Origin of the sequence: Vibrio sp. Isolate22, assembly GCF_022398115.1 — a bacterium.
Lineage (GTDB): Bacteria > Pseudomonadota > Gammaproteobacteria > Enterobacterales > Vibrionaceae > Vibrio.
This window is the reverse complement of sequence record NZ_JAKEUW010000026.1, coordinates 1-57671: the sequence shown is the minus strand read 5'-3', so window position 1 is coordinate 57671 and position 57671 is coordinate 1. Positions and strand designations below refer to the sequence as shown.

General features: G+C 44.5%; 49 protein-coding genes (1 of these 49 running past the window's edge). 28 read left to right on the top strand and 21 right to left on the bottom strand.

The genetic code is table 11. The features are described 5' to 3' along the window. A protein-coding gene (locus L1D55_RS15585; RefSeq protein WP_239918066.1) for a GGDEF domain-containing protein crosses the window boundary here: on the top strand, positions 1-104 show its final stretch. 1363 nt of this gene lie to the left of the window's left edge; the window shows 104 of its 1467 coding nt (coding positions 1364-1467); its start codon lies off the left edge, out of view; the stop codon is at positions 102-104. Between the two features lie 38 nt (positions 105-142). Here L1D55_RS15585 and dusC read toward each other — a convergent pair whose 3' ends face one another. Further along, complete coding sequence (dusC, locus tag L1D55_RS15580; RefSeq protein ID WP_239918065.1) at positions 143-1099, bottom strand: tRNA dihydrouridine(16) synthase DusC; 957 nt, start codon at positions 1097-1099, stop codon at positions 143-145. Positions 1100-1171: 72 nt separating this feature from the next. Next, positions 1172-1714 (bottom strand): type II secretion system protein, encoded by a 543-nt coding sequence (locus tag L1D55_RS15575; protein WP_239918064.1) that lies wholly within the window; start codon positions 1712-1714, stop codon positions 1172-1174. A gap of 211 nt (positions 1715-1925) precedes the next feature. Between L1D55_RS15575 and L1D55_RS15570 the strand changes: the two genes are divergently transcribed. Then, positions 1926-2546 carry a YecA family protein gene (locus L1D55_RS15570; RefSeq protein ID WP_239918063.1) on the top strand — a complete coding sequence of 207 codons (621 nt, stop codon included), beginning with the start codon at positions 1926-1928 and terminating at the stop codon, positions 2544-2546. A gap of 104 nt (positions 2547-2650) precedes the next feature. Here L1D55_RS15570 and dsbB read toward each other — a convergent pair whose 3' ends face one another. After that, the gene (gene dsbB, locus L1D55_RS15565; RefSeq protein ID WP_239918071.1) at positions 2651-3160 is read right to left on the bottom strand and encodes a disulfide bond formation protein DsbB; all 510 of its coding nucleotides are present in this window, start codon (positions 3158-3160) and stop codon (positions 2651-2653) included. Positions 3161-3307: 147 nt separating this feature from the next. Next, a complete protein-coding gene (nhaB, locus tag L1D55_RS15560; RefSeq protein WP_105025320.1) occupies positions 3308-4900 on the bottom strand; it encodes a Na(+)/H(+) antiporter NhaB in 1593 nt (530 codons plus the stop codon). Between the two features lie 640 nt (positions 4901-5540). Between nhaB and fadR the strand changes: the two genes are divergently transcribed. Beyond that, positions 5541-6380 (top strand): fatty acid metabolism transcriptional regulator FadR, encoded by an 840-nt coding sequence (gene fadR, locus L1D55_RS15555; protein ID WP_004737363.1) that lies wholly within the window; start codon positions 5541-5543, stop codon positions 6378-6380. A gap of 386 nt (positions 6381-6766) precedes the next feature. Here fadR and L1D55_RS15550 read toward each other — a convergent pair whose 3' ends face one another. Both L1D55_RS15550 and metG read right to left on the bottom strand, forming a co-directional pair. Further along, positions 6767-7246, bottom strand: coding sequence for a DUF1456 family protein (locus tag L1D55_RS15550; RefSeq protein WP_105025319.1), 480 nt, complete (start codon positions 7244-7246; stop codon positions 6767-6769). Positions 7247-7462: 216 nt separating this feature from the next. Beyond that, the gene (gene metG, locus L1D55_RS15545; protein ID WP_004737365.1) at positions 7463-9523 is read right to left on the bottom strand and encodes a methionine--tRNA ligase; all 2061 of its coding nucleotides are present in this window, start codon (positions 9521-9523) and stop codon (positions 7463-7465) included. Between the two features lie 157 nt (positions 9524-9680). On the opposite strand from metG, the gene apbC reads away from it, so the two are divergent. The 3 genes from apbC to L1D55_RS15530 all read left to right on the top strand — a co-directional run bounded on the left by apbC (position 9681) and on the right by L1D55_RS15530 (position 13889). Then, positions 9681-10757: an iron-sulfur cluster carrier protein ApbC gene (gene apbC, locus L1D55_RS15540; protein ID WP_128159928.1), complete on the top strand. Its 1077-nt coding sequence runs from the start codon at positions 9681-9683 to the stop codon at positions 10755-10757. A 256-nt stretch (positions 10758-11013) separates the two neighbouring features. Further along, a complete protein-coding gene (gene udk / locus L1D55_RS15535) occupies positions 11014-11655 on the top strand; it encodes a uridine kinase (protein WP_004737367.1) in 642 nt (213 codons plus the stop codon). Positions 11656-11762: 107 nt separating this feature from the next. Next, positions 11763-13889 (top strand): AsmA family protein, encoded by a 2127-nt coding sequence (locus L1D55_RS15530; protein WP_239918062.1) that lies wholly within the window; start codon positions 11763-11765, stop codon positions 13887-13889. Positions 13890-14107: 218 nt separating this feature from the next. Here L1D55_RS15530 and cobO read toward each other — a convergent pair whose 3' ends face one another. Beyond that, the gene (gene cobO, locus L1D55_RS15525; protein WP_239918061.1) at positions 14108-14713 is read right to left on the bottom strand and encodes a cob(I)yrinic acid a,c-diamide adenosyltransferase; all 606 of its coding nucleotides are present in this window, start codon (positions 14711-14713) and stop codon (positions 14108-14110) included. A gap of 84 nt (positions 14714-14797) precedes the next feature. On the opposite strand from cobO, the gene L1D55_RS15520 reads away from it, so the two are divergent. Beyond that, the gene (locus tag L1D55_RS15520) at positions 14798-15247 is read left to right on the top strand and encodes a low molecular weight protein-tyrosine-phosphatase (RefSeq protein WP_008220275.1); all 450 of its coding nucleotides are present in this window, start codon (positions 14798-14800) and stop codon (positions 15245-15247) included. Between the two features lie 101 nt (positions 15248-15348). On the opposite strand, the gene L1D55_RS15515 is transcribed toward L1D55_RS15520, so the two are convergent. After that, entirely contained in the window at positions 15349-16896 is a 1548-nt protein-coding gene (locus L1D55_RS15515; protein ID WP_239918060.1) for a SulP family inorganic anion transporter, read from the bottom strand. Between the two features lie 258 nt (positions 16897-17154). After that, positions 17155-20316, bottom strand: a complete 3162-nt coding sequence (rne, locus tag L1D55_RS15510) for a ribonuclease E (protein WP_239918059.1) — start codon at positions 20314-20316, stop codon at positions 17155-17157. A gap of 619 nt (positions 20317-20935) precedes the next feature. On the opposite strand from rne, the gene rluC reads away from it, so the two are divergent. Then, the gene (rluC, locus tag L1D55_RS15505) at positions 20936-21880 is read left to right on the top strand and encodes a 23S rRNA pseudouridine(955/2504/2580) synthase RluC (RefSeq protein ID WP_061033780.1); all 945 of its coding nucleotides are present in this window, start codon (positions 20936-20938) and stop codon (positions 21878-21880) included. Between the two features lie 260 nt (positions 21881-22140). On the opposite strand, the gene L1D55_RS15500 is transcribed toward rluC, so the two are convergent. Beyond that, positions 22141-22722: a nucleoside triphosphate pyrophosphatase gene (locus L1D55_RS15500; RefSeq protein ID WP_239918058.1), complete on the bottom strand. Its 582-nt coding sequence runs from the start codon at positions 22720-22722 to the stop codon at positions 22141-22143. Positions 22723-22871: 149 nt separating this feature from the next. On the opposite strand from L1D55_RS15500, the gene yceD reads away from it, so the two are divergent. From yceD to L1D55_RS15425, 15 genes are all read left to right on the top strand, one after another. Continuing rightward, positions 22872-23399 (top strand): 23S rRNA accumulation protein YceD, encoded by a 528-nt coding sequence (gene yceD, locus L1D55_RS15495; RefSeq protein WP_004737375.1) that lies wholly within the window; start codon positions 22872-22874, stop codon positions 23397-23399. Positions 23400-23434: 35 nt separating this feature from the next. Further along, positions 23435-23605 (top strand): 50S ribosomal protein L32, encoded by a 171-nt coding sequence (gene rpmF / locus L1D55_RS15490; protein ID WP_004737376.1) that lies wholly within the window; start codon positions 23435-23437, stop codon positions 23603-23605. A 9-nt stretch (positions 23606-23614) separates the two neighbouring features. Beyond that, the gene (gene plsX / locus L1D55_RS15485; RefSeq protein WP_004737377.1) at positions 23615-24640 is read left to right on the top strand and encodes a phosphate acyltransferase PlsX; all 1026 of its coding nucleotides are present in this window, start codon (positions 23615-23617) and stop codon (positions 24638-24640) included. Between the two features lie 5 nt (positions 24641-24645). Continuing rightward, positions 24646-25596, top strand: coding sequence for a beta-ketoacyl-ACP synthase III (locus L1D55_RS15480; RefSeq protein WP_063524221.1), 951 nt, complete (start codon positions 24646-24648; stop codon positions 25594-25596). 80 nt (positions 25597-25676) lie between these two features. After that, positions 25677-26600, top strand: a complete 924-nt coding sequence (fabD, locus tag L1D55_RS15475; RefSeq protein WP_239918057.1) for an ACP S-malonyltransferase — start codon at positions 25677-25679, stop codon at positions 26598-26600. Positions 26601-26624: 24 nt separating this feature from the next. Then, complete coding sequence (gene fabG / locus L1D55_RS15470; RefSeq protein WP_004737380.1) at positions 26625-27359, top strand: 3-oxoacyl-ACP reductase FabG; 735 nt, start codon at positions 26625-26627, stop codon at positions 27357-27359. 166 nt (positions 27360-27525) lie between these two features. Further along, entirely contained in the window at positions 27526-27759 is a 234-nt protein-coding gene (gene acpP, locus L1D55_RS15465) for an acyl carrier protein (RefSeq protein ID WP_004737381.1), read from the top strand. A gap of 93 nt (positions 27760-27852) precedes the next feature. Continuing rightward, a complete protein-coding gene (fabF, locus tag L1D55_RS15460) occupies positions 27853-29097 on the top strand; it encodes a beta-ketoacyl-ACP synthase II (RefSeq protein WP_004737382.1) in 1245 nt (414 codons plus the stop codon). Positions 29098-29199: 102 nt separating this feature from the next. Then, complete coding sequence (gene pabC, locus L1D55_RS15455) at positions 29200-30042, top strand: aminodeoxychorismate lyase (protein ID WP_239918056.1); 843 nt, start codon at positions 29200-29202, stop codon at positions 30040-30042. Then, a complete protein-coding gene (mltG, locus tag L1D55_RS15450) occupies positions 30039-31055 on the top strand; it encodes an endolytic transglycosylase MltG (RefSeq protein WP_239918055.1) in 1017 nt (338 codons plus the stop codon). Before pabC ends, mltG begins: the two co-directional genes overlap by 4 nt. Before the next feature lie 10 nt (positions 31056-31065). Then, positions 31066-31698: a dTMP kinase gene (tmk, locus tag L1D55_RS15445; protein ID WP_137409087.1), complete on the top strand. Its 633-nt coding sequence runs from the start codon at positions 31066-31068 to the stop codon at positions 31696-31698. Positions 31699-31704: 6 nt separating this feature from the next. Next, a complete protein-coding gene (locus tag L1D55_RS15440) occupies positions 31705-32670 on the top strand; it encodes a DNA polymerase III subunit delta' (RefSeq protein ID WP_239918054.1) in 966 nt (321 codons plus the stop codon). Continuing rightward, positions 32661-33428: a YchF/TatD family DNA exonuclease gene (locus L1D55_RS15435; RefSeq protein WP_239918053.1), complete on the top strand. Its 768-nt coding sequence runs from the start codon at positions 32661-32663 to the stop codon at positions 33426-33428. Before L1D55_RS15440 ends, L1D55_RS15435 begins: the two co-directional genes overlap by 10 nt. A gap of 444 nt (positions 33429-33872) precedes the next feature. Further along, entirely contained in the window at positions 33873-35303 is a 1431-nt protein-coding gene (ptsG, locus tag L1D55_RS15430; RefSeq protein ID WP_102426254.1) for a PTS glucose transporter subunit IIBC, read from the top strand. 219 nt (positions 35304-35522) lie between these two features. Continuing rightward, positions 35523-35927 (top strand): hypothetical protein, encoded by a 405-nt coding sequence (locus L1D55_RS15425; RefSeq protein ID WP_239918052.1) that lies wholly within the window; start codon positions 35523-35525, stop codon positions 35925-35927. 72 nt (positions 35928-35999) lie between these two features. Here L1D55_RS15425 and L1D55_RS15420 read toward each other — a convergent pair whose 3' ends face one another. Next, positions 36000-36593 carry a porin family protein gene (locus L1D55_RS15420; RefSeq protein ID WP_239918051.1) on the bottom strand — a complete coding sequence of 198 codons (594 nt, stop codon included), beginning with the start codon at positions 36591-36593 and terminating at the stop codon, positions 36000-36002. Between the two features lie 276 nt (positions 36594-36869). Here L1D55_RS15420 and L1D55_RS15415 point away from each other — a divergent pair, with 276 nt between their 5' ends. Beyond that, complete coding sequence (locus L1D55_RS15415; protein ID WP_102423858.1) at positions 36870-38084, top strand: DUF6363 domain-containing protein; 1215 nt, start codon at positions 36870-36872, stop codon at positions 38082-38084. A 138-nt stretch (positions 38085-38222) separates the two neighbouring features. Here L1D55_RS15415 and pyk read toward each other — a convergent pair whose 3' ends face one another. Further along, on the bottom strand, positions 38223-39668 hold the full coding sequence (gene pyk / locus L1D55_RS15410; RefSeq protein WP_239918050.1) for a pyruvate kinase: 1446 nt from the start codon (positions 39666-39668) through the stop codon (positions 38223-38225). A gap of 319 nt (positions 39669-39987) precedes the next feature. Here pyk and L1D55_RS15405 point away from each other — a divergent pair, with 319 nt between their 5' ends. Continuing rightward, entirely contained in the window at positions 39988-41205 is a 1218-nt protein-coding gene (locus L1D55_RS15405; RefSeq protein WP_239918049.1) for an ROK family protein, read from the top strand. Between the two features lie 167 nt (positions 41206-41372). Continuing rightward, positions 41373-42314: a chemotaxis protein CheV gene (locus tag L1D55_RS15400; protein WP_004737394.1), complete on the top strand. Its 942-nt coding sequence runs from the start codon at positions 41373-41375 to the stop codon at positions 42312-42314. Between the two features lie 315 nt (positions 42315-42629). On the opposite strand, the gene L1D55_RS15395 is transcribed toward L1D55_RS15400, so the two are convergent. The 4 genes from L1D55_RS15395 to L1D55_RS15380 all read right to left on the bottom strand — a co-directional run bounded on the left by L1D55_RS15395 (position 42630) and on the right by L1D55_RS15380 (position 48917). After that, positions 42630-45722, bottom strand: coding sequence for an error-prone DNA polymerase (locus L1D55_RS15395; RefSeq protein WP_239918048.1), 3093 nt, complete (start codon positions 45720-45722; stop codon positions 42630-42632). Between the two features lie 116 nt (positions 45723-45838). Continuing rightward, positions 45839-47311 (bottom strand): DNA polymerase Y family protein, encoded by a 1473-nt coding sequence (locus L1D55_RS15390; protein ID WP_239918047.1) that lies wholly within the window; start codon positions 47309-47311, stop codon positions 45839-45841. Positions 47312-47314: 3 nt separating this feature from the next. Further along, positions 47315-48022 (bottom strand): translesion DNA synthesis-associated protein ImuA, encoded by a 708-nt coding sequence (gene imuA / locus L1D55_RS15385; RefSeq protein ID WP_128159959.1) that lies wholly within the window; start codon positions 48020-48022, stop codon positions 47315-47317. Between the two features lie 154 nt (positions 48023-48176). Continuing rightward, on the bottom strand, positions 48177-48917 hold the full coding sequence (locus tag L1D55_RS15380; protein ID WP_017629695.1) for a YciK family oxidoreductase: 741 nt from the start codon (positions 48915-48917) through the stop codon (positions 48177-48179). A gap of 137 nt (positions 48918-49054) precedes the next feature. Between L1D55_RS15380 and sohB the strand changes: the two genes are divergently transcribed. Next, on the top strand, positions 49055-50122 hold the full coding sequence (gene sohB / locus L1D55_RS15375) for a protease SohB (RefSeq protein WP_239918046.1): 1068 nt from the start codon (positions 49055-49057) through the stop codon (positions 50120-50122). A 175-nt stretch (positions 50123-50297) separates the two neighbouring features. Here the strand turns inward: sohB and L1D55_RS15370 are convergent, their stop codons facing one another. From L1D55_RS15370 to L1D55_RS15360, 3 genes are all read right to left on the bottom strand, one after another. After that, positions 50298-51860 (bottom strand): SpoVR family protein, encoded by a 1563-nt coding sequence (locus L1D55_RS15370; RefSeq protein ID WP_171366621.1) that lies wholly within the window; start codon positions 51858-51860, stop codon positions 50298-50300. Positions 51861-51871: 11 nt separating this feature from the next. Further along, a complete protein-coding gene (locus L1D55_RS15365) occupies positions 51872-53143 on the bottom strand; it encodes a YeaH/YhbH family protein (RefSeq protein ID WP_004737401.1) in 1272 nt (423 codons plus the stop codon). A gap of 101 nt (positions 53144-53244) precedes the next feature. Beyond that, positions 53245-55179 carry a PrkA family serine protein kinase gene (locus L1D55_RS15360; RefSeq protein ID WP_004737402.1) on the bottom strand — a complete coding sequence of 645 codons (1935 nt, stop codon included), beginning with the start codon at positions 55177-55179 and terminating at the stop codon, positions 53245-53247. 396 nt (positions 55180-55575) lie between these two features. Between L1D55_RS15360 and L1D55_RS15355 the strand changes: the two genes are divergently transcribed. Continuing rightward, entirely contained in the window at positions 55576-56289 is a 714-nt protein-coding gene (locus L1D55_RS15355) for a MipA/OmpV family protein (RefSeq protein ID WP_128162605.1), read from the top strand. Positions 56290-56433: 144 nt separating this feature from the next. Here L1D55_RS15355 and L1D55_RS15350 read toward each other — a convergent pair whose 3' ends face one another. Together L1D55_RS15350 and L1D55_RS15345 are read right to left on the bottom strand one after the other, a co-directional pair. Next, a complete protein-coding gene (locus L1D55_RS15350; protein ID WP_239918045.1) occupies positions 56434-57003 on the bottom strand; it encodes an outer membrane beta-barrel protein in 570 nt (189 codons plus the stop codon). A gap of 391 nt (positions 57004-57394) precedes the next feature. Next, a partial coding sequence (locus L1D55_RS15345) for a transposase (protein ID WP_239918044.1) occupies positions 57395-57671 on the bottom strand: 277 nt, incomplete at its 5' end.

Here is a 57671-nt window from a genome sequence, read left to right as displayed (position 1 = left end):
TAGAGACGGAGCAGAGCAAGCTTAACTTTGAAGAGATATTTAAGTTTGCTGATGAGAAGCTTTACGTGGCTAAAACGACCGGTAAAGACCGTATCGAATTCTAGCCACGTTGTTTAGTCTGTATGCTTGAACAGCCAGATATCTAAGCTGGCTGATTGTACAGTTCTTGGTAGCACTTGATCTGCTCGACGATAGGTGCCGCTTTTTTGTAGGTTCTGATTTCTCGAAACAGTTCTTCCGCTTCTGGATACTCCTTGCGCAGATACACAAACCACTGTTTTACCCGGTTTGGATAGTACAAACCTTTATCGCCCTCAATTTCGAACTCTGAATAGCGTAATAGCAGAGCAATAACCTCTATCCATGGCATCGGCTGGTGGTTGTGCTTAACCACGTTACCAAGGTTTGGAACGTTGAAAGCACCGCGGCACACCATGACCGAGTCGACCCCCGTCGTTTTAATGCAATCTTGCCCGTCTTGGTAATTCCATATTTCGCCATTCGCGATCAAAGGTAGCGATGTCTTCTGGCGGATCTGATTAATGTAATCCCACTTGACTTCACTTGCCTTGTAGCCACCGGTTTTGGTTCTTGCATGGACTGTTAGCTCGTCCGCTTTGGCTTGTTCAATCGCATCGACAATCTCAAAGCACTCATCTGGGTGTTCCCAACCTAAACGAATCTTAGCTGAAACCGGAATGTGCTCAGGGACAGCTTCTCGGGTCGCTTTAACAACTTGGTAGATAAGCTCGGGCTCTTTCAGTAATGATGCGCCACCGTTACTCTTATTTACTGCTTTTGCTGGGCAACCGAAGTTTAGATCGATACCTTTGGCACCAAGGCTCGCAGCTTGAATTGCATTTTCTGCCATCCATTTCGGGTGTTGACCAAGTAACTGCACATGGACAGGAACGCCCGCCATAGTTTGAGAGCCTTGGTGGAGCTCAGGACACAAGCGATGGAATACATGCGGTGGTAATAGTTGATCAGTAACACGCACGAATTCGGTTACGCAGAGATCGTAATCATTGAGCTCTGTGAGAATTTCACGCATTAGGTGGTCTAGAACGCCCTCCATAGGGCCAAGTATTACTCGCATGCTGATCTACCGAAACATCTCTGTCCTGAAAATAAAGAGGCGTGATTGTACGGTGTGCTTACAGGATTGTCACTATGAGCTCGGACTATCTGCAGTAATGGTTACTTCTCCGGTTAGTGGGAAGTAGTTGAGTCTAGGGATATCTTCGCCAAATGAAAAACCACTCGTGTAATAGTAATAGCAGCTTGGATCTGCAGTATACCAGCTGACGATATTCTCCTCAGATGGAAAAACGGAACTTCCATGGGCTCTTATTGTTAGGTCAGTAGTCATTAGTGCATTCCAAAGCTCAACACAGTCGTCACCAGATAATCCTACACCAGCGCTGACTGGAGCATCACCAACGGCGAATGGAAATCCTGAAGAAGAAGGATAAATGTCACCTTGACCGTAATTCACCACTTGATCAAAATTTGGCTCTCCATCAACAAGCCATTGAGAATGGTACATATCAATGCTGTTTCTGAACGCAGCAAATGCGCCTTGTGCTAATGCTTCATGAGCGTCTCTCTGAACACCAAGAAACCTAGGTGCAGCGGTCACTGCCAATATACCGAGAATAACAATCACAACGACAAGTTCGAGTAATGTAAAACCTTGGGATTTTGATTTCATGTTGACCAAGCCTAAATGTAACTAAATGTTTATAGTGGCTTTTTACACCCAAGACTCTGATTATCAAAGCGAAATAAGTGAAATATCGCCAATATTTTAATAGCAATGGTTTGCGTATGGTTGTCGGTTAGAAAGCTGAGGGAAGTGGTTGGCGACATCTTAACGGGGATGACGTTATAATAGTGAAAATGCCCCAATATCCAGAGCTTTCATGACATATCAATTATTAAGCCTACCAGAATCAATTACAGACATTACCCCTCAGTTTCTTGAAGGGGCAATTCTTGCTTCTAACCTAGCCACTAAGCCGCTAGAGCCTGAAGCGTGGCTTGCGATCATTGCTCCAGAAGCAGGTGAAGCGCTTGTGGCAATCGTGACAGAACAGATCAATCGCCAACACAATCTTATTCAGCGTAGTGAATACTTACTGACAGATGTACTTTCTGAAGGTGACTTTACCGAGCAGTTCGCTGATTTCGCAGAAGGCTTCATGATGGTATGGCCAACCGTTGAAGAGCAATGGCAAACCGTGAGTGTCGCAGATGGCACACTACGCATGCTACAAGCTTTGCTGACGACATTGATGCTTGCGATTGATGAAGAGCAGACTCAGCAGCAAATGATTGCGGCTGGACTAGAGAACCCGCCGGCACTTGCTGATCTTGTTGGTCAAGTGGACTTAATGATTTCTGAAGTCGCATTAGCTGCTGATGAAGCGATGCTGGGTAATAAGCCTCAGAGCGTGAATCCATTTAAAGATATCGGTCGTAACGATGCTTGTCCGTGTGAAAGCGGTAAAAAGTTCAAGCAATGTTGTGGTAAGAACAGTTAATCGCTTTCTGCGTTTTGAAGAGTAAGAAAGACCTGATAACAAAAAGTCGACCCTAAGGTCGACTTTTTAGTTTTTGTAAAGCGTGAGTGATTAGTCGTGAGTGACTAGTTGTTCTTGGATTTAACGAATTGAGAAATTACCACGAAACCGAACGCTACTAAGTTGCCTGCAAAAATAATGACAAGCCATTGCGGCATAGAAAGCGACAAGAACTGCCACACGACCTTACTGCAGTCGCCGTAGGCTTCAAACATCCACGGAGCCCATTGGTTTAACGGTGCCCAGCTAGGGAAGGTTACGAATAAGTCACAGGTCGCAAATGGAGACGGATTGAACTGGTAATCAACGTGCTCCAAAGCCAGCGTTAAACCTTTGTATGCACCAAACCCCCAACCAGCGAGGCCAAGCCAGCGAGATACAGGGTTGTTAGGGGTAATGGCACCTATGATTGCTGCGACACCAATAGCAAGCATTGCTACACGCTCATAGATACACATGACACAAGGGCCAAGCATCATGACATGCTGGAAGAAAAGGGCACACGCCTCAAAAAATACAACAAAAGCCAGCAGTAAAAGCCAAGATAAACGTCCCTTAGAGAAGTCTTTGAGCATTACAAAAAAGTTCACGAATTAAATCCCGTCTAAAAAATAAAAAAGCCCTGAATACTCAGAGCTTTTTATCTTGGATAAGTTTCCTAATCAACTAATATTTTTGATTAGTGAGTTACACATTTTGTGCTTTGCGACACAGTGTGTAGCTTAGTGACCACCAGATATCACTGGAGCAACCGCTTCACCTGTACGCTGAATGATCCAGCCAGCGTCATAGAACCATGCTGTCATCGGTTCAACAAAGTAAACGATGCCTGCAAGACCAACCAATGCCAGTACGATAGTGTATGGCAGTGCCATGATTACCATACGGCCGTAAGACAGTCGAATTAACGGAGCAAGTGCTGACGTCAATAGGAATAGGAATGCAGCTTGGCCGTTTGGTGTTGCAACTGAAGGTAGGTTAGTACCAGTGTTGATAGCAACAGCAAGCAGGTCGAACTGGTCACGAGTGATAATGCCTTCAACCAATGCAGTTTTCACTTCGTTGATGTAAACCGTACCTACGAATACGTTATCTGAAACCATCGATAGAATACCGTTAGCCACATAGAAGAGGGCAAGTTGTGCGCCTTTATCTTCAACGTGAAGTACCGCATCGATTACTGGCTTAAATAGTGCTTGGTCGATGATTACTGCAACGACAGCGAAGAAAACAGCAAGAAGCGCGGTAAACGGCAGCGCTTCTTCGAACGCTTTACCCATAGAGTGTTCTTCGATTACACCAGTAAACGCAGTCGCTAAAATGATAACTGATAGACCAATCAAACCAACTTCAGCAACGTGAAGTGCTAAGCCTACAATTAGCCATACTGCGATAGCACTTTGAACCCAAAGTTTTGCCACGTCTTGCTTAGTACGGCTCGCTTTTTGTGTGTTATCGAACTCGACAAGGATCTGACGAACGTTGTTTGGCAGTTTTGCGCCGTAACCAAATACTTTGAATTTTTCTACAAGAGCACAGGTTAGAATGCCGCAGAAGAAAACAGGCAGTGTTACTGGAAGCATACGAATAATGAACTCACCGAACTCCCAGCCTGCTTGTTTCGCGATAACTAAGTTCTGTGGTTCACCTACCATAGTCATTACACCACCTAGCGCGGTACCCACACCAGCGTGCATCAGTAGTGAACGTAAGAAAGCACGGTAGTCTTCTAAGTCTTCACGAGTTAGCTCAGAGATTTCTTCATCGTGAGTGTGGTCGTGTGCAGAGTTAGAGCCTTTGCCTGATGCTACTTTGTGGTAAATCGAGTAGAAACCCACTGCCACGCTGATTACAACTGCGATTACAGTCAGTGCATCTAGGAAAGCAGATAGGAATGCAGCTGCCACACAAAACGCAACAGAAAGCATGATTTTAGAACGAATGCCGAGCAGTATCTTCGTGAAAATGAACAAGAGAAGTTCTTTCATGAAGTAAATGCCAGCAACCATGAATACTAATAAGAGTAATACTGGAAGGTTTGCTTGAAGCTCATGATAAACCATTTCAGGTTTGGTCATGCCAATTGCAACGGCTTGAATTGCCAGTAAACCACCCGGTTGAAGAGGGTAGCATTTGAGAGCCATAGCTAGGGTGAAAATAAACTCAACCACTAATAGCCAGCCCGCTACAAATGGGTCAACTAGGAAGAAAACAAACGGGTTGATGATTAAAAAGGAAATGATGGCAAGTTTATACCAATCAGGAGCTTTACCAAGGAAATTCTTGATAAAAGCGTTTCCGAGAGACATCGGCATGTTAATACTCTTTTATGTTGATTATGAATAGACAAGCAATACAACATTTTGAGAATCGAGCTATAGAAAGTGTTAAAAACTATAACTAACAGTGACTTAGAAAAACTACATTCCATGTAACGTTCTGTGGTCTTGCCAAGTCACTCCCTTAGAAACTCAAGCACTGCTTATTTTTGAGCGCAACTCTACTCTTAGATAACATTTAGTCAACAGGAAAAGCCCTGTAGCACCTAAAATACCTCTTTTTTGTGTGAGAAACGCGATCAAAGTAGCGGAAGCATACCACTTAAAATGTGATAAAAACCGACTAGAATCAATATTTCAGCGAAATGATTGAAATTTACAGAATAAAGACGGTTTATATATGATTATTACAACTTAATATTGCAATTTGATGGCTTCTAAAATATGACCAATGTCGTTGATTTTAAAGCGAATTTATTGTGTTAAAACTTTGTTTAAATAGTGGTTTATAGAGGCTTGCTTTGCAAATCTTAGGTGGAAACATGAGGTGAACTTTAGAGCTTTAACTCTATTGGTGTTTGAGGTGAGTAAAATTTTTGAGGGTGTTTCCGCTCGCCTTTACTAGTGGTATGATGAGTAAATTAGAAGAAAATAATTTAATTGGATTGAAGTGTAGATGGTCATTAAGGCGAAGAGCCCGGCAGGATTTGCAGAGAAGTATATCATTGAAAGTATTTGGAATGGCCGTTTCCCTCCAGGTTCTATCCTGCCAGCAGAGCGTGAGCTTTCTGAACTGATTGGTGTTACACGTACTACGCTTCGTGAAGTACTGCAGCGTCTTGCTCGTGATGGTTGGTTAACTATCCAACACGGTAAACCAACTAAAGTTAACCAGTTTATGGAAACCTCTGGTCTTCATATTCTTGATACGTTAATGACGTTGGACGTGGATAACGCAAGCAAAATGGTAGAAGACCTACTAGCAGCTCGTACTAACATCAGCCCTATTTTTATGCGTTACGCATTTAAAGCAAATAAAGAAGCTTCAGAGCGCACAATCAGCAATGTGATTGAATCGTGTGAAGCGCTACTTGCGGCACCTACATGGGATGATTTCCTAGAATCGTCTCCGTATGCAGACAAGATCAAGCAAGCCGTTAAAGAAGATACAGAGAAAGACGAAGCAAAACGTCAGACGATCTTAATTGCTAAGACGTTTAACTTTTACGACTACATGCTGTTCCAACGCTTAGCGTTCCATTCAGGTAACCAAATTTACGGTCTGATCTTTAATGGCGTACGTAAGCTTTACGATCGTATTGGTAGCTACTACTTCTCTAACCCAGAAGCGCGTCGCCTAGCGATGGAGTTCTATAAAGAACTGTTTGTTATCTGTGAGAGCGGTCAACGTGAAAACTTGCCTTTGGTTATTCGTAATTATGGTATCGCAAGTGCACAGATCTGGAACGAAATGAAAACGACGTTACCAACGAACTTTACGGAAGACGATAGCTAATCTTTTTGATTAACCCAGGCAGTCTCTAAAGTAACAACAAAGAAAAGCGGCGAGATAATTCAATTATCTCGCCGCTTTTTATTTATAAAGAGTTTGGCTAATTTGCTAGTAGATTAGGGCGTGTTGATCTTTCGTGGTTAAATTTTGTTCGAGATAAAAGCGTTTTAATCGCGGCGAGGGGGAAGTAGCCTAGTCATTCTAAGCAAATCCCCCTCAACAAAGAGTAAAACTCTTTTAGCCGAACCCTTCGGGCAGCGTTTGCTGGTCATTTCTACTGCGTTATCGGCTTCTCATGTAGGCTAGCTACACGTCAAAGCCTCTGCCTTGTATAAATACCCAGCAACTCGCTGCAAAAACCAGCTCGAAAGGTCAACACGCCCTAGTAGTTAACCTGCGAACTCTTCTGAGTCTGGGCGGTTAGTAAACTGAACACCATTTAGGAAATCACAAAGCAATTGGTCTTCACATACTTTGTAGTTTTTGTTTTCAGGCTTGCGGAAGTAGGCACCAATTTCGTATTTACTTAGGCTGATACCTACCACTTCTAATACATCGAGCACGTCTTCTGCTTTCATGTTCAACGCAATACGTAGCTTCATGAAAATCATGTTGTTGGTAAGTGCAACTTCAGGCTTTGGCTGAGCCCCTTCTTTTTTACCGCGCTTAAGGTTGATGAAACCATTTAGGAATACCGCTAACTCTTTGTCTTTCATCTTAGAGCATGACTTATCGTTATCCGCTTTTAGCCAGTTAATCACTTGGTCGTGGGCAACAGTCACATCCGCTTGTTCAATGGCTTTGATGATTTGTGCGTTCTTAAGGTTTAGTGCGTGTTGAATACGACGCAAGATTTCGTTGTTAGTCACAGAGGTGTCCTAAAAAGGTTTAGAGAGTAAAGTGGCTTCAAACTGCGCATTGCTGTCGTTAACCTTGTGATACTTTACTTAGCATAGTTGACGGCGACTCTAACAGAGAACGCCGGTTTTCGGTAGATATAAAAAATCCCCGATGTTTATTAACTCTTTCAAGTTAAGCTACATCAGGGATTTGGCAGTGAATGCTCTATCTGACAGAGGTCAGAATTACATTACACGCATACCAGGTTGAGCACCTTCGTGTGGCTCAAGAATCCATAGGTCGCTGCCGCCAGGGCCCGCTGCTAGGATCATGCCTTCAGACATACCAAACTTCATCTTACGAGGCTTTAGGTTTGCAACCATAACAGTTAGCTTGCCTTCTAGCTCTTCAGGTTTGTATGCTGACTTGATGCCAGAGAATACTTGGCGAGTCTCACCACCGATGTCCAGTTGGAACTTCAGTAGCTTGTTCGCTTTTGGCACTTCTTCACAAGAGATGATACGAGCAATACGCATATCAACGGCTGCGAATGCGTCAAATTCAATCTCTTCAGCGATTGGTTCTTTATCTAGCTCAGTTTGGCTTGCTTTTTCTTTCTCAGCTTCCGCTTTCTCTTTAGCTGCCATTTCTGCTGCTGCGTCTTCTTTAGAAGACTCAATCATCGCTTCCACTTTCTTAGGATCAATACGGCTAAATAGCGCTTTGAACTTAGTGATCTCGTGATCAGTTAGTGGAGTAGCAACGCCTTCCCACGTTAGCTCTTCGTTTAGGAAAGCTTCCGTACGAGCTGCAAGTTCTGGCATTACTGGTTTCAGGTAAGCCATTAGTACGCGGAATAGGTTGATACCTACCGAAGAAACTTCTTGAAGCTCTTTCTCTTTACCTTCTTCTTTTGCAAGAACCCAAGGTGCTTTTTCGTCGATGTACTGGTTCGCTTTATCTGCTAGTGCAGTGATCTCACGGATAGCACGGCTGAATTCACGAGTTTCGTATAGCTCACCGATACGCTCAGCAGCTGCAACGAATTCGTTGTATAGCTCTGGCTCTGCAAATTCAGCAGATAGCTTGCCTTCGAAGCGCTTAGTGATGAAACCTGCGTTGCGAGAAGCTAGGTTAACAATCTTGTTTACTACGTCAGCGTTTACACGTTGAGTGAAGTCTTCAAGGTTAAGGTCAAGGTCGTCGATACGGCTGTTTAGTTTCGCAGCGTAGTAGTAACGTAGACACTCAGGGTCTAGGTGGTCTAGGTATGTGCTTGCTTTGATGAATGTGCCTTTAGACTTAGACATCTTAGCGCCGTTTACTGTTACGTAGCCGTGTACGAATACGTTGTTTGGCTTACGGAAACCAGAACCTTCTAGCATTGCAGGCCAGAATAGGCTGTGGAAGTAAACGATGTCTTTACCGATGAAGTGGTAAAGTTCAGCGGTGCTGTCTTTCTTCCAGTATTCGTTAAAGTCTAGATCGTCTCGCTTGTCACATAGGTTCTTGAAAGAGCCCATGTAGCCGATTGGTGCATCTAGCCATACGTAGAAGAACTTGTCTTTTTCGCCTGGGATTTCGAAGCCAAAGTATGGTGCATCACGAGAGATGTCCCACTGTTGTAGACCAGACTCGAACCACTCTTGCATTTTGTTTGCTGTTTCAGCTTGCAGTGAGCCAGAACGTGTCCACTCTTTTAGCATGCTTTCGAACTGAGGTAGGTCGAAGAAGAAGTGCTCAGAGTCTTTCATTACTGGAGTTGCGCCAGAAACCGCAGATTTAGGTTCGATTAGCTCAGTTGGGCTATATGTCTCACCACAGTTATCACAGTTATCACCGTACTGGTCTTCTGACTTACACTTAGGACAAGTACCTTTTACGAAACGGTCCGGTAGGAACATCTCTTTCTCAGGGTCGAAAAGCTGAGAAATAGTGCGGCTTGAAATGAAGCCGTTCTTTTTAAGTTCTAGGTAGATGTGAGAAGCCAGTTCACGGTTCTCTTCGCTGTGCGTGCTGTGGTAGTTATCAAAGCTGATATCAAAGCCAGCGAAGTCTTTTTGGTGCTCTTCACTAACAGCAGCGATCATCTCTTCTGGCGTGATACCCATCTGTTGAGCTTTAAGCATAATTGGCGTGCCGTGAGCATCGTCAGCACAGATGAAGTTTACAGTGTTGCCACGCAGACGCTGGTATCGAACCCAGATATCAGCTTGGATATGCTCAAGCATATGGCCAAGGTGAATAGAGCCGTTAGCGTACGGAAGCGCACAAGTTACCAAAAGTTGTCTTGGATCAGTTGCCATACTTAATAATTCGCTTTTTTGATAGGTATAAATTTGATTGGTAATACTACTTTATAACGTGTGATACGCCAAGGTATCAGACAAAGGATTCCCCTAGTTTTTTAGGGGTTCAGTCTTCATCTCGTGGGTGATAGCATAAATAAAAAAAGGAGCCCCAATGCGTAACTTTACTTCGAAGCAAGATTTCTGTTCATGGTTGAATGAGTTTGAATCACCAATCCTCATCCCAGAGTGGGCGCTACACCAAAACATTGTCTCTGTTGATCCTCGTGGATCGTTTGTTATTACTTTGCCTTTCGCAGCGAATCAGCTTGCTGTTGACCTGGAAAATTGGATTAACGCTCAGATTGAACAAAAGCTTGTGAGTGCTTTTCAATTTGAAGTGAAGGTCAAGCCGTCGGCACTTGAAACGACGGTCTCAACACCGCTGAAAGGCGTGAAGAATATTATTGCCGTCACTTCTGCCAAGGGCGGGGTGGGTAAATCAACGACTTCAGTTAACCTTGCGCTGGCTTTATCTAAGTCAGGCTCAAAAGTCGGTTTATTGGATGCGGACATCTATGGCCCATCGGTTCCTATGATGTTAGGGCAGTTAGATGCGAAGCCAGAAGTGCAAAATAATAAGTGGATGATGCCAATCGAAGCACACGGTATTTTCACTCATTCAATTGGTTACCTTGTATCGAAAGATGACGCCGCTATTTGGCGTGGCCCGATGGCGGCAAAAGCACTCGGTCAGCTTGTGAATGAAACGGTATGGCCAGAGCTGGATTACCTTGTAATTGATATGCCACCGGGCACGGGTGATATCCAGTTAACTCTATCTCAACAAATCCCAGTAACTGGTGCGGTTGTTGTGACTACTCCTCAAGATCTAGCATTGGCAGACGCACGCAAAGGTGTCGCGATGTTCGATAAAGTGAGTGTGCCTGTAGCAGGCTTAGTTGAAAACATGAGCTACCATATATGTAGTCACTGTGGTGAGAAAGAACATATCTTTGGCGCTGGTGGTGCAGAGGCTATGTCTGAAGAGTTCTACCTCGATATCTTAGCGCAAATCCCACTGCATATTGATGTTCGCGAAGACATCGATGCGGGTTGCCCTACGGTAGTGCGTCGCCCAGACAGCGAGCACACACACCATTACCTAGAGCTTGCTGAAAATGTCGCGGCTAAAATGTTTTGGACGGGTAAAGCGCGACCAGAAGCGATCAACTTTTCTATGGTCGAATAGTTAGGTTTGCTCTCACACTGTATAAATAATGATGGATTAGATAAATAGTTATTGGTTTTCGGCGAGCCGATCATTCAGTCTGTGCAAACAGTTGTAGGCAAGTTTTTTAAAAGCAAACGATTATCTTAAGTAAATGTATTGAGATCATCAATTTGACTGCAATTTGCTAAAATGGCGACTAGAATCTCAGTGCTTTAGCCCCTATAATCAGGCGGTTTATCTATTCCCACCACCAAACCATATCGGGTGCAAAATAATGTCTGATAATAATCAATGTGTCATCGTAGGTATCGCTGGCGCTTCAGCTTCAGGAAAAAGTCTGATTGCTAGTACGATTTATAATGAGCTGCGCGAAAAAGTAGGCGACCATCAAATTGGTGTTATCACGGAAGATTGCTATTACAGCGACCAAAGCCACTTGAGTATGGAAGAGCGTGTTAAAACTAACTACGATCACCCAAATGCACTGGACCATGATCTGTTATGTGAGCATTTACAGCAGCTGATGAGCGGCAACGCTGTAGAAGTACCTGAGTACAGCTACACAGAACATACACGTACTTCTGAAACGACTACACTTACTCCTAAGAAAGTGATCATTTTAGAAGGTATTCTGCTATTAACAGACCCACGTCTTCGTAACCTAATGCACGCAAGTGTGTTCATGGATACACCTCTAGACATCTGTCTACTACGCCGTGTTAAACGCGACGTTGAAGAGCGTGGTCGTACAATGGATACAGTACTAAAGCAATACCAAGAAACAGTACGTCCAATGTTCATGCAGTTTATCGAGCCTTCAAAACAACATGCAGACATCATCGTTCCTCGTGGTGGTAAAAACCGTATCGCGATTGATGTACTGAAAGCGCACATTGCGAAGTTGTTGAAGTCTTAATCGAATAAAAGTTTTGCCTAAGTGACTCACTTAGCTTTATTTTTTACCGAATCAGTGGCACTTTTATAGTGCCACTTTCTTTTGGAATCTAAGCAAGGAATATGCGGATGAAGAAACTACTCATTTTCATAGCTGTGCCAGTGTTTATTGTTGTTGCAGCAATTTTGGCACTAGTACTGTTAGTGAATCCCAACCAATTTAAGCCATTAATTGTCGAACAAGCCCAGAAGCACACCGGCCTTGAGCTAGTGATCGAGGGTGATATCAGCTGGCAATTCTTCCCATCTATTGGCTTCGAACTTGGTCAAACTGAATTACGCAACCCAGAAGGTTTTACGCAACCGAATCTATTTAAGGTTGATACGGTTGGCGTTGACGTTTCGGTTACTCCGCTATTTAGCAACCAACTAGAGATCGGTAATATCACTCTAGATGGTGCAGAATTCTACTTAGAAACGCTTAAAGATGGCCGTAAAAATATTGATGCGCTGACGCAAGCTTCTGCTTCTGAAGCGTCGGCACCAGCTGCTGAGACAACGTCTGAGCCTGGGCAAGCGCCACAAGAGCAAAGTGCAGCAGAGGCATCTGGCTGGACGATAAACCTAGCGGGTGTGACGATTTCAAATGCTCTATTTGAAATGGATGACAAGCAAGCCGGTTCTTTCACTAAGCTTTACGATGTGTCTTTGAACCTATCTGAGTTCGCAGTAGATACATGGACTACGGCAACTTTCGCTGCGTCTGGTGAGAACAACCAACAAAAATTCTCAGCTAACGGTAGCGCAGAGTTCAAATTGGCTGAAGGCTTTGCAAGCTACGCGCTACGTAATATCGACCTAAACGCTAAGTTTAATGACCCAGCGACGTCAATTGACTCGGCAAAGATTGGTTTAGATACGTTTGAGTTCGATAAGGTTAACCAACTGACTTACGCTGTGGTTGGTAAAGCTGCTGGTCTAGATTTAGATCTGAAAGGTGGTGGTGAGCTAACGGTTGATAAAGCCATTTCAAAAGTGACACTGAACAAGTTAACGTTAGACTCTACGTTCAAGGGTGACACGCTTCCTCAATCACCAATGAAAGTTGATATGTTGTCTGATCTTAGCTTTGATTTAACGAAGAGCCATTTGAGCTTTGTGCTAGAGAAGCTACAAGCTAACTCTATCGCATTAGACGGTAAGGCCGACGTTACTCTGTCAGACATACCAAAGGTTCGCTTCTCGCTACATAGCCCGAACATTGATTTAGACGAGTTCCTAGGATTAGGTAATTCAACAGAAACCGCGAGCACGGCGCCTTCTGGTTCTGCTGGTGGCTCAACGTCAAAGTCAGGCAGCTCTGCACCAGCGAAAGAAGTTGAACCTGATCTATCTGCTCTTAAAACGCTCGATGTGAAAGGTGATATCACTATCGATAAGTTCAAAGCAAACAATGCGAAAATGCAGAATGTTAAAACGGCATTCTCTGTTAACCGCGGTGTTGCTGAATTGACTTCATTCACATCAAACCTTTACCAAGGTTCTATCTCTGCGACAGCGAAACTAGACGCTCGTAAAACACCGGCGACTTACACTGCTAAGAAGAGAATTAAAGGTGTGAAAGTTCAGCCATTATTGGTTGATGTTGCTGGTAACGATATGCTTGAAGGTACAGGTAATATCGATGTGAATGTGAAAGGTAAGAGCCTTACACCAACAGGAATCAAAAAGAACCTAGTTGGTACTATCGCAATCAACTTTGAAGATGGTGCGGTTAACGGCATCAACGTTGCCCAACTGATTCGTGAGAATTACGCGAAAATCAAAGGCGAAAAAGTTGAAAGCACAAATGAAGCTAAAAAGACTGACTTTAGTGCGATGAAAGCGACGCTTAAGGTTGATAAAGGTTGGGTTTCAACCAATGACTTGTCGGCACAATCACCACTACTGCGCGTTACAGGCCAAGGCAAAGCTAACTTCATTAATGAAACGGTAGACTTCTTAGTAAGAACATCGATTGTTGGCACATTAGAAGGTCAGGGCGGTAAGGGGATTGATGATCTGAAAGATGTCACGATCCCAATCAAGGTGACTGGCCAATGGGCTGACCCGAAATTCGCTCTCGTTTTTGATGATGTGTTAAAGCAAAAAGCACAGAAAGAGATCGACCGTGGTGTTAACAAGCTAACGGATAAGATTAAAGATGAGAAGACCAAAGAGGCCGTAGACGGTTTATTGAAAGGTTTCTTTAATTAACGATTACTCGTCTATAAACAAAGCGCCATTCCTATTGTAGGAATGGCGCTTTTTGTTTTTGCATCGGTAATATTCAAGAGAGATTCCCTATGACACTCGTCCCCCCCTCTAGGGAACGACTATAGGCAGTTATCCTTTGTTCAAGGGCATAACGGCCTAGTGGTCGTTATCCTCGAGAGGGAAGAATGAGCGAGTCGGGGAGCTCTGGTTGAAGGTGATTACCAGTCAACGCCTTGTAGCGCTTTAACACCAGATTCAAATGCGTGTTTCACATTACGTACCTCTGATACGGTGTCTGCCATTTCAGTTAGTGTGCGGTGTGCACCACGGCCTGTAATGATCACTGATTGCATCTTCGGACGGTTGTTAAGCGATTCAACGACTTCATCTAGCTCAATGTAGCCGTAGCTCACCATGTAAGTTAGCTCATCAAACAGAATCACATCAATCGACTCGTCAGCCAGCATGCGTTTACACTCTTTCCATACGCGTTGTGCCGCTTCTATATCTTGCGCTTTATTTTGTGTTTCCCACGTGAAACCAGTACCCATTACTTGGAACTCGACATCTAGCTTTTGCAGGATATTCTTTTCGCCGTTATCCCAAGTGCCTTTAACAAACTGAGCAACTGCACATTTCTTACCGTGGCCTACTGCACGAGTTATGGTGCCAAATCCAGAGGTCGATTTGCCTTTGCCATTACCAGTGATGACCAGTAACAGGCCTTTTACTTCTTGTGCTGCAGCGACACGAGCATCGACTTGTTCTTTTACTTTCTGTTGTCTTGCTTTATGACGTTGTTCTTTGTTGTCTTCAGTCGACATAACAAATCCTTTTAAGTTGTGATTGCGCCTATCATAGCCTAACTTAACGATAGCAAAAACCATCGGAAGAACAGGTGATTACGGATGAAAAAGATACTCGTGGTTTGCATGGGGAATATTTGTCGCTCGCCAACAGGTGAGGCGGTATTACGAAAGAAGGCACAGCAGCTCAATATTGATGTTCTAGTCGACTCTGCGGGGACGATTGGTTTCCATCAAGGCAATCCGCCAGACTCGCGCTCTAAAGCGGCAGGAGAGAAGCGAGGCTATAGCTTTAAAGGCATCACTTCAAGAAAAGTCGTCGCAAATGATTTTGAAGAGTTTGACTTAATACTCGCAGCAGATAGAGCTAACTTGACTGATTTAATGAGCCAATGTCCGGCACACTTGCAATACAAATTGGCGTTGTTTTTGAGTTTCGGTGACTCGCAGTATCAAGAAGTTCCTGATCCGTATTATGGAGAGGGTGATGGGTTCGAACTGGTTTTGGATTTAATAGAAGAATCTAGCGAAGCGATATTGAGGTCGATTTGATATCGAGGATGTAGAGCAGCAGAACGTTTGAACGCGAAACATAAAAAAGGCCGACATTGAATGTCGGCCTTTCTATATTTAGCTTAAAGTGATGTTTAAGATTACTTAGACATTACTTTGTAGATTGGGTCTTCTGCTACATTTGCTTCTACTAAGCTACCTGCTTTGTGCAGCATAGCAACACAGTCTTGGCTTAGGTGACGAAGGTGAAGCGTTTTACCTTGTGCAGCATAACGCTCAGCAATAGTATCAATTGCTTCAATAGCAGAGTGATCGGTTACACGAGAGTTCGCGAAATCAACGATAACATCTTGTGGATCTTCATGAGCGTCAAACAACTCAAGGAAGTTTGCTGTTGAACCGAAGAAGATTGGACCGTTTACTTTGTACTCTTTTGAACCAGCTTCGTTGATGCAAGTATCAGCGTAGATGTGCTTAGCGTGTTGCCATGCAAACATCAGTGCAGATGCAATTACACCTACAAATACCGCTACTGCTAGGTCAGTCATTACTGTTACAACCGTAACAAGAACGATAACGAAGAAATCTTGCTTAGGTACACGACGTGCAAGTTTGAAGGTTGCCCATTCGAATGTACCAATTACAACCATGAACATCACACCAACTAGCGCCGCTAGCGGGATCATTTCGATAAGTGCTGAACCGAATAGGATGAACATTAGCAATGCAACAGCAGCAACGATGCCCGATAGACGACCACGACCACCAGAGTTTACGTTGATCATTGACTGACCGATCATCGCACAACCACCCATCGCGCCAAATACTGAACACGTTACGTTCGCCATACCTTGACCAACACATTCACGGTTAGATTGACCACGAGTGTTTGTCATCTCGTCTAGTACTGTTAGTGTCAGTAGTGATTCGATTAGACCAATCGCTGCAAGGATCACTGCGTAAGGCAGAATGATGTATAGCGTTTCTAGGTTAAACGGTACTGCTGGAATAGAGAAGGTTGGTAGAGAACCCGCTAGCGTTGCTGCTTCGTCACCAGACATAGTGCGTAAGAAATCAACAACAGTACGAGTTTCGAGATCAAGACCTACAACTAATGCCGTCACAGTTACGATAGCAACCAATGAAGATGGTACTGCTGTCGTCAGTTTTGGTAGGAAGTAAATGATAGCCATAGTTAGTGCCACTAGGCCTAACATTAGAGTCATCTGGTCACTTGGTAGCCAAGTTAATGCACCTGTTAGATCTGGTGCTTTAAATTGACCAAGTTGAGCTAGGAAAATAACGATAGCCAAGCCGTTCACGAAACCAATCATTACTGGGTGTGGAACGATGCGGATAAATTTACCTAGCTTGAAGACACCTGCTGCAATTTGCAGAAGGCCAGCTAGCATAATTGCCGCGAATAGGTATTGAACACCGTGAGTTGCAACTAGGCTTACCATTACAACAGCCATCGCGCCTGTCGCACCAGAAATCATGCCTGGGCGGCCACCGAAGATTGAAGTGATAAGACCTACGATGAATGCTGCGTAGAGACCAACCATTGGGTCAACGCCAGCAACAAAGGCGAATGCTACAGCTTCAGGTACCAGAGCAAGTGCTACGGTAAGGCCTGACAGTACGTCATTCTTTACAGAGTGCTTAGAAAATTGTGGGAATTCGAACATGTGTGCTCAGCTATGCTTAAAATGGATTTACCGACACGAGTGTATTGCGTAGCTAAACAGTGATGAAAAAGAGCGGCAATAGCTAAGTGTCGAAAAGATAAGTGCGCGAATGCTACCCAAAATTGTGACTAAGTTCAAGGTAGAACCCAATTTTGAGTAATATATCTATTAATTTTTATTCGATTAGCAGATAAGAAAAAGGCTGCTTAAATAAGCAGCCTTTGATTCGATTTTCTAATGATTACTCAGTAGTAAACACTAGTAGTTTGGCTTAGTCATGCCTGCGCCAGCTTTGTTTGACGCTACCTGACTACCTGCACCTTTTGGTACAAAACGTTCAGTGCGGAACGGTGCTGCAACCACTTCAATCTCTTTGATCTCTTGAGGACCAGGAGCTTTAGTCATTGGTGAGCCCGCTTGCTTCTTCGCAACCGTTGCTTTTGGCGTTTCTGCTTTTACAACAGGCGCTTTCTCAACTTTCGCTTCAGCTTTCGGCGCTTCAACTACTTTTGCTGGTTCAACGACAGCCGTTTCAGCTTCAACTGCTGGTGCTTCAGCAACGGCTTCTTCTGCTTTTACAGACTCAACAGGTGCTTCAACTACTGGAGTTTCAACGACAGGTGCCTCAACTTTCGCTTCGACAACCACTGGAGCTTCTTCAATAACAGCAGGAGCTTCAGTTACTTTAGCTTCAACAACTGGTGCTTGAGTTACTGCAGTCTCTTCACGGCGGATAATCACTTTACCCATTGCCAGTTCAGGACATGCAAAACCGCCAGCCATTACAACGCTGCTTTGTGGTGCTGTCTCTTGAGCGACATTTTGCTCTTGAGTATTAACCACTGTTTGCGTTTCAACTGCTACTTCAGCCACTTCAGGTTTTGCCTGTTTGTGGTGAGGTTTCGGAATGAAGCGAGGCATCACTTTACCCATAGCCATCTCTGGAGAAGCTACACCACCTTTACGCAGGCGGAATGGGTTAGGGCGACGATCACGACCGCGACGACGACGTTGACCACTTGCACGTAGGTGACGTGGAGAACGACGGTTACGACGTTGTTTCGGTTCTTCCTGTTCAGATTGCTCGCCATTTGCTTGAGTTGCTTCAACTTGCTCTGCAACTTTCTGCTCTTGCGCTACTGATTTGTTTTTCGCTGCTGCTTGCTCTTTAGAAACAGATGGTGCTTTTTGTTCCTTAGTAGAGTTTTCAGCCGCGTCTGCTTGAGCTTGCTGGTCTTTAACACGAACTTGCTTGTTCAGCTTACGACGTTGGCGACGCTCTTTAATCTTAGCTGCTTTCGCTTCAGGCTTAGCCTTAGGCGCATCTGACTTACCAGCTTGTGCGTCTGCCGCTAGCTGTAGGCCTTCTTCTGCTAATTTAGATGGTGCTTGCTCTTCGCGTTGCTTCTGCTCATCACGCTGCTTGTTGCGGCGATCTTGCTTAGGCTTGCGAGGTTGACGATTTTGCTGTGGAGCAGCATCTTTCTGCTCTTCAGGCTTCTCATCGCGTGCAGGCTTGCGACGGCGTTTGTTGTCACGGTTATCGTTACGGTTGTCACCACGCTCACCACGTTGGTTACGGCGGCGATTATCGTTACGGTCACGGCGTTGACGGTTGCCATTGCGGTTGTTCTTAGGCTTCTCTTCAGTTTGTTTCTCTTCTTGCTTCTCTTCTTGAGTTGAAGAGCCAAATAGGAAACTACCGATAGCCTTAAAGAAGCGACCAATTAGGCCAGATTCTTGTGCTACTGGTTCAGCTTTCTTTTCTTGTGCCGCTTTTGGTGCTGGCGCAGGAGTTGGTGCTGATTGAGCTGGAGCAGCGAAGCCTTTCAGAGCTGGCTCTTCGATCTTCTTAGGGCGAATTGCTTGTTCTGCAGGTTCTTTGCTTTCTGCTTCTTTCAGAGCATCTAGCTTCTTAGGAAGTAGGTAAGAAAGTAGATCGAACTCTTCGCCTTCACGAACACGGATAACCTCAAAGTGCGGTGTTTCCATGTCAGAGTTAGGTACAACAGTGATCTTAACTTCTTGGTTCTTCTCGATGTGGTTTACTGAGCGACGTTTTTCGTTCAGAAGGTAAGAGGCGATAGGAACAGGCACAACGGCAAGTACTTGCGCTGTGTTGTCTTTCAGAGCTTCTTCTTCAATCAAACGTAGAACGGACAGTGCTAGAGATTCGTTATCACGAACAACACCAGTACCTGTACAACGAGGACAAATGTGGTGGCTTGCTTCTGCTAGTGATGGGCTCAAACGTTGACGAGACATCTCTAGAAGACCAAAGCGAGAAATACGGCCAATTTGTACACGAGCACGATCTAGACGAACGGCATCACGTAGGCGGCTTTCAACTTCGCGTTGGTGGCGAACCGGAGTCATATCGATAAAGTCGATAACAACAAGACCACCTAGGTCACGTAGACGTAATTGACGTGCAATCTCATCGGCAGCTTCTAGGTTAGTGTTCAATGCTGTCTCTTCGATATCGCCGCCCTTTGTTGCACGAGCCGAGTTGATATCGATAGAAGTTAACGCTTCTGTTGGATCGATTACGATAGAACCACCAGATGGAAGGCGAACTTCACGTTGGAAAGCCGATTCGATCTGGCTTTCAATCTGGTAGTGACTGAATAGTGGCACTTCACCATCGTACTTCTTAACGCGATTCATGAAATCTGGGCGTATTAGTTGAATGTGCGCTTGAGCACGTTCAAAAATAGTGTTGCTGTCGATTAGAATCTCGCCGATGTCACGACGTAGGTAGTCACGAATTGCGCGAACAATAACGTTACTTTCTTGGTGAATTAGGAAAGGAGCTGCATTTGAATCAGAAGCTTGCTTGATAGCGCCCCAGTGATTCAATAGAACGTTTAGGTCCCACTCTAGCTCTTCTGCACTTTTGCCAACGCCCGCTGTACGCACGATTAAACCCATACCTTGAGGAAGCTCAAGAGTGCTCAATGCTGCTTTTAGTTGGGTGCGCTCATCACCTTCGATACGACGAGAAATACCGCCTGCACGAGGGTTGTTTGGCATAAGAACTAAGTAACTACCTGCCAAAGAGATGAAAGTTGTCAGCGCAGCACCTTTGCTACCACGTTCTTCTTTCTCTACTTGTACGATTACTTCTTGGCCTTCTTTTAGCACTTCTTTAATGCTAGGACGGCCTTGGTATGTATAACCTTCAGGGAAGTATTCGCGGGCAATTTCTTTAAGAGGGAGGAAACCGTGACGTTCTGCGCCGTAATCAACGAATGCCGCTTCTAGGCTTGGTTCAATACGGGTAATACGTCCTTTGTAGATATTCGCTTTCTTTGACTCGTGACCTGGACTTTCGATATCTAGATCGAATAGTCGCTGGCCGTCAACCAAAGCGACACGCAACTCTTCTTTTTGAGTTGCGTTAATTAACATTCTTTTCATTTAGAAATACTCGTTGTCTTTTCTTATTTTCATCATTGTTCTTATCGCTTTATTTCGTTTCTCATGGTGCCAGATCCCATGGCTTTATCGGTGCAGCCTCCCGGCTGGAGAGGGATGCTCTGGGGCACGTCAGTCATCATAGGGAGTTAGCCTATGATCCGCGATGTGGCGGTGAATACTCAACATGAGCGTACGTGAGTAGAGCGATAAGGGGACTCAGTTGACTGTGTCTTACGCCAATTGCAGCACTGTCTAATCTGAGTTATCTACTCATTTACTTGCTTATGAACGATTGTCTGTTTAAATTTTAGTCAAACCGTTGATAGCAGCTGTGAACTATAGCAGTGGTCGGTAAACACAGCAATCTGCTTTGTCGGAATGCTGTAAAAAAAACAGTTTTTGTTTGTGTTTTGATAGCTCTAACTCACTGTCTATAAATAATTTATCAATTGATATTTTAATTTGCAGGAATCTTGGTGCTTTTTTGTTCGAAGAATCAAAGAAATATAGAACTTAAGCGACCATTTGGTGGTAGATGATCAAGAATTAAGAGTAAATTAGTTCAGAATAGACCTAAGAAAATCTCAATTATCAAAAGTGACAGTGATACAATAGCGCAATGAGCGAAATTAGAACCCAAGTCCAATTTGTCGATATTGACGAAGATATGGCTGGTCAGCGTATTGATAACTTCTTACGCAACCAATTAAAAAACATCCCGAAAAGCATGATTTACCGAATCGTGCGTAAAGGCGAAGTCCGCGTAAACAAAAAACGCATCAAGGCTGAGTACAAACTAAAAGCTGGTGATTTAGTTCGTATCCCGCCAGTTACCATTGAAGAGAAAGTTGAAGAGAACGTGCCAAGCACGAAACTCAATAAGGTTTCAGAATTGGAACAGTGCATCATTTATGAAGATGATCACATGCTGATTCTAAACAAACCATCGGGCACTGCCGTTCATGGTGGTAGTGGACTTAAGTTTGGCGCAATTGAAGCATTGCGCGCACTGCGTCCTGAAGCTCGCTTTCTCGAGTTAGTGCACCGTATCGATAGAGATACGTCTGGCATCCTGCTTGTTGCTAAGAAGCGTTCGGCGCTAAGACATCTTCAAGCACAGTTCCGTGAAAAAACGGTTCAAAAATACTACTTCGCTTTAGTAATGGGCGAGTGGAAGAACAGCTGTAAGGTGGTGAATGCGCCTCTGCTGAAAAATGAAGTAAACAGCATTGTTCGTGTTAACCCTAATGGTAAAGCCTCTGAAACTCGCTTTAAGGTTTTAGAGAAGTTCAAAGATGCGACACTGATTCAAGCAAGTCCTATTACTGGGCGTACTCACCAAATCCGTGTACACACTCAATATACTGGCCACCCAATTGCATGGGATGACCGCTATGGTGATCGTCGTTTTGATGCTTACACGGGAAAGGTCGGTTTGGATCGTTTGTTCCTACATGCTGCAAACATCAAGTTCACGCACCCAGGTAGCGAAGAGAAGATGGATATCTCGGCACCAATGGAAGCGCGACTAGAAAAAGCACTGACTGGCTTACGTAAGCTTTAAGAAGATACGAGATACGAAAGGGAGTACTCTTTCAGGATTTAGTATCAGCTATCTGAAAATGATAAAGGTTGACGAATATCATCAACCTTTTTTGTTTGTGTTTGTTACAAGAGATCCCCAACTCGCTCGTTCCTCGCTCTTGGGGATGACGATAAAGTGAATCCTAGCGGACCTCAGGATTGTAATAATCATTAGTTTCCGTCATTCCCTAGACTGACGAAGGAAGGAGTAGGGAATCTCTAGCGAAGATATCGCATCCGTTAAAGCACACTCATCCCTTGCGCATCTAACATATCGATCAAATCGATAAGCGGCAGACCGATAAGCGTGTTTGGATCTTTCCCTTCCATTTGTTTGAACAAAGCGATACCTAGTCCTTCACACTTAAAGCTACCTGCGCACCAGTAAGGTTCTTCTTTTTCAACATAAGAGATGATTTGTTGCTTGGTTAAATCTAGGAAGTGAACAATAAAGGTATCGAGACGCGTGTCAGCTTGCTGGGTTTCGTTATTCCATACAGTGACACCTGTATAGAAGGTGATGCTCTTGCCACTTTGACGAGACAACTGCTCTATCGCTTTTTCACGCGTGTGCGGCTTGCCTATGATCTCGCCATCAATTACGCAGACTTGATCCGAGCCAATCACCAAACTTGGCTGATCAACAACGCAAGATTTAGCTTTGGTTTCAGCGAGGCGCATGACCAACTGTTGTGGAGTCTCCCCTGAAATCGGTGTTTCGTCGCAGTCAGGCTTGGCTGTAATGAAGCTAATTTGTAGCTTTTTGAGGATCTCTTGCCTAAATGGTGAGGTAGAGGCTAAAACTAGTTGGTAATTTTTCATTTTAATTTACAATTCATAGAAGCATTTACAGTAGGATATAGGAAGTTATCCCGCTATTCATAATGCTCTGTATGGGAAAGGTAAAAAAGTGTACTTTTTTTGCCATTTCCTTTGACTAAACTCGATTTGGAAGATAAGATTCGCGCCCTATGCAAAAGGTAAAAATACCGCGTACAGTTGATCCGGCAAGAACGGCTCAGAAACGACTAGATTTAGATGGCATCATCCAAACCAGTCTTTTTAAGCGTTTAGCTGACGCAACTGAAGGCGTAAAACGTGACGCGCAAGTCTCATTGTCATTTGGGCTTGATGAACAACGATTAGTCGTTATCTCTGGTAAAGCTAACGTCGAAGTCGATTTAGAGTGTCAGCGTTGTAATGAGGTTTTCGCACATGAGTGCGATGTCCAATTCACTTATACTCCTTATTATAATGAGAAAAGTGAAGAGGAAGCACCGGAAGAGTACGATTTGGTAGATCTGAACGAGTACGGTGAGTTAGACCTGATTCAACTAGTTGAAGACGAGTTCATCCTTGGATTGCCACAAATAGCAATGCACGATAATGCGAAATGTAGCGTTAACTCAAATAACTTGGTGTTTGGTGAACTTCCTGAAGAAATTGAGGAAGACAAGAAGCCGAATCCATTTGATGTTTTAAAAAGCTTGAAGAAGTAACTGCTTCTTTAAGAATTTACATAGGAGTAGGGTCAATGGCCGTACAAAAGAGCAAGAAATCACGTTCAATGCGTGGCATGCGTCGTTCACACGATGCGCTAACTACAGCTGCACTTTCTGTAGACGCAACTTCAGGTGAAACTCACCTACGTCACAACGTGACTGCGGAAGGTTTCTACCGCGGCAAAAAGGTTATCAACAAGTAAGGTTGACCTTTGCAAAATCTAACCGTTGCGCTTGATGCAATGGGCGGGGACTTCGGTCCTCGTGTAACAGTGCCTGCCGCCGTGCAGGCACTGTCGTATTTCCCAGAGCTAAAAGTCATTCTCATAGGTGATCGAAACGCGATCACATCTCAATTATCTTCATTAGGTCGAGTGCCTGACTCTCGTTTGAGTATTCAGCATTGCGATCGAGTTATTTCCAATTCTGAAAAACCTTCACTAGCCTTGCGTAACAGTCAGGGTAGCTCCATGCGTGCTGCTATTGATCTGGTCGCCGACTCTCAAGCCGATGCTTGTGTGAGTGGTGGCAACACCGGCGCATTGATGGCTCTGTCCCGTTTTCGACTTAAGCTCCTCCCTGGCATTGATAGGCCCGCATTGGTTTCAGCTTTGCCTACTGCTTCAGGAAATCGTACTTGGATGCTTGATTTAGGGGCGAATGTATCTAGTGATGCAGATTCGCTTTTCCAGTTTGCTGTGATGGGCAGTGCATTAGCGGAACAACATTTAGGTCGCGCTCCACGTGTCGCTATTTTAAATATCGGCGCCGAAGAAATTAAAGGTAATGACCTTGTAAAACGATGCGCTGAAATGTTGTCGAATACTCAGTCTGTGAACTTCATAGGCTATATTGAAGGTAACCAACTCCTTCAAGATGCTGCTGATGTCGTCGTATGTGATGGTTTTGTGGGCAATGTCTGCTTAAAAACGTGCGAAGGTACGGCTCAGCTCTTTATTGATAAGCTAAAAACGCGCATGATGGCTTCAACTATAAAGGGTTGGATAGCCAGAATGTTGTTTTCTGAGCTATTTACTGAATTAAAAACCTTGAACCCCGACCAGTATAACGGCGCAAGTTTGTTAGGATTGCGCGGCATTGTCATTAAAAGTCATGGAAGTGCTGATGTATCTGCAGTTGTCAACGCGATTGGCGAGGCAGTACACGAGGTCAAACGACAAGTCCCCAGCCGCATTAGCGATCGTTTGGAAGCGGTTTTACTCGAGAGGCATTATTAGTCTTCATGTATAGCAAAATTTTAGGTACTGGCAGCTACTTGCCATCTCAGGTGCGAACTAACGCAGACTTAGAGAAAATGGTAGAGACTAGCGATGAGTGGATCGTTGCTAGAACAGGTATTAAAGAGCGTCGTATTTCAGCGGAAAACGAAACCGTTGCAGATATGGCGTTTTACGCTGCTGAAAATGCCATTGAAATGGCAGGTATCGACAAAGAAGAGATTGATTTAATCATCGTTGCGACCACCAGTAGTAGCCACACATTCCCGTCTTCGGCATGTCAGGTACAAGGTAAGCTTGGTATCAAAGGCTGCCCTGCGTTTGATTTGGCTGCAGCGTGTTCTGGTTTTGTCTATGCTTTGTCTGTTGCAGATCAGCACATCAAATCAGGCATGTGTAAGAACGTTTTGGTGATTGGTGCTGATGCACTGTCAAAAACCTGTGATCCGACTGACCGCTCTACGATCATCCTATTTGGTGATGCAGCAGGCGCGGTGGTTGTAGGCGCAAGCGAAGAGCCAGGTATTTTGTCGACTCACATTTACTCTGATGGTAAATACGGTGAGCTTCTAAGCCTTGAAGTACCAGAGCGTGGCGGTGATGCAGACAAATGGCTGCACATGGCGGGCAACGAAGTATTCAAAGTGGCGGTAACTCAGCTATCTAAGCTGGTTAAAGACACATTAGCTGCAAATAACATGGATAAGTCAGAGCTTGATTGGTTAGTCCCACACCAAGCGAACTACCGTATTATTTCGGCAACGGCTAAAAAACTGACGATGTCACTGGATCAAGTGGTGATTACCCTTGATAAGCACGGCAACACGTCAGCGGCTACTGTACCAACAGCATTAGATGAGGCTGTTCGTGACGGACGAATTAAACGCGGTCAAACACTTCTATTGGAAGCATTTGGCGGCGGCTTCACTTGGGGTTCTGCGTTAGTTAAATTCTAACCCTAAGCGAAAATCTACAAACAAGGCACATAACTTATGTGCCTTATTCAATTTTTTGCTTTGCTTAAAGGAAAATTACAATGAGCAAGTTTGCTATCGTATTCCCAGGCCAAGGCTCTCAAGCTATCGGTATGCTTGCAGACCTAGGTGAACAGTATGATGTTGTTAAACAAACATTTGCTGAAGCTTCAGAAGCACTTGGTTACGATCTATGGGCATTAGTTCAAGATGGCCCAGTAGAAAATCTAAATGAAACTTTCCACACTCAACCGGCTCTATTAACAGCGTCTGTTGCAATTTGGCGTGTATGGCAAGAGCTTGGCCTAGAGCAACCTGCAAACTTAGCGGGTCACAGCTTAGGTGAATACTCTGCACTAGTATGTGCTGGCGTTATCGACTTTAAAGAAGCGATCAAGCTAGTTGAACTACGTGGTCAATTAATGCAAGAAGCAGTTCCTGCAGGCGTTGGTGCTATGTACGCAATCATCGGTCTAGATGATGAAGCGATTGCTAAAGCGTGTGAAGAAGCGGCACAAGGCGAAGTTGTTTCTCCAGTGAACTTCAACTCTCCTGGTCAAGTTGTTATCGCGGGTAACAAAGCGGCAGTAGAGCGTGCTGGTGCACTATGTAAAGAAGCGGGCGCTAAGCGTGCACTTCCTCTACCAGTATCTGTACCGTCTCATTGTGCACTAATGAAACCGGCAGCAGACAAGCTAGCGGTGGCTCTAGAAGCTCTAGAGTTCAACACGCCAGCGCTACCTGTTATCAATAACGTTGATGTTGTTGCTGAAACAGACCCTGCAAAAATTAAAGATGCACTTGTTCGTCAACTTTACAGCCCAGTTCGTTGGACTGAAGGTGTTCAAGCGATGAATGAGCAAGGCGTTGAGAAGCTACTTGAATTAGGTCCTGGTAAAGTTCTTACTGGCCTAACAAAACGAATCGTAAAAACTATGACAGCTGCTGCAGTTAACGACACTGCATCACTAGAAGCTGCTAAGTAATAACCACTTAATAGAGAAGTTATGATGAATTTAGAAGGCAAAGTTGCACTAGTTACAGGCGCAAGCCGTGGTATCGGTCGTGCAATCGCTGAACTTTTAGTTGAGCGTGGTGCTAAAGTTATCGGTACGGCTACATCTGAAGGCGGCGCTGCTGCAATCAGTGAGTACCTTGGCGAGAACGGTAAAGGTCTTGCTCTGAACGTAACTGATGTTGACTCAATTGCTGCTACGCTGAAAACCATCAACGATGAGTTCGGTGCGATTGATATTCTAGTTAACAACGCAGGTATCACTCGTGACAACCTACTAATGCGTATGAAAGACGACGAATGGAACGACATCATTGACACTAACCTAACACCTATCTTCCGCATGTCTAAAGCTGTATTGCGTGGCATGATGAAGAAGCGTGAAGGCCGTATCGTAAACGTTGGCTCTGTAGTTGGTACTATGGGTAACGCTGGTCAAGCAAACTACGCAGCAGCGAAAGCTGGCGTGATTGGCTTTACTAAATCAATGGCTCGTGAAGTTGCGTCTCGTGGCGTTACAGTGAACACTGTTGCTCCAGGTTTCATCGAAACTGACATGACTAAAGCGCTAAATGATGATCAACGTGCAGCAACTTTGGCGAATGTACCAGCAGGTCGACTAGGTGACCCTCGCGAAATCGCTGAAGCTGTGGTATTTTTGGCGTCGCCTGCGGCAGCTTATATCACAGGTGAAACACTTCACGTCAATGGCGGTATGTACATGGTTTAAATTATGTGCAACATTTGTGCATGATTTAAGTCAAGATCATACGTAATTTCGGTTAAAATCGTGAAAATTGTGGTTTGACCAGAAAAGTTGACCTTGCAACTTTCAATAGATTGAATAAACTACGGAAAACATCGCATAAAGCGAACTCTGTAAAGGAAAAGAAAAAATGAGCAACCTCGAAGAACGCGTAAAGAAAATCATTGTTGAACAGCTAGGTGTAGACGAAGCTGAAGTTAAAAACGAAGCTTCTTTCGTTGATGACCTAGGTGCAGATTCTCTAGACACAGTTGAGCTAGTAATGGCTCTAGAAGAAGAATTCGACACTGAAATCCCAGATGAAGAAGCTGAGAAAATTACTACTGTTCAAGCAGCTATCGATTACGTAACTAGCGCTCAGTAATAATCTCTCCCAGGCGGTCACCTCGACCGCCTGTGTTTTATCTAACTCATCTATCCTCATCTTAAATCATCTCAATCTCCGGAGTGTAAAATCGTGTCCAAGCGTCGTGTAGTTGTCACTGGCATGGGTATGTTGTCACCGGTAGGCAACACTGTAGAATCTTCTTGGAAAGCCCTGCTAGCTGGTCAAAGTGGTATCGTTAATATCGAGCATTTTGATGCAACCAATTTCTCAACTCGTTTTGCAGGTCTAGTTAAAGACTTTAACTGCGAAGAGTACATGTCTAAAAAAGATGCTCGTAAAATGGATCTATTCATCCAATACGGCGTCGCAGCAGGTGTTCAGGCACTTGATGATTCTGGTCTAACTGTTACTGATGAGAACGCACCACGTATTGGTGTGGCTATCGGTTCTGGTATTGGTGGTCTTGGTTTGATCGAAGCTGGTCACCAAGCGCTTACTGAAAAAGGCCCTCGTAAAATTAGCCCATTCTTTGTTCCGTCAACGATCGTGAACATGATTGCTGGTCACATGTCTATCATGCGTGGTCTACGCGGTCCTAACATCGCTATTTCTACTGCATGTACAACTGGCCTACATAACATTGGTCACGCGGCACGTATGATTGCATACGGCGATGCTGACGCAATGCTAGCGGGTGGTGCTGAAAAAGCATCTACACCACTAGGTATGGGCGGTTTTGGTGCAGCTAAGGCACTATCTACTCGCAACGACGAGCCTCAAAAAGCTTCTCGTCCATGGGACAAAGGCCGTGACGGTTTCGTTCTTGGTGACGGTGCAGGCATGATGGTTCTTGAAGAGTACGAACATGCGAAAGCTCGTGGCGCTAAGATTTACTGTGAGCTAGTTGGCTTCGGTATGTCGGGTGACGCTTACCATATGACATCTCCAAGTGAAGATGGCTCTGGTGGCGCACTAGCAATGGAAGCGGCGATGCGTGATGCCGGCATTACTGGTGAGCAAATCGGTTATGTGAATGCACACGGTACATCGACTCCTGCAGGCGACGTAGCAGAAGTTAAGGGTATCAAACGTGCTCTTGGCGAAGCTGGCAGCAAGCAAGTACTGGTTTCTTCTACGAAATCAATGACAGGCCACCTTCTAGGTGCTGCAGGTTCTGCTGAAGCTATCATCACGGCTATGTCTCTGGTTGATCAAATTGTTCCACCAACAATCAACCTAGATGATCCTGAAGAAGGCTTAGACATTGACCTAGTACCTCACACCGCACGTAAAGTTAGCAACATGGAATATGCTGCATGTAACTCTTTCGGTTTCGGTGGTACAAACGGCTGTTTGATCTTCAAAAAGATTTAATCATCTCATAAAAGACCTAAACGTCGTAGATAGTCATAATTAGACTTGTTTTTAAACGGCTTGATGCTTAGCATTGAGCCGTTTCTTTTTATGGGGAAAAACATGTTTTGGGTTGACGGAGAAAGCCAGCAAACTATCGACATCTTAGACCGTTCGTTTCAATACGGAGACGGCTGTTTTACGACTATGCTTGTCTCAAATGGTGAGATTGAGCATTTTCACGACCATCAGTACCGTGTCGATGAATGTCTAAAAGCGTTACGTATTTCTGCATTAGATTGGAATGTGGTTAACGCGTGGCTAGCTAGTGCAATTCAACACATCCAAAACAGCCACCACGAAAGTGCAAACAAGTCTAATAGTAGAAAAGCCGGAATAAAGCTGCATGTTAGCCGTGGTGCTGGTGGGAGAGGCTACAGTACCAAGAACATTGCTAAGCCAACCATTACCATTAGTACGTTTGATTACCCAAGCCACTATGCAGAATGGCAAGACAACGGAGTTGAGCTCGGAGTTTGTCGCCAAGCACTCGGTTTGAGTCCGTTACTTGCTGGTCACAAACATAACAATCGCTTAGAACAAGTATTGATGAAGGATGAAATGGATCAGGCTGGTGAAGTTGACGGTTTGGTTCTTGATATCTCAGGCAATGTGATTGAAACCACCATGGCCAATCTATTTTGGCGTCAAGGTAAGGTCATTTATACTCCGCAGCTTACCCAAAGTGGTGTTGCAGGCGTTATGCGTAAGCAAGTGTTAACGACGCTGAATCAAACTGAACTTTCCGTTACTATTGCTGACTACTGCTTACCTCAAGTCATGCAAGCTGACGAGGTTTTCATTACCAACTCCATTTTAGGGGTTGCTCCTGTTACCCGTATTAGTGAAACCCAATTTAACATTGGAACCGTTACTCGTAGCCTTCAAGGACAACTAAACTCGTGATCAAAAAGTTATTTATTTTTATTATCTTGTGCCTAATCGCAGCGGGCGCTGCTGGGTTCTACGTTTACAACCAAGCGCAAGGTAACCTCAAACAAGTTATTCAATTGGAAAAGCCGCAGGTGGTTACCATCGCCTCTGGTAGCAGTTTTAATCGTGTACTTGCGCAGCTGATTAATGAAGGCCTATTTGAGTCATCTCCTTATGAGAAGTTAATCCGCAAGCTTCACCCTGAGCTTGTTGATGTAAAAGCGGGAACATTCCTGCTAGAGCCGGGTTTAACGCTTGAGCAAGCTCTACAGGTTCTTGTCGAAGGGAAAGAGCATCAGTTTACTATCACCTTTGTTGAAGGCAGTCGTTTTGACGAGTGGCTTGTTCAGTTAAAGAACAATGAGTTTATTCAACAAACGCTTGATGGGGTTTCTGAAAAAGAGATCGCTGAAAAGCTGGGTATTGAAAATGAGAAGCTAGAAGGTTTGTTCTTAGCGGAGACCTACCACTACACCTACGGCACCACAGATTTAGATCTGCTGAAGCGAGCACATCGCGATCTCATGAACGTTGTGAACGACGAGTGGGAAAAGAGAGCGGACAAGCTGCCTCTTAAGTCACCTTATGAAGCGCTGATTCTGGCATCCATCATTGAGAAAGAGACTGCTGTTGCTTCAGAGCGCGAACGTGTGTCGTCTGTGTTCGTCAACCGTTTGAACAAGCGTATGCGTCTACAAACGGACCCAACGGTGATTTATGGAATGGGTGATAGCTACGATGGCAATATCCGTAAGAAAGATCTAAGAACCCCAACGCCATACAACACATACACTATGAGTGGTTTGCCGCCAACGCCGATTGCTATGGCGGGGCGAGCGTCAATTAATGCGGCCCTGAACCCAGAAAAGAGCAACTACCTCTATTTTGTCGCGAGTGGCACTGGTGGGCATGTATTTTCAAAGAGTTTGGCTGAGCACAACCGTGCAGTACGAGCTTACTTAAAACAATTAAGAAAAAACAAATAAAGAACGAATTATGAATCAGTCGAAATTTATCGTGGTTGAAGGCCTTGAAGGTGCGGGTAAAAGCACAGCTATCAATGCCATCGTTGAGACATTGAAAGCATCTGGTGTTGAAGAGCTCGTAAACACTCGTGAACCAGGCGGTACCGTGCTGGCAGAAAAGATGCGTTCACTGGTCAAAGAAGAGCACGAAGGCGAAAAGCTTCAAGACATGACTGAGTTACTGCTGATGTACGCTGCACGTGTTCAATTAGTCGAAAACGTGATTAAGCCGGCTTTAGATAGCGGTAAATGGGTATTGGGTGATCGTCATGATATGTCTTCTCAAGCGTATCAAGGTGGTGGGCGCCAGATCGCGCGTACGACAATGGAATCATTGAAAGCAACCACGCTAGGCGATTTTAAGCCGGATCTAACTCTATACTTGGACTTAGACCCTAGAGTAGGGCTTGAGCGTGCACGTGGCCGTGGTGAGCTAGATAGAATTGAAAAGATGGATATCTCTTTCTTCGATCGCACGCGTGAACGTTACCTTGAGATCGCTGCGCAAGATGATTCGGTTCTTGTGATCAATGCAGAGCAAGAGATAGAACAAGTAGCCGCGGATATTAAGCAAGCGCTTAGTACGTGGCTAGACCAACAGTAGGTAGTCATGGCGGAAGTGTATTCTTGGCTCACGCCAGTTTGGAGTGAGTGGAAAAAAAGCCTCGATGCTGAGCGTTTTCCGAATTCTGTGATTGTTAATGCGCCGGAAGGGTTGGGCGTTGATGCTCTCATTAGCCAGCTTACTGATGCATTAATGTGCACTAACTATGAAAGCGAGGTGTGTGGGTTTTGCCATAGCTGTGAGTTGATGAAATCGGGTAGCCATCCGGATTATCATGTCATCTCGCCAGAGAAAGAAGGCAAATCGATCACGGTTGATCAAGTACGTGCAAGTAATCGCTGGGCTCAAGAATCATCTCAGTTGGGCGGTTTACGCGTTATCTTACTTGAACCTGCTGAGGCGATGAATGAGTCGGCTTCCAATGCTTTGCTGAAAACTCTCGAAGAGCCATCAAGCCAGTGTATTTTCATTCTGTCGACTCGTAACAGTAATCGCCTCATGCCAACCATCATCAGTCGCTGTCAGCAATTCAATGTGGTGAGCCCACAATTGGAAGCGGGCTCAGCATGGCTTGATGGGGAAGTAGGTAAGGCTGTGCCAACGTATATTTTGGCACTTAACGATAATGCGCCGTTGAAAGCGAAAGCGATGTTTGAAGAAGGCGGTGTAGAGGCTTCCGAGAAAATATTCGACGGTTTCGTTCATATCGTTAAAGGCACTCAGCCAGACATGCTTAAGTTCTCGACTGAGCTTGCTAAAGATCCTTTGATACAGCTTGGTTGGTTATGGCACTTACTGTCAGACGTACAGAAGTTGCATTTCGGTTTGGCAAATAATGCCATAACCCCAAGTGCGAACACGCTGTGTGAGGTGATGTCCTACCAAATCGCCTATACTGCAGCACATAAACTATTGATACTGATTGAGCAGTTGAAGCAACACCCTGGGCTCAATACGGAGCTACTCATAATGAATTGGCTGATAGCCACTTGCGAGGAAACATGTTCGTAGATTCCCACTGTCATTTAGACAAGCTGGATTACCAAGATTTACACACCAGTGTAGAAGATGTCGTTAACAAAGCGAAAGCAGCGAATGTTGAACAACTACTTTCAGTGGGTGTGACACTAGATTCGTTTGAAAACATGCTCGAAATGATAGCGCCGTTTGATAACGTTAAAGCGTCTTGTGGCGTTCATCCTCTTGATGTTGAAAGTGATTTCAGCCTTGAAAGAATGCGTGAATACGCGAGCAACCCTAAAGTGGTTGCGATAGGTGAAACCGGTTTGGATTACCACTATCAACCTGAAACTGCGGAATTGCAGCAACTGCGATTCAAACAGCATGTTGAGCTAGCGGTAGAATTGAACAAGCCTTTGATCATTCATACCCGTAATGCGCGTGAAGATACACTTGCGATTCTTCGTGACGGTGGCGCTGAGAAGTGCGGTGGTGTTATCCACTGTTTTACTGAAGATCAGGCGTTTGCTGAAGCGGCTATGGAATTAGGGTTCTATATTTCAATTTCAGGCATTGTGACCTTTAAGCAAGCAACAGAACTTAAAGAGGTTGTTAAAAACCTACCGCTAGATAGGCTACTAATTGAAACGGACTCTCCATACCTGGCGCCAATCCCATATCGTGGGAAGCAGAATCAGCCTGCATATGTAGTCGAGGTGGCTGCCTATATTGCGCAGTTGAAGGGCATTTCGATGAAAGAGGTTGCTGAACAAACGACCAAAAATTATCAGAAACTTTTTTTGCGATAAAAAATGAACTAAACAAATAAAAGGGAGCGAAAGCTCCCTTTTTGTGTTTTTGATCACCAAAAATACGTTTTTTTTTAATGTTTACGAATTATGTTGAACTTGGGAGCGTGAATTATAACATTTGTAATTTTGTTACTAAAAATAACATTCACTCTTATTTTATTTACCCAGTAAAATAATAATAACTTTCAGAAATATCATTTAATATCAAAGGTTTATTTTGTTGTAAACCATTGCATTTCTAAATTTGACATGTGATCCAAGACGTGTTTTGAAACTAAATTTCGTAAGTCACTAGAAAGTTAGTTCTGCATCAATATATATTTAGCGGCAGAAAATATAATGCAATACATGGTTACATTTTCACTGGGTGCTAACATATAGGCTACGGGGGTGTGCCGTTAGAACCCATATAATTATTTTATCTTTATCAGGAGCATAAACATGTTTAAGAACCTTTTTGCTAGCCTGCAAAAAGTTGGTAAGTCTCTGATGCTTCCAGTATCAGTTTTACCAGTTGCGGGTATTTTGCTAGGTGTCGGTGCAGCAGATCTTCCTTTCATTCCAGAAATTGTTTCAAACCTAATGGAACAAGCTGGTGGTTCAGTATTTGGTCAAATGGCACTACTGTTCGCAGTAGGTGTTGCACTTGGCTTTACTAACAACGATGGTGTTGCTGGTCTAGCAGCAATCGTTGGTTACGGCATCATGACTGCTACACTAGGCGTAATGGCTGGTGTAATGGGCGTTGATAAAATCGATACTGGTGTACTAGGTGGTATCCTAGTCGGTGGTGTTGCTGCTTGGGCATTCAACCGTTTCTTCCGTATTCAACTTCCTGAGTACCTTGGCTTCTTCGCTGGTAAGCGTGCTGTGCCAATCATCACAGGTTTCTCTGCGATCGGTCTAGCAATCCTACTATCTGTAGTATGGCCACCAGTTGGCGGCGCTATCTCTGCGTTCTCTGATTGGGCTGCTCACCAAAACCCACAAGTGGCGTTTGGTATCTACGGTATCGTTGAGCGTTCTCTAATTCCATTTGGTCTTCACCACGTATGGAACGTACCATTCTTCTTCGAAGCTGGTACTTGTGTAAACGCTGCTGGCGAAACTCAAAACGGTGTTCTTACTTGTTACCTAGTTGCTGATGACGCATCTCGTGCAGCGGGCAATGGCTTCGGTCAGCTAGCTGGTGGTTACATGTTCAAGATGTTCGGTCTACCTGCTGCTGCAATCGCAATTGCACACTCAGCTAAGCCTGAAAACCGCGCTAAAGTAATGGGTATCATGGCTTCTGCTGCGTTAACTTCATTCCTAACAGGTATCACTGAACCAATCGAATTCTCATTCCTATTCGTTGCTCCAGTACTGTACGCAATCCACGCTCTACTAGCTGGTTCTGCTTACGTTCTTGCGAACACTCTAGGTTTTGTACACGGTACATCTTTCTCACACGGTCTAATCGACTTCCTAGTTCTATCTGGCCACGCGTCTAAGATGGGGCTAATGGTTGTTTGTGGTATTGCTTACGCTGCAATCTACTACATCGTATTCCGCACTGTGATTAAAGCTTTAGACCTTAAAACTCCAGGTCGTGAAGACGAGTCAGAAGACGAAGCAGTTGCGACTGGTTCTGAACTTGCTGGTGAGCTAGTTGCTGCATTCGGCGGTAAAGCTAACATCACTGGTCTTGACGCTTGTATCACTCGTCTACGTGTTGCAGTTGCTGATACAGCAGTTGTTGACCAAGACAAGCTGAAGAAACTAGGTGCTGCAGGTGTTGTAGTAGTAGCGGGTGGCGTACAAGCTATCTTCGGTACTAAATCTGACAACCTGAAAACAGACATGGATGAGTGGATCCGTAACAACGGTTAATTTACTGATTCAATAAATTGAAAGGAGGCCGATTGGCCTCCTTTTTTGTTTATACTGTTTCATCAGGCTTATTCTTTTATCTCTCAGTTATTTAGCTTTCATTTGAAACTAATCACCTATGCTCATCATCTTTGATGACCTGCTATCTTTAACGTTATGATGACAAATGGTGCTGGTTTTTAATTAACCTACCGCTTTTTGAAACAGTTTGAGAATACTATGAAACATCGTTACTTGATTGGCCTTATGTGCGGCAGCCTCACCTCTTTTGCTCATGCTTCTGAAGCTCCTGCGTTAGAAGTTGGTTTAGCCGTTGACCAAGATCTGAGTGCCGTTGTTGAGTTTGACCAGAAATACCGTGTCACTGTTGGTAATGACGGTGCTGCATTTGATTATATTTGGAAGCGTGGTCAGTTTGAGACAGAAGCGCCGTTAAGCTGGTATGTTGGTGCGGGTGCATGGGCAGAGTGGAATGACGACTTTGGTTTGCGTTTACCGCTAGGTGTCAAAGTGAACTTCTACGAAGGTTGGAATGCTTACGCACAACTTCACCCAGAACTCGACATGTACAAAGGCGTTGAGTTACAGCTAGGTGGTGCTTTGGGCGTGACCTACAAGTTCTAAGGTTGAACTTAAAACGAGTTACAGAAAAAAGCCAGCGTATGATGGCTTTTCATTTCTAGCATTTATTGCTATCTAGAAAGTAAAACTTAATCCGACATTAGCTTGGAATTGATTCATCCAGTCGGTATCAAAACGAATAATGCAGTCTTGCCCATTGCTTGGAATGTTACATACACCTGTTGTGTCGTTATCAACCACCGTTCCTAACCAACGAACTTGGGTATTCAGCGCTAAGCGATCGCTCAATTTATATTCTAAGCCGCCAAAGATTGACGTAGAGAAGCCGTATTTATCTTTCGCCCAGTCTACATCTACATATGAGGCGCCTAGACCTAAGCCTAGGTATCCAGACAATACCGAGGAAGCCGGGTAGTAAATGCTACTTTGAAAGTGCAGATATTGGATCGAGGAGCTCAGGTTGAGCGTTTCTAGTTCAGAGCTTTGGTTTGAGTAAAAGAAACCAACACGCCCTTTCTCAAGTGGTGTCTCAATCGCAAAGGTGTAGTTTTCAGATCCTTTCATGTCATAGGTTTTGCCATCTTGATCTTCGACACTACCACCACCGGTATAACCCACCATCGGAGTAATAATGATCTCCGGTGAGGCATAAACACTCGAAGCCGAGAGAAGCGCAACTAACATCGTCACATTTACTTTGTTATTCATGAGTATATCCTTATCCATACACTTACTAATTGTGATGGTTACATCAATATCGTGCGACTAATTTCGACGATTCTTGAAGATACTTCACACACCTGATAGTACTTAAATAGAGACTCGACAAATTAATAATAAGCCAGAGGTGTCTATGGAACATAATCTGAAAAATGCCCTACAAATTACAGCGTTTATTTACTTCGTCATTCTTTCATTTGGCTTTATTGCGATTGGTAGTTAATACCATTTATTGCGAGGCTGAGTTTTTATACTCAGGGAATAATGAATAGTGGGATTGTAACCAATATTGATACAGCAATAGACTTAGATTATTACGCTAAGTTTATTGCTGGTAAAACAGCACTGGTCGCTCAAGGTGGTGGGCAGAGAAGTATTTTTACTTCAGGCGTTCTCGACGCTTTTCTCCTTTCTAATTTTGACCCTTTCGATGAGTTTTTCGGTACCTCGGCAGGTGCGCTTAACTTATGTGCCTATTTGTGCCGTGATAAAGGCTTAGGGCGTTCCTTTGTCCTTGACCTTACCACGTCTCCAGAGTTCTTTAATCTGTTCTCTTACATACGGCACAGGAAGAATTTAGGGCTTGAGTGGGCCTTAGAGCAAATCATGGCTTACCCTTATAAGCTCGATCTTGATTTAGGGCGGCAAACCTTAGGTGAACGCCACTTCTATGCGGCGGTAACGGATTCTAAAGATTTAAGAGATCACTACTTCCCTCTATTGGGGGACGATTGGTACAAGGTGATGATTGCGACTTGTGCCATCCCTCGTTTGTACAATGATGAGATCTTGATTGGTGATAGCGCTTATGTGGATGGCGGTGTGTCTGCCTCTATTCCCGTTCAAGAAGCGTGGCGAAGGCAAGCTCGTTCTATTGTGGTGATTCGTACTGAGCCAGTAACGGATGAAGAGGGAAGACCGCTAGTTCAAGCGCCACAGCAGCAACAGAAAATCCAAGCACCAAAACCGGTAACCGCCGAGGAGCTAGAGTGGTTCCGAGAATCGTTCGATAGTGTTCAAGGTCATTGGCAACAAAAAGTGGAGCAATGGAAGACGGACTGGACTTCTTTCTTCCAGCAACAGATCCTCCGTTCTAAAGAACAGAAGCGTGACCGTGGGCATTTAGATTTACTCAATGGCGGTCGATGGTTGTTTGGGGCTGATGATATTTACCGTCTAAGCCATTTGATTGGTGATAAGTTTGATTCTGGGTTGGCCGACATGTTGATGGTGCACTACCAAACCTACTCGTTGACTCAAGACTTTTTGAATTCTCCTCCGGATGATGCTTTTGTGGTGCAGATCGCGCCAAGTAAACCGTTAAAATCGAGCTCTTTAATGAGTGACAAAGAAGATTTGCTCCATGATTACGAATTGGGTTTAGAGGCCGGCTACCGATTCGTTGAAACTTATACCACAACAGAAAATGCTCGCAGTTCGCACATGCCGCAGTTGGCAAGTATTGTTATTGATAAATAGTACGGGAATAAAGCTATAGCTAGTCTTGTTGAGATAACATACTGAAATGAAAAAAGGGTTATTGAACTTAGTTCGATAACCCTTTTACTTTTATCTCATGTTGTCGCTGTTTATTGGCTTTATCCGCTGCGCTGAGAGTTAGGTGACAGGTAGGATTCTCATACAGTTGGTTGAGCCAGCCACGTCCATGATATCGCCTTGAGTAATGATCACGAGATCACCAAACTTGAGGTGTCCTTTCTCTTTTAGGCAAGCAAGTGTTGATAGTGCAATGTCAAAGCTGTCTTTGGCTTCTGTCTCAAAATAGATAGGGGTTACTCCTCGATACAAGGTACAACGGTTTAGTGTTCCTTCGTTACGAGATAGAGCGTAGATAGGCATATCAGCACTTAAACGAGACATCATCAAAGCAGTGCGCCCAGACTCAGTCAGCGTGACTACGCCTTTAATGCCTTCCATGTGGTTAGCAGAGTAGATGGTTGCCATTGATACTGTTTCTTCCGCTGTCACGAAAGTGCGGTCAATTCGGTAGTTGGATTGGTTGACGTTCGCCATTTTCTCAGCACCCACACACACTTCAGCCATCGATTTTACTGTCTCTACTGGGTATTGTCCGGCAGCGGTTTCACCAGACAGCATTACTGCGTCAGTGCCATCAAGTACTGCGTTCGCTACATCCATTACTTCAGCACGGGTAGGCATTGGAGCAGAGATCATTGATTCCATCATCTGAGTTGCAGTGATGATAGTGCGATTAAGGGCCCTAGCGCGGCGTATAAGCTGTTTTTGTACACCGACCAACTCAGGGTCTCCAATTTCTACTCCGAGGTCACCACGAGCCACCATGACCACATCTGAAGCCATTATGATGTCATCCATGTTCTCAACGGTCGATACCGTCTCTGCTCGTTCGACTTTAGCGACAAGGTGAGCTTCTAAGCCTGCTTTACGCGCAAGTTGTCGAGCGTAGTGCATGTCTTCGCCATTGCGTGGGAAAGAGACGGCTAGGTAATCGACTTGGATTTGGGCTGCGGTGACGATGTCTCGCTTGTCTTTGTCGGTTAGCGCTTCTGCAGAAAGCCCCCCGCCTTTTTTGTTGATGCCTTTGTTGTTGGATAACGGGCCACCAATGATGACTTCGGTATGAACGCGACAACCTTCAACCTTGGTGACTTTGAGTTGCACACGTCCATCATCAAGCAACAGAATGTCGCCGGCGGAAACATCATTCGGCAGCTCTTTATAGTCGAGGCCAACGGCTTGCTGGTCGCCTTCACCTAAACCTAGGCTGCTGTCGAGAGTGAACTCATCACCAACAGCCAGTTGAATTTTTCCATCTCTGAATGTCGACACACGAATCTTGGGACCTTGAAGGTCGCCGAGGATAGCGATTTGTGTCCCCAGTTTTTTTGCGATTGCTCTGACTTTTTCTGCACGTTGTATATGGTCGTCGCTGCTGCCGTGGGAGAAGTTCATACGAACAATATTGGCACCGGCTTTGATGATCTCTTCAAGCACGTTGCCTTTATCGGTAGAGGGGCCTAGCGTTGTGACGATTTTCGTTTTTCTTAATTCAGCTGTCATGAATACTCCTAGAGTGAGGCCAGTAATCTTTTTAGAAGACTGAATTAAGTATATGCATTAATTGATAATTTATTGGGAGCTAGGAGGATATTTCTGTATTTACTGTTATTTATTGAACTTGGTACTCAGACGTGATGTTTTTTTATGAAAATTAAGTCTCAATTTATCGATGTGGGTGTTAACTTTTCTTAAACTATTTGACTAGATACACAAAGATTCATGTATATACGTGATACTGGTCACGGCGATATACCAAGTGACTTCACAATTACTTCGCAAAGTAAAAAAATTATCCCGTTGATGATTTTTGGAGCGTAAAATGTACATGGCTCAACCGGGCCATATTGATCATATCAAACAGGTCAATGCTGGTCGTGTATATAAACTAATTGACCTTAAAGGTCCTATTTCTCGTATCGATCTGTCCAAACAAAGTGAGTTGGCTCCGGCGAGTATTACCAAAATTACCCGTGAACTCATGGAAGCTCACCTTATCCACGAAACGACGGTTCAAGAAGCCACAACTCGTGGACGTCCTGCTGTGGGCTTGCAAACTAATAACGAAGGTTGGCAGTTCTTGTCGATGCGTCTTGGACGTGGGTATCTTACTATTGCGCTTCATGAATTGGGTGGCGATGTACTTATCGATACTAAGATCGACATTCACGAACGTGACCAAGATGATGTGCTTGCACGCCTTCTCCACGAAATCGACGAATTCTTCCAAACTTATGCTGAGCAGCTCGATAGGGTAACCAGTATTGCGATCACGCTCCCTGGTCTCGTGAATTCAGAGCAGGGTATTGTGTTGCAAATGCCGCATTACAATGTCGAAAATTTAGCTTTGGGCCCTGAGATCTACAAAGAGACGGGCTTGCCGGTTTTTATTGCCAATGATACTCGCGCTTGGGCACTGGCGGAGAAGCTGTTTGGTAACTCTCAAGACAATGATAACTCTGTCTTAATCTCCATCCACCACGGTTTAGGTGCCGGGATTATTCTTGATGGACGCGTTTTGCAAGGTCGTCACGGCAACATCGGTGAACTGGGGCATATCCAGATCGATAATGAAGGCAAGCTGTGTCACTGTGGTAACCGAGGCTGTTTAGAGACGGTCGCGAGTTCACAGGCGATTCGTGAGCAAGTTAAAGAGCGTTTAGCCAATGGTGAGGAATCCACGCTGACTGCTTTTGAAGATGTTACGATCGAACAAATCTGTGCTGCTGCGGCTGATGGTGATCCACTGGCGGTTGAAGTGATTGAGCAGTTAGGCCGTTACCTAGGCTCAGCAATTGCGATTGTGATTAACCTGTTTAACCCAGAGAAAATCTTAGTCGGTGGTGTCATCAACCAAGCTAAGAGCGTTCTGTATCCTGCGATTCAAAAGTGTATCGAAGAGCAGAGCTTGTCGGTTTACCACCAAGATTTAGAGTTGGTGGAATCTCGATTCTACAAACAAGCAACGATGCCTGGTGCTGCGCTTATCAAGCAAGCCCTTTATGACGGTCAGTTGTTAATGAAAGTTATTGAAGGCTAACTCTTTTTCTCTTCTTTTAGCCTTCCCCCGAACCTTTCCATGTACTTAAGCTTTGTATAACAGCATTTGTTGTACTTAGTTTAAGCATTCTGTGCATTAGCGCTTTGCTTTAACCTATTGAAGTAGGCTATTGTAGCCACAGTTATTATTTGTCACTAAGGTGTTGTATGTCTGGCGTTTTAAATTCGGTTGATCAGAGAACGAAACTGGTTGGTGAAAACCGTCTGGAGCTCTTGTTATTCAGCTTAAATAGTCGTCAATTATTTGCGATTAACGTATTTAAAGTTAAAGAAGTGCTAAAAGTGCCGGTACTTACTCGTTTACCTGGATCTCATCATCACATTACGGGTGTCGCTTCTTTGCGAGGCGAATCTGTGCCTGTGATTGATCTGCGCAGTGCCATTGGTTTTCCACCATCGCGTGCTGAATCGCAAGAGAGTAACTTGATCATTACGGAGTACAACCGAACGGTACAAGGCTTTTTGGTTGGGCAGGTTCGTAATATCGTCAATACAATGTGGACAGAAATTCAGCCGCCACCAAAGACAACGGGTCGCGCCAACTACCTAACCGCTATCACGCATATTCAAGAAGAAGATCAGCACAAAATCGTTGAGATCATCGACGTTGAAAAGGTGTTGGCTGAGATCATCGATTACGATGTATCGATCTCTGAAGGTGTGTTAGATGAGCAGTTAGCTCAAGAGATGATAGGGCGTAATGTACTTATCGTTGATGACTCCTCAACCGCGCGTAACCAAATCAAAGGTACCTTGTCACAATTGGGTTTGAACATTATTGAATGTTGTGACGGTTTAGAAGCATTGAACCTACTCAAAGGTTGGTGTGACGAAGGTAAAGACATCAATCAAGAAATACTGTTGATGATCACTGATGCTGAAATGCCTGAGATGGATGGCTACAAACTGACTCACGAAGTGCGCTCTGACCCGAGAATGCACGACCTGTTTATTACGCTAAATACTTCATTAAGCGGAAGTTTTAATGAAGCAATGGTGGAAAAAGTAGGGTGTAACCGCTTCATTTCTAAGTTCCAACCTGACTTGTTGGTTGAGGTAACTCAAGAGCGTATGCGTCAGATTTTGTAAATTATACCGTCAGTCGGTTTGTTTTGAGTGACCTTATAGAAAACGTTTGCTATTATTGACGCTGCATATTAATCGTCACGAAATATGCATTACTACTAACGTAACTTTTCACGCACAATCTAAGGTAGTTCCTCTTAATGATATGGTTAACGTCTAAAGTTGTAATGACTTTAAGCTTATTACTATATAGGGAATTTAAGAAAAGACGTACGGAAGCTGACGTTGAGGTATAACTCAACAATTTGAAATAAAGGGAGGCAGATGCTTCCCTTTTTCGTTTCTCTCTTTACCTAAATAAAACAGTGGGTTGAGTTGTTAATGAAAGTCTCGCGACTTGGTTTTTAAGCCAACGATTTCATCGGTAATGTCGATAAGCTTTCCTGCAATCACATGTACCACTTCACCTTCTTTTTCTAAGATGCCTTGCACCTTTAACGCCTTAGCTGTGAGATATGCTTGCTGTTGAGCGCGCGCCGTTGCTCCCCATACCACTACGTTAATATTGCCCGTATTATCTTCCAGTGTGACAAAGGTGACGCCAGCTGCGGTTCCGGGTGATTGCTTGCCAGTCACAAGCCCAACAACGGTGACCATGGATTTATGTCGTTGTTGTTTTAAGTCTTTCATATGAGTGAAGCGACCTAATCGGTTGGCTTCTTCCAGTAACGTAATAGGGTGCTTATTCAAGGAGATCCCAACACTGGTGAAATCCTCAAGTAAATCCTGCATCTCACTGGGTTGTTGCAATCCTTGTTCGTCATTAGCCTTTTCAAAGCTGTCATCGATTTGGCTGAACAAGGGTAGGTCAGAGGCCGAGTCCATTATCGCCCAGCGAGTTTGAAAGCGGTCTCCTGAAACGTTGTGAAGCGCATTTGCTGAAGCAAGTAGCTCAATGTCTTTCTTGTTGATTGATAACTGTTTTACCTGGCTAGGGTGGCGATAACCCGATCTCGGCCGGTTAGCGAGCACACTCTGAATACCATGTTCACTCAAGCCTTTGATTTGTCTCATCCCTAAACGTATTGCTAAACCATTTTGCTGAGAGACAACTGTGTGATTGTCTTGAGAGGCATTCACGCATACAGGAAGTATCACCACATTATGTCGCTGAGCATCTTGTACCAATTGCGATGGGCTGTAGAACCCCATCGGTTGGCTATTCAGTAAGGAGGCGTAGAAGCACTCTGGGTAATAGCATTTTAACCAAGCTGAACAATACGCGAGTACTGCAAACGAAGCGGAGTGACTCTCCGGGAAGCCGTATTCACCAAAACCACATATCTGTTTAAAGATTTGTTCTGCAAACTCAATGTCATAGCCTCGCTTCTGCATGCCTTCAATGAGCTTGGTTTTAAATTTAAATACGTTTCCGTTTTTCTTCCAAGCAGCCATCGCGCGTCTGAGCTGATCCGCCTCACCACCTGTAAACCCTGCGGCGACCATAGCGAGCTTTATCACTTGTTCTTGGAATATAGGTACTCCCATAGTGCGAGATAGGACGGATTCAACCTCTTTCGATGGATAGCTGATTGGCTCAATACCATCACGACGTTTGAGGTAAGGGTGCACCATGTCACCTTGAATTGGACCTGGACGTACGATAGCGATTTGAATTACTAAGTCGTAGTAGGTCCTTGGCTTGAGCCTTGGCAGCATGCTCATTTGTGCTCGTGACTCAATTTGAAATATGCCAACGGTGTCTGCTCGCTGAATCATGCCGTACACCTGAGGATCATCCTTAAGGCGAGTGATCTCTGCGATCGTTAACGAGCGGCCATGAATACGCTTGATCAGGTCGAAGCATTTTCGAATTGCAGACAGCATACCGAGTGCGAGCACATCTACCTTAAGCAGCCCCAGAGTCTCAAGATCATCCTTATCCCATTGAATAATAGTGCGATCGTGCATTGCCGCGTTCTCGACAGGCACCAATTCATACAAGGGGCCAGAGGAGATCACGAAGCCGCCCACATGTTGAGATAAGTGGCGTGGAAAACCGATAATTTCATTAACCAAATGGATAAACTGCTTACCTTTTAAAGAGTCAGGTTGCAGCCCTAATAGCGTGAGCTGAGCTTGCCAGCCTAGGCTTTTATCTCTGCGGTTGGTGTTCTTAATGAAGTAATCAAGCTGGGTTTCTTGCAGCCCCAATGCTTTACCTACATCCCTTACTGCACTTTTGAAGCGATAAGAAATGACCGTAGCAGCAAGCGCTGCACGTTCTCGACCGTACTTTTTATAGATGTACTGGATGATTTCTTCGCGGCGTTCATGCTCAAAGTCGACATCAATATCGGGCGGCTCATCACGCTCTTTACTGATGAAGCGTTCGAACAGCACTGAGATCTGCCTTGGGTCGACCGAGGTGATCTCTAGGCAGTAACAAACCACAGAGTTGGCCGCTGAACCTCGACCTTGATAAAGAATACCTTGGCTTTTGGCAAACATGACAATGTCGTGGATCGTCAAGAAGAAGAAAGGGTAGTCGAGCTCGTCAATGAGCCCTAGCTCTTTATCGATGATCTGTTGAATGTCACTAGGGACACCTTGTGGAAAGCGAGCCTGTTTGCCCTTCTCGACCAACATGCGCAGATAACTCATGGGAGTTTCACCTTGAGGGATCAGCTCACTAGGGTATTCGTATCGCAAGCTATCCAGATCAAAGTCACACAGCTCAGCGATGCGATTGCTCTCTTCTAGCCACTCTGTTTTAAAGATATGAGAGAGCTTATTGATGCTTCGTAAACAGCGCTCGGCATTCGCTAACAGATGGGGACCCACCTCGGTAATGGGCTTTTGGTATTTAATCGCAGTGAGTGAGTGCTGTAAGGGCAGACGGTTAGCATTGTGCATTAACACACCGCCACAAGCTGTTATTGGCAGGTGATGATGATGTGACAGCCCCACACAGTAATCGATGTACTGTTGATCGGTCTGCTTTAGGTGTCGTTGTAAACCAATCCACAATCGACCGGAATGATGTTGTGAAAGCCATTGTCCCCAATGGGCGTCTTCAGCTTTTTGTTGAGGAAGCCACAGAATGAAACAGTGCTTAGCCGACATGATATCCCACTCAGAGAGCTGATAATGTCCTTTGCTGCTACGGCGTCTCGCGTTAGTAATAATACGGCACAGCTCAGCATAGGCCTTCCTATTTGGGCACAGCAAAACCACTTGGCACTCTTCATTTAGCCAAAACATACTCCCGACAATCTGCTTGAGCGACAGTTTGTGTTGCTTGATTGCAGAGTGAACTTTAACGATGCCTGCCACTGAGCACTCGTCGGTGACCGCGAGTGCTTTGTAACGTAAGAAGTCGGCCTGTAACACCAGCTCTTCCGCGTGTGAAGCTCCTTCAAGAAAGGAGTAATTACTTTGGCAGAAAAGCTCTGAGTATTGCTGAGACATAATGGAATCTCACTTAATCATTGCGAGTAAACATGATTGAAAAAGGGGCGTTTAAATTGAGTCAATGATGCGGGTTAGCGATTCAACTCTTTATTGGTTAGCTGAGTAAGTGTGGATTAGCTGAATAAGCCGTGTAAAAACCACTGTTTATCTGGTGTTCTAAATACCCACAACCATCGCCCGTTTTCACTGTGAGCAATAAAATAGTCACGAATGATTTTCTCGCCATCCCACCATCCAGAAACAATACGTTCAGGCCCCTGAGATAAAGTGACGTTCTCGGTTAAGGCTTCTGGCTCCGGCAGCAAAATGCTGGGCCTGAGTCGCTGCTGACCTATGTTGAGAGTTGGCGTTGTTTGTTCCACAACCTCAACGGTGGCTTTTTTCTTTGCTACGGTTTTACTCAGGGTTGGAAGCGAGTAGCGATTGGCTTTTTCTGGCCTAGGATCCTGCTGTATTTTCGGTGTTTGAATGCATGCCTGTCCGAGCTTTGCCTGTAACAGTGACAGTAGATCTAACGCAGCAAGTGTCCCGGTATTGCCATCAAAAAGATCATGGTAGGCCATTTGAGGTTCACCATGACGAGTTAACGAGAGAGTAAGCCCTTGAACGGGGGCAGTGAGCTTGAGTGACTCTAAGGTGAGATGGGTAAGGTTAGCCCATTTTTCAGCAAGGTAGTCGCCTTGTGCTGAATAGAAAGAGATATGGTGGTCGTCTTTATCCCTGAGGTGCAGAGTCAACGTTAACTCGAAAGCTACTCGGTCACGTAACCTTAAAAAACATTCGAGCTGATCCAACAATTTCAGCAAAGGCTTTTCGATGAACAGGATGTGCTCAATATCAAACAGCAGCTCCAAATATTGTTGGAAGCTCTCTGGTGGGTGATAGAAATCAATTGGGTGCTTGAACTGCCCATTAAGACGACCAACATAGTTGACCAAGTCGATATCAAAGCGACGTGCGACCTCTTGTAAAGGCAGCTTCAATAGCTCTTCAACGATATTAATGCCGACACGATTTAAGCGCTCAACTTGCTTAGGTGGCAATTCACTAGAACTCAATGCTTGTTGGTTAACCCAAGCCTTCATCTGTTGAACATTGTCTGTTACTTGGTTGATCGCTTGTTTGCCCAAAAGGATCGCAGACAGCGGTGAGTAGCCAGTGGCAAAACTGAACTTAATGTTGAGAGCTTCAATATGGCTTTTAAGTTCATGCCAGTAGTTATCCAGCCCCTCGTAAAGCGATAGCATATTAGAAGCTTTAATCAATAAGCCATTGGGTGGCAACAGGGTCATGTCGGAAGTCACCAGATATGCCCATTGAGCAATCTCTTTCAGTTTGTTTTTCTCAAGCTCAATGCTGTAAGGGTGAACGTGTAAGTGATGGCAAAGCGCGGCCGCTGACCCTAATCCCATACCCAGTGTGATGCCTGATTCCTGTACGGCTTGATTAGCTTGTAGCACACGATGATCTTTTTCATCCACGATGATAATGGGTTGCTCATGTGATTCTTTGTTTGAGCTCGATTCACTTGAGTTAAACAAGGTATCCAATTGCAGAGATGGAAAGTGCAGATACAGCCACAGCATACGTTAGCCTTGCTTCGCAATAGGAAAAGCCAGCACAGTATTATCAGACAAGGCACGGTGTGAGCTGTCGATGCTGATGATTTTCTCTGTTAGTAACGGCCAATTGTGGGTCATGTCGAGAATAAAGCTGCCATACGACCAGCTGCCTTTTCTTTTTGTTACCTCAACCTTTAACCCCTGAGCATGAGAAGAGAGCTTCATGCTTAAAGAAACGGGTAGGGATAATTGGTTATGGCTGGTGGATTTAAAGTGAAACTGCAGGCATTTACCGGTTTCACTTGCAGCTTGCAGACGCTTGGTTTGGTGGATTTCGAGATCGGCTCCCCATAACAATACAGAATGACAAGCACCACTCTTGAGGCATTGCTCAGCAGCCCATAGTGCATCGAGATCGCGCTGAGGCTCGATCACCAAGATGTTATCAAGCTCGACTCCTTGGCTACTAAAAAACTCGGCACAGATCTTCCCTGGCGGGTTAATGAATATGGCCAGCTTTTGTGAGTTTTGCTGAGCTAAATAGGGCGTAAGCAGACGAAGTTCGCCGATCCCTTGTTGTGATTCAACCTCAATAACGCCGTGTGTCGGAAAACCACCATCAAGCTGTTTATCCAATTGCGGATAGCCTGTTGAAGTGGTACTTCCTAGCGTTGTTGATTGTAGCCCTTTCCAGATTAGCTGGCGGTCTTGTAAGTTTTTTATGAGTTCATGCATAATCAAACACCTGTATATTTATACAGTATATTTGACAATGAAAAAGATGCAAAGCAAAATGATGATAATTAGCAGAAGTAAGTGCTAGTAGATTGATTTAGATACAAAAAAAGCCGCTATTAAAGCGACTTTTTACGATTGGTTATAATATCAACTACTTAGGTTGAGCGTCGATACATTGGCCATTAATGTCTGTCACACTTGGGTTCATTAAGTGTAGGTACAGTGGGATGATGTCTAGTGGTGTTTTCAGCTTGTTCGCATCTTCGCCTGGGTACGCTTTTGCACGCATGCGTGTTTGAGTGCCGCCTGGGTTGATTGCATTAACACGGATGTTAGTGTCTTCAAGCTCATCCGCTAGGATTTGCATCATACCTTCGGTAGCAAACTTAGAGATCGCGTAAGTGCCCCAGAATGCACGGCCAGAGTGGCCAACGGTAGAAGACGTAAATACGATACGACCTGCTTCTGCTTTCTTAAGAGCAGGCAGAAGTGCTTGAGTCATCAAGAATTCAGACTTCACATTGATCTGCATAACATCATCAAAAGTCTCTTCATCAATCTGCTCAAACGGGCTCAGAGTACCGAGAACGCCAGCGTTATGAAGTAGACCGTCTAAACGACCGAACTGTGACTCAATGGTTTCAGCCATATCAATGTAGTTCTGTTTTGTCGCGCCTTTTAGATCTAATGGGATGATCGCAGGCTGTGGGTAACCAGCACTTTCGATTTCATCGTAAATAAATTCAAGGTTTTTAACATTGCGGCCTAGCAGAATAACCGTCGCACCATGTTGAGCGAAGCTTAGTGCCGCTTGGCGTCCAATACCGGCACCAGCACCAGTAACCAAAATTACTTTATCTTTGAGGGCATCTGTAGAGATTGGGTAATCCACTGTGCTTATCCTTCTTTCTTTTATTATGTTCGCCATTCCATTGATGTTTAATCACACAGATAACCGCAGGAATGATGAGAAATTCTTGGTAATCGTGACAAGATGGTTACAATACACTAATTCATACATTAGGGGATATGACATTGGAATTTTTGTTGGACTACGGCTTGTTTTTAGCCAAGATTGCGACCGTTGTAATCGCCATCATCGCAATTTTAGTCATTGCTAAATCTGTGGGTGGAAAATCAAGCGCGATTAAAGGTGAGCTGGAAATCACGAACCTATCTGAACACCATAAACAGACAATCGAACAATTAGAGCACCATCTACACGATGATGCTTTCATCAAAGCCCGTGATAAAGCAGAAAAGAAAGCGGAAAAAGAGAAAGTAAAATCACGCGGTAAAGAAGTGAAAAAAGCAGCGAAAGAGGGTGAGCTTGATAGCAAGCGTGAACCACATCTATTCGTTCTTGATTTTAATGGCAGCATTGATGCGAAAGAAGTGGCTTCATTACGTGAAGAGGTAACGGCGGTTCTGGCTGTTGCTCGTGAAGGCGATGAAGTTTTACTTAAGCTTGAATCTGGTGGTGGCATGGTTCACGGCTACGGTTTGGCGTCTTCTCAACTTGATCGTATCAAAGCAGCAGGTCTGCCTCTGACTATCTCGGTAGACAAAGTTGCGGCAAGCGGCGGCTACATGATGGCCTGTATTGCAGACAAAATTGTGTCAGCGCCTTTCGCTATCGTTGGCTCTATTGGTGTGATCGCTCAACTGCCAAACTTTAACAAGCTGCTTAAAAAACACGATATCGAGTTCGAACAGCTAACAGCAGGTGAGTACAAGCGCACACTGACTATGTTTGGTGAGAACAGCGATAAAGCTCGTGAGAAGTTTAAAGAAGAGCTAGAAGAGACACATGGTCTATTCAAAGCCTTTATTCGCGACCACCGTCCAGCACTTGATCTTGATAAAGTGGCGACGGGTGAACACTGGTTTGGTACGCAAGCTCATGAACTTGGGCTGGTGGATGAGATCCGCACTTCTGATGACCTAGTTGTTGAAGCATGCAAAGACAAGACAGTGCTAGCGATTCACTATGTACAGAAGAAAAAGCTGTCAGACAAGCTCGCAGGCGTGGCAGGTAAATCTGCAGACAGCGTGCTGATGAAGCTGATTGAACGCGGTCAAAAGCCGATCGTTTAATAGTGTTCGTTTAAGACGCTAGAGCTCAAGAAGCAAGAGCCAAAAGAAGCTTAAAAGGAAAGCGCATAAGTCTAGGACTTATGCGCTTTTTTGTTGCTCCACTTCCGAGCGGGTGACCACTATGTTGTAGGGGGAGCGGAGTCTTATACTCATCACCGATTAACAGCGATGGGTATTAGATTTTTGCTCCGTAATCATTACGTTTCGGGCAAGTAGTCAGAATTTCCCTATGACCTGTGTCTTTGACCTCTTCTAAAATCACATCAAAGCCCCATAAGCGATATAAGTGCTTCATCACCTCGTCGTAGCCTTTATCAAGAGGGATGCGGTCATGAGGGACATATTGGAGTGTCATTGAACGATCGCCGCGTACATCTACATTGAACACCTGAATGTTGGGTTCAAGGTTGCTGAGATTGTATTGTGCGGCTAGCTTTTCACGGATCAGGCGATAGCCCGGGTCATCATGAATTGCACTCACTTCAATGGTATTTTTTCGGTCATCATCGAGCACAGCAAACAGCTTAAAGTCTCGAATGATTTTCGGAGAAAGATATTGGCTGATGAAGCTTTCATCTTTGAAGTTGTGCATCGCAAAGTGCACCGCTTCTAGCCAATCTGACCCTGCCAGTTCCGGGAACCACTCTCTGTCTTCATCGGTTGGTTCTTCACAGATACGACGGATGTCTCTAAACATCGCAAAGCCAAGCGCGTATGGGTTTATGCCACTGAAATAAGGGCTGTTGTAGGCGGGTTGTGCGACCACGCTAGTGTGGCTATGTAGGAATTCTAAGATGAACTTATCACTCACTAAGCCTTCATCGTACAGATGGTTGAGAATGGTGTAGTGCCAGAAGGTTGCCCAGCCCTCATTCATTACCTGAGTCTGTTTCTGAGGGTAGAAGTATTGGCTGACCTTACGAACAATACGTACACATTCACGCTGCCAAGGCTCCAGTAAAGGCGCATTCTTCTCAATGAAGTAAAGAATGTTCTCTTGTGGCTCGCTTGGGAAGCGTACTTTTTGCTCTTCCTCTTTGTCGCGGTTTTGTGGCACTGTGCGCCACAGTTCGTTGACTTGAGATTGCAGGTAAGCCTCACGTTCTTCTTGGCGAGCGGTTTCTTCTGCGATGGAGATCTTCTCTGGGCGCTTATATCTGTCGACGCCGTAATTCATTAGCGCATGGCAAGAATCGAGAAGTTGTTCGACTTCTGAAACGCCGTATTTCTCCTCACAATCATTGATGTACTTTTTAGCGAACAACAAGTAGTCGATGATTGAACTTGCATCTGTCCATGTTTGGAACAGGTAATTCCCCTTAAAGAAAGAGTTATGGCCGTAACAAGCGTGTGCCATTACTAGCGCTTGCATTGTCACGGTATTCTCTTCCATTAAGTAGGCGATACAAGGATCTGAGTTGATCACGATTTCATACGCGAGCCCCATTTGACCATGCTTGTAGTTTTGTTCTGTTTGAATAAACTTCTTACCAAATGACCAGTGGTTGTAATTAATTGGCATACCGATACTCGAGTACGCGTCCATCATCTGTTCAGAAGTGATCACTTCGATTTGGTTAGGGTAAGTGTCTAGTCGGTAATGCTGCGCCACACGCTTAATTTCCACGTGGTATCGCTCTAAGAGGTTGAACGTCCAATCTGGACCGTCAGGCAGCATCTTGTCGTTGTTTTTTGGTGCAGCTTTGTCTTTCTCTGCAACGTTTGATTTCGCTGTCATGGCAAGCCCCCTTACGCTGTCTCTTTCTGGAACAGTTCTCTAAACACAGGGAAGATATCATCCACTGTTTTGATGTTTTTCATGGCGAAGTTGTCGAAGCTTGCTTCTAACTTCTCATACTCATGCCAGAGCGTTTGGTGTGAGCGACGCGTGATTTCGATGTACGAGTAGTATTGGCAAGTCGGCAGAAGCGTATTGACCAGTAACTCTTTACAACGAGGTGAGTCATCTGCCCAGTTATCACCATCAGAAGCTTGCGCTGCATAGATGTTCCACTCATTAGCCGGGTAACGGTCAGCAACGATTTCTTTCATCAGCTTCAAGGCACTCGATACAATGGTGCCACCGGTTTCTTGTGAGTAGAAAAACTCATGCTCGTCGACTTCTTTGGCTTGAGTATGGTGACGAATAAACACCACATCGACATTTTCGTAGGTGCGATTAAGGAATAGATACAGCAGCACATAGAAACGTTTTGCGATGTCTTTAGTGGCTTGGTCCATCGAGCCAGACACGTCCATCAAGCAGAACATCACCGCTTGGCTAGATGGAATAGGGCGTTTCTCGTAGTTTTTGTAACGTAAATCGAAGGTATCGATGAACGGCACGCTATCGATTTTTTTACGTAGCTCGGCGATCTCTTCCTTGATTCGAGCTTCTTCAAACGGTTGAGCGGGCTCGGTCATTTGAACTTGATCGAGTTGATCCATTAGCGTTTTTAAATCGCGTTTTCGACCTGCTGTCATTGCGGTTCGACGAGCAAGTGACTGTTGCAGTGAACGAACAATCGCGATGTTGGATGGAATACCTGCGCTTTGGTAACCAGAGCGGTGGGTTTTCCATTCAGTGATCTTGTTGACCTGATTTTTTTCTAGGTTAGGCAGAGCGAGATCTTCAAACAGAATATCAAGGTATTCGTCTTTTGATATTTGGAAAGTAAACTCATCTTGACCTTCACCATCTGGGCTTGCATCCCCTTGGCCTGACCCACCACCCTGACCGCCACCTTTCGGGCGCTCGATTTTGTCGCCGGTGATGAATTGATCATTACCAGGGTGCACGCGTTCTCTTACGCCACCTTGGCCTTGGTGAAAGCTTGGTTCTTTGATGTCTTTATGAGGAATAGTGACGTCCTCACCAGTTTCAGTATTGGTGATTGAGCGTCGGTTGACTGCATCGGCCACAGATTCTTTGATTTGCTCTTTATGGCGTCGTAAGAAGCGCTGTCTGTTTACAGCACTCTTATTCTTGCCATTGAGCCTCCGATCGATAAATTGTGCCATAAGAACTCCCTCTCAGCTGATGTCGCGATCCTACTTTTACTCGGGTATAAGAGTTATTGGTTGGTATGAGCTGCCCATTTGAGCAGCTCTATACCGTTTGGTTATGAGGATTTACGAACTCTTAGATACCACTCAGATAGCAGTCGCACTTGTTTCTCGGTGTAGCCTTTTTCCATCATACGAGCAACGAAGTCGTCGTGCTTTTTCTGATCATCCGTTGAGGTCTTAGCGTTGAACGAGATAACAGGAAGTAGCTCTTCTGTGTTGGAGAACATTTTCTTCTCAATCACAGTGCGCAGTTTCTCGTAACTGGTCCAAACTGGGTTTTGACCGTTATTGTTCGCCTTGGCACGAAGCACAAAGTTCACAATCTCATTTCGGAAGTCTTTAGGGTTGCTGATACCGGCTGTTTTCTCGATTTTCTCTAATTCACCATTTAGAGAAGCACGGTCAAATAGCTGACCTGTTTCTGGATCGCGGTACTCTTGGTCTTGGATCCAGAAGTCTGCGTAGGTTACATAGCGGTCGAAGATGTTCTGACCGTACTCAGAGTAAGACTCTAGGTAAGCGGTTTGAATTTCTTTTCCGATGAACTCTACGTAGCGTGGCACTAGATATCCTTTCAAGAACTCAAGGTATTTCTCGGCGGTTTCTTGCGGGAATTGCTCACGTTCAATTTGTTGTTCAATGACGTAGAACAGGTGAACCGGGTTCGCAGCCACTTCGGCTTGGTCGAAGTTGAACACGCGAGATAGGATCTTAAAGGCGAAACGAGTCGATAGACCAGACATACCTTCGTCTACGCCTGCGTAGTCACGGTACTCTTGATAACTCTTCGCTTTTGGATCGGTGTCTTTAAGGGTTTCACCATCGTAAACGCGCATTTTCGAGAACAGAGATGAGTTCTCAGGCTCTTTCAGTCTCGATAGGATGCTGAATTGCGATAGCAGGTCGAGTGTGCTTGGCGAACATGGTGCGTTCGACAGTTCACTGTGCTCAAGCAGTTTCTTGTAGATCTTAACTTCTTCAGAAACGCGTAGACAGTAAGGCACTTTTACAATGTACACACGGTCTAGGAAGGCTTCATTGTTTTTGTTGTTGCGGAATGTCTGCCACTCGGATTCGTTCGAGTGAGCTAGAATCATGCCGTCGAATGGCAGCGCAGAAAGCCCTTCAGTACCGTTGAAGTTACCTTCTTGAGTTGCTGTTAGTAGAGGGTGTAGTACCTTAATCGGTGCTTTGAACATCTCTACGAATTCCATCAGACCTTGGTTAGCTTTACATAGCGCACCAGAGTAGCTGTAGGCATCTGGGTCATCTTGAGAGAAGTGTTCTAGTTTACGGATATCTACTTTACCAACTAGGGAAGAGATATCTTGGTTGTTTTCATCACCAGGCTCTGTCTTCGCGATCGCCACTTGGTCGAGGATAGAAGGGCGTAGCTTGATGACTTTGAATTTAGAAATGTCGCCGCCGAAATCATGTAGGCGTTTTGCAGCCCATGGAGACATAATCGAACGAAGATAGCGTTTTTCGATGCCATACTCGTTTTTCAGTAAGTCACCATCTTCATTGACGTCAAATAGACAGAACGGGTGGTCATTGACTGGGCTTCGTTCACCGTCAGCAGAAAGTACGTAAATAGGTAGCTTTTGCATCAGAGCTTTTAGCTTTTCAGCAAGCGATGATTTACCGCCGCCCACAGGACCCAGCAAGTAAAGGATCTGTTTGCGTTCTTCTAGACCTTGCGCAGCATGTTTTAGATAAGAAACAATCTGTTCAATCGCGTCTTCCATACCATAAAAATCTTCGAATTCGCGGTAACGAGATATAACTCGGTTAGAGAAAATGCGACTTAGTTGAGGGTCTTGCGCGGTGTCAATAACCTCAGGTTCGCCAATAGCCAGAAGTAAGCGCTCCGCGGCGTTGGCGTAAGCACTTTTGTCGTCTTTACACAGCGCCAAGAACTCTTGCAGTGTCAGCTCTTCTTCCTTGGCTGCTTCATAACGTGATTGATAGTGGTCAAATATACTCATAGTCACATTCCCCTTGTTAACCAGTCAAAACTGACGAGCGATTGAAAAATAGGCTCTCCCTACATTTTAAGGTTAGACCCGCTTCCACAATTTTGCTTAACAATTATGTATTTATTTACAATTTTGCGTGTTGAATGAGTCGCGAAAGCAGTCGGCAACTTGATGCGCGCAGAATCAAATAAATTTATATACGAAGGGTTTCGGCCTTTTGTTTTGTGTTTTTTAGCAATTTTGTAATTCCCACACTGTATTTATGTATATTAGAGTCATCACTGGGTTCTATTGATTTCATGGAATGAAGTACCATATAATGCGCAGCGTTATCAGAAATCGCTTAAAAAATAGGTAGAAACAGTGAAGAGTCTTTGGTTAAAAATCGCCATTGTTGGAACAACGATGTTCATGGCGACTGCTACACACGCAAAAATATCACAATGGTCATTGGGTGTGGCTGCTTCTTATTCTCCTGCTGTGTACAAAGACACGCCGTCAAATCGCGCAGTCATTCCTATGATTGGTTACGAAGGCGAACACTTTTTTATGCGTGGATTTAGTGCTGGCTATCGTTTGTTACCAGCAGGCTCACCTCAGAATATTGTGTTTCGAGCGGTTTATGATCCAAGAACATTAAAGCCAGGTGACTCAGACAATGTGGATATCCAAAAACTAGATGAACGTAAAGCTTCGGTATTAGGTGGCGTCAGCTATCAAGTGATTACGTTGGTGGGTATGTTTGAAGCAACAGCGGGTTCCGACTTAGGTTTTAGACATAACGGTATTTACGCTGAAGCAGCTTGGCGTCTACCTATTCGCCGCAATGGCTGGGCGATTACGCCTTCAATTGGTTACGCTTACAACAGTGAGCGCTTGAACAATCACTTGTACGGTGTGAGTTCAGCGGAAGCTGCAAGAACGAATCTAAACGAATTCGACGCTGACTGGGATGGCCAATACTTTATTGGTTTAGGTGGTTACTTACATGTAACGCCGAATGTTCGAGTAACTGGTGGCGTTCGTTACACCAATCTAGAGGGCGATATCGAGAACAGTCCAATCTTAGAAAGCGGCATCAATATGGCGGCAAACGTCGGTGTTGCTTACGTTTTCTAGCTAAAGATAAGAAAACATAAAAGGGTTACTCATGATGAGTAGCCCTTTTATTTATGTGAAGTACAGCGCGGTTAACGTCAAAACACCAAAAATCGTTATTACGATGATCTGTGCAATGGCTGTAATGCTTTTCTATTTAATACCTTAGAAAGTGAAACCGGCTTGTAGACCTAGAGTGCCTTCATCAATAAGGCTCACACTGCCTGAGGTGAAGTCCCACCAATCGAAACCAACACGAGCCATAAACTTCGAATTGCCAAACATTGGTTGTATAGACTTAAACTCAGCGCCGATGCCGTAAGTTGCGCCCCATTCGCTATTTGAATACTTATTATTTGCTGACCAGTCTTCGTTCGTTATTGTGGATTTAGCATTTACGTTTGAATAAGCCAGACCGACTTTGCCGTAGATAGCAAAAGACTCATCGAAGCTATACTTATACATTGGAGCTAAGGACATTTTGAAGTGCTTCAAATTGCCTTTGTACTTAGTTAGGCCACCGTGTGCGTTTGACACAACCTCGTTGCTGTCGGAATCTATGTAATTCATTGTTGATTCAAGGTGAAAATTTGTATTAAGAATCTGTGAGCCGGCAGTGAATTGTAGACCGGTATCGTCTTCGTTAATACCAACGCCACCAAGTGCGTACATGTCGTTAGCTGCGAAAGATGAAGTCGACAGAATGGCTAGTGATGCAAGGATGAATTTTCTCATTTTTATCGCTCTGGTTAATAAATTTCGCAGAGCATTCTAGCGACTTCTTTAAAATAAAAAACGCCGTTCAAAATGGATGTGGTGATCTTTAATTTGTATTAAAAGCCTCGATATAGAATTAATAAAGGTGAATGACCTTGTTACTTATAAGTCATTAACTTACGCTCATTAGTTAATGGTCGATATCAGAGAAATTAATCGGAAACAGTTCGATGTTTAATATCTTACCTTCATGTTTCATCTCCATTTTCTGTATGTAAAGCTCACTTCATATCCACGTCGCTAAATAGTTCCCGTTTTCTCTCTTGTATACAGACATTAAAAAAGGGTTACTCGTGATGAGTAACCCTTTTTTGAAACGTTTCAAGCCAAGCTGAGGCTTATTTTTGGTTCATCGCGGCTTTCCGGGGAAAGCCGCTTTTATCTTCAAGAAGAAGTAGTCTGTATCTCGATACCCATACCCCATTCGCTTGATTAACTTTATTTTGTTGTTTATCCCTTCCAATGTGCAGGTGTTGAGCGGATAACTTGCCGATCCAATAATACCGTGAAGATAAGGCCTCAGTTTTCGTGCGAACTCTTTCAATGGCTTAATTCCACTTTCTTGCACTTGTGCCCACCATACCTCCCAGCCACTTTCTTGCACTTGTGCCCACCATACCTCCCAG

Bases quoted from the DNA above. Each gene is read 5' to 3' on its own strand.
- dusC (WP_239918065.1), bottom strand. From the start codon at position 1,099: ATGCGAGTAATACTTGGCCCTATGGAGGGCGTTCTAGACCACCTAATG.
- L1D55_RS15575 (WP_239918064.1), bottom strand. From the start codon at position 1,714: ATGAAATCAAAATCCCAAGGTTTTACATTACTCGAACTTGTCGTTGTG.
- L1D55_RS15570 (WP_239918063.1), top strand. From the start codon at position 1,926: ATGACATATCAATTATTAAGCCTACCAGAATCAATTACAGACATTACC.
- dsbB (WP_239918071.1), bottom strand. From the start codon at position 3,160: ATGCTCAAAGACTTCTCTAAGGGACGTTTATCTTGGCTTTTACTGCTG.
- nhaB (WP_105025320.1), bottom strand. From the start codon at position 4,900: ATGCCGATGTCTCTCGGAAACGCTTTTATCAAGAATTTCCTTGGTAAA.
- fadR (WP_004737363.1), top strand. From the start codon at position 5,541: ATGGTCATTAAGGCGAAGAGCCCGGCAGGATTTGCAGAGAAGTATATC.
- metG (WP_004737365.1), bottom strand. From the start codon at position 9,523: ATGGCAACTGATCCAAGACAACTTTTGGTAACTTGTGCGCTTCCGTAC.
- apbC (WP_128159928.1), top strand. From the start codon at position 9,681: ATGCGTAACTTTACTTCGAAGCAAGATTTCTGTTCATGGTTGAATGAG.
- udk (WP_004737367.1), top strand. From the start codon at position 11,014: ATGTCTGATAATAATCAATGTGTCATCGTAGGTATCGCTGGCGCTTCA.
- L1D55_RS15530 (WP_239918062.1), top strand. From the start codon at position 11,763: ATGAAGAAACTACTCATTTTCATAGCTGTGCCAGTGTTTATTGTTGTT.
- cobO (WP_239918061.1), bottom strand. From the start codon at position 14,713: ATGTCGACTGAAGACAACAAAGAACAACGTCATAAAGCAAGACAACAG.
- L1D55_RS15520 (WP_008220275.1), top strand. From the start codon at position 14,798: ATGAAAAAGATACTCGTGGTTTGCATGGGGAATATTTGTCGCTCGCCA.
- L1D55_RS15515 (WP_239918060.1), bottom strand. From the start codon at position 16,896: ATGTTCGAATTCCCACAATTTTCTAAGCACTCTGTAAAGAATGACGTA.
- rne (WP_239918059.1), bottom strand. From the start codon at position 20,316: ATGAAAAGAATGTTAATTAACGCAACTCAAAAAGAAGAGTTGCGTGTC.
- rluC (WP_061033780.1), top strand. From the start codon at position 20,936: ATGAGCGAAATTAGAACCCAAGTCCAATTTGTCGATATTGACGAAGAT.
- L1D55_RS15500 (WP_239918058.1), bottom strand. From the start codon at position 22,722: ATGAAAAATTACCAACTAGTTTTAGCCTCTACCTCACCATTTAGGCAA.
- yceD (WP_004737375.1), top strand. From the start codon at position 22,872: ATGCAAAAGGTAAAAATACCGCGTACAGTTGATCCGGCAAGAACGGCT.
- rpmF (WP_004737376.1), top strand. From the start codon at position 23,435: ATGGCCGTACAAAAGAGCAAGAAATCACGTTCAATGCGTGGCATGCGT.
- L1D55_RS15480 (WP_063524221.1), top strand. From the start codon at position 24,646: ATGTATAGCAAAATTTTAGGTACTGGCAGCTACTTGCCATCTCAGGTG.
- fabD (WP_239918057.1), top strand. From the start codon at position 25,677: ATGAGCAAGTTTGCTATCGTATTCCCAGGCCAAGGCTCTCAAGCTATC.
- fabG (WP_004737380.1), top strand. From the start codon at position 26,625: ATGAATTTAGAAGGCAAAGTTGCACTAGTTACAGGCGCAAGCCGTGGT.
- acpP (WP_004737381.1), top strand. From the start codon at position 27,526: ATGAGCAACCTCGAAGAACGCGTAAAGAAAATCATTGTTGAACAGCTA.
- pabC (WP_239918056.1), top strand. From the start codon at position 29,200: ATGTTTTGGGTTGACGGAGAAAGCCAGCAAACTATCGACATCTTAGAC.
- tmk (WP_137409087.1), top strand. From the start codon at position 31,066: ATGAATCAGTCGAAATTTATCGTGGTTGAAGGCCTTGAAGGTGCGGGT.
- L1D55_RS15440 (WP_239918054.1), top strand. From the start codon at position 31,705: ATGGCGGAAGTGTATTCTTGGCTCACGCCAGTTTGGAGTGAGTGGAAA.
- L1D55_RS15435 (WP_239918053.1), top strand. From the start codon at position 32,661: ATGTTCGTAGATTCCCACTGTCATTTAGACAAGCTGGATTACCAAGAT.
- ptsG (WP_102426254.1), top strand. From the start codon at position 33,873: ATGTTTAAGAACCTTTTTGCTAGCCTGCAAAAAGTTGGTAAGTCTCTG.
- L1D55_RS15425 (WP_239918052.1), top strand. From the start codon at position 35,523: ATGAAACATCGTTACTTGATTGGCCTTATGTGCGGCAGCCTCACCTCT.
- L1D55_RS15420 (WP_239918051.1), bottom strand. From the start codon at position 36,593: ATGAATAACAAAGTAAATGTGACGATGTTAGTTGCGCTTCTCTCGGCT.
- L1D55_RS15415 (WP_102423858.1), top strand. From the start codon at position 36,870: ATGAATAGTGGGATTGTAACCAATATTGATACAGCAATAGACTTAGAT.
- pyk (WP_239918050.1), bottom strand. From the start codon at position 39,668: ATGACAGCTGAATTAAGAAAAACGAAAATCGTCACAACGCTAGGCCCC.
- L1D55_RS15405 (WP_239918049.1), top strand. From the start codon at position 39,988: ATGTACATGGCTCAACCGGGCCATATTGATCATATCAAACAGGTCAAT.
- L1D55_RS15400 (WP_004737394.1), top strand. From the start codon at position 41,373: ATGTCTGGCGTTTTAAATTCGGTTGATCAGAGAACGAAACTGGTTGGT.
- L1D55_RS15395 (WP_239918048.1), bottom strand. From the start codon at position 45,722: ATGTCTCAGCAATACTCAGAGCTTTTCTGCCAAAGTAATTACTCCTTT.
- L1D55_RS15390 (WP_239918047.1), bottom strand. From the start codon at position 47,311: ATGCTGTGGCTGTATCTGCACTTTCCATCTCTGCAATTGGATACCTTG.
- imuA (WP_128159959.1), bottom strand. From the start codon at position 48,022: ATGCATGAACTCATAAAAAACTTACAAGACCGCCAGCTAATCTGGAAA.
- sohB (WP_239918046.1), top strand. From the start codon at position 49,055: ATGACATTGGAATTTTTGTTGGACTACGGCTTGTTTTTAGCCAAGATT.
- L1D55_RS15370 (WP_171366621.1), bottom strand. From the start codon at position 51,860: ATGACAGCGAAATCAAACGTTGCAGAGAAAGACAAAGCTGCACCAAAA.
- L1D55_RS15365 (WP_004737401.1), bottom strand. From the start codon at position 53,143: ATGGCACAATTTATCGATCGGAGGCTCAATGGCAAGAATAAGAGTGCT.
- L1D55_RS15360 (WP_004737402.1), bottom strand. From the start codon at position 55,179: ATGAGTATATTTGACCACTATCAATCACGTTATGAAGCAGCCAAGGAA.
- L1D55_RS15355 (WP_128162605.1), top strand. From the start codon at position 55,576: ATGTTCATGGCGACTGCTACACACGCAAAAATATCACAATGGTCATTG.
- L1D55_RS15350 (WP_239918045.1), bottom strand. From the start codon at position 57,003: ATGAGAAAATTCATCCTTGCATCACTAGCCATTCTGTCGACTTCATCT.